Below are 57,671 nucleotides of genomic sequence, written 5' to 3' on the forward strand. Positions count from 1 at the left end.
GAGGCAGCAGGTACGCCGTGTCTCGGTCCGCTGGGATAAATCGCGCCATGGGTCGGGCCTCCTGGGTGGACGAGCGACGCCATTATCCCACAACGGTGAACGGGACGAAAGTCCGACAGACTCCTAGTGCTCGAACCGCGAGCCGTTCTGCTTGACGAACCCCTGTCGAACCTCGATGTCACCCTGAAGCGTGAGCTCCTCTCGTTGTTTCGCGGTCTATTCCAGGAGTACCGCAGCACGGCGATCCACGTGACGCACGACCTGCGGGAGGCGGCGTCGCTGGGCGACCGGATTGCCGTCATGGAATCGGGTCGGATCGCGCAGGTCGGCGCGCTCAACGAGCTGTGGGAGAATCCTGCCAGCGCATTCGTGAGGGGTTTGGTGGAGGACCTCCGCTGGCAGGAGCCGCCGCGTGCGTGACCGGGGCGTCCTCTATGCCGCCGCCTTCCTCCGCTCGCTCGCGACCGGCATGGTGGGTGTCCTCATCGGCATCTACCTCGCGAAGCTTGGGCTCGATCCCGCTGGGATTGGAGTCATCGTCGGCGCGGGCCTTGGCGGAGCCGCCGTCGCAGCGCTCGTCGTGACGCTCGTCGGCGACCGGATCGGGCGCCGCAAGACGCTCATCACGCTGTCATGGCTAGGGGCAGCCGGCGGTCTTGTGGTCGGGACCGCCTCGGGGATCAACCTCATCGCGGCAGCGGCGTTTCTGGGGATGCTCAACGGCATGGGGCGCGACCGAGGGGCTTCCTTGATCATCGACCAGGCGATCCTCCCGGCCACGGCGTCCGACGATGAGCGGACGAAAACGTTTGCCTGGTACAACGTGCTCCAGGATGCCGGACACGCCCTCGGCGGTCTTCCTGCGGCCATGCCGGCGCTCCTGCGCGCGAGCCTCGGGATCGAGGAGGTCACCTCCCTTCGGTTCACCCTTGTGGGCTACGCCGTCATCTTGTTCGCCACGGGTCTTGTCTACGCTGGTCTTTCCCGAGCGGCAGAGAGACCTCGATGGGACGGTGGTGGCCTTCGCATCTCGCCTCAGAGCCGCCGCGTGCTCTGGAAGATCTCATCGCTGTTCGCGGTGGACAGTCTGGCGGGCGGCTTCCTGACGACCGCCCTGCTGGCGTTCTTCTTCTACGAGAGATTCGAGGCCGGGGAAGCGGCCATCGGGTTCCTGTTCTTTGGCGCCCGCCTCGCCAACGCCGCGTCTCACCTTGGAGCCGCCTGGCTCGCGAAACGGATCGGGCTCGTCAATACGATGGTCTTCACGCACATCCCATCGAGCCTGCTCCTGGTCACGGTGCCATTCGCGCCGAACTTTCCGGTGGCCGCGGGTCTCTTCTTGCTGCGCGAGGGCCTTGTGGAGATGGACGTCCCGACGCGCCAGTCCTACGTGATGGCGGTGGTCAATCCGGAGGAGCGCACTTTCGCCTCCGGCATCACTCATCTCGTCCGGCTCGGCTCCTGGGCCGTGGCGCCAGCGTTCGCCGGACTGCTGATGACAGGGTTCACGCTGGGAACGCCGCTGTTCGTGGGGGCCGGAATGAAGATCGGTTATGACCTGCTCCTCTACGCGGCGTTCCGGGGGCACAGACCTCCTGAAGAGCGAAGCGATGGAGAATAGAACGTACAACGAGCCGGCTTGGACTTGAAGACCTCACCAGAGCTGACCCTAACGCGGAGAACTACCCTCTGGGATCATCCAACTGCACGACTGGTCGTCGCGAGACCTTCCTGACGGCGGACGGGGGGAGTACCGCCGTGTTAGGGTGAGTGATGCGATGTCTGAGCGGGCAGGTACTGCAGGCTCCTCCTGAGCGATGCGAGTACCGGCGTCGGCGAGACATCTTCGTCGGCGTAGGCGTCCAGGCGCCGCTCGATGGCTGATCGCAAGTCCGCGACAGCGTCGCATCTTTTTCCGGAAAGCTTACGAGGCGGGTGGGGTTTCTCGATCCACGAAGGCCGTGGCACAATTTCAATACATCGCCGCATGTTCCGTTCGCAGGCGCACAGAAGTGTTGGGAATCATAAGGCAGGTCACGGAGATCAAAACGGTGACCTGCTGAGTTGTACACAGCAGGTCATGAGGCTTCTAAGTATTTGAATTGGTGGAGGGTACCGGGATCGAACCGGTGACCTGCTGATTGCGAACGGACAACACGGGTGTGGGCTTCGGGCTTGATGTTGCGACGGTTTCCCCGTTTTTATTGTCAAAACAGCGACGTTGCGTCATTCCACTAATTCTGGCGAATCCGCCAAGTCTTGTCCTTTTCGACGATTTCCAGCACGAATCTAGCACACGCGGTTGGGTGGTTCCTGGCGTGGCGACGCCATTCCTCGAAGGCGCGTGATTGACCGCGACGCTTTTGTCGGCGCCCCTCGTTACTGATCCTTGCAAAACCCGCCCGGTGATGCTAAAAACGATCTCTCATCCCGTCCGTGCCCCGAGGGCCCCTTGGGTGGAACCTCACGATTTACCGGGTGATTCTCAGCAGTACCGGACCCTCCTGGAGGTCTCCGAGTCGATCTGCGCGCACCGCGACCTGAAGGCGCTCCTGCAAGAGCTGTCCAAGCGGCTGCGTTCGCTGGCTCGATTTGAATTCATCGGGCTGCATCTGCACGATCCCGCGCGCAATGTCATGCAGACGCTCTACCTTGGGACCGGGGAGGGCGAGAGTATTCATGATTTGGCGCTGCCGATGGAGGACTCGGCGAGCGCACGGGTGTTTCTCACCCAGCAGCCGATGGTGGTGCGATGTCGCGAGGACATTGCGCACTTGCCGGCGGTGCTGAAGGTCATTGATAAGGTCGGATCAGAGTCGTTCTGCATCTTCCCGCTCACGACTGCCATGCGGCGTCTGGGCGCTGTGGGGTTCGGGAGGAAGGGCCGCAGCACGTTCGGCGAGACCGAGTTGGAGTTCTTGCAGCAGGTGGCCAAGCTGGTGTCGATGGCAGTGGACAATGCACTCAATTTCGAGAGCGCCCTTGCGGCGCAACGGCAACTGACGCGCGAGCGGGATCGCCAGCGGTTGTTGTTGGAGGTGAACAACGCGCTGACCACGCACCTGGATTTGCGCGAGGTGTTGCACGCTATCTCGGCCTGTCTCAGGCGGGCCATGCCGCACGACCTTTCCGGGTTCACGCTCTATGATTCCTCGACGGGTCAGTTGCTGGCCCATGCCATGGACTTCCCTCAGAATCAGGACTTTGTCGCGATGGGCCATCCCATTCCTATTGACGGGACCCCTGAGGGCTTGGCGTTTACGTCTCGCAAGCCCGTGCTGATCAAAAAGCTCGACCTCGCGCAGTTCACCGCGCCGATCATGAAACGCGCGGCGGCCGAGGGTCTCAAATCGGGCTGCACGGTTCCCCTGATCTCGCGGGGGCGCGCATTGGGCACGCTGACCGTGGTCAGTCTGCGCGAGAACGCGTTCAGCGAGGACGATGCAGAGTTACTCGCCGGAATCGGCGCGCAGGTCGCGATCGCGGTGGAAAACGGCTTGGCGTATCGCGAGATCGCGGAGTTGAAAGACAAACTGAGCAAGGAAAAACTCTACCTTGAAGACGAAATCCGCACACAATACAACTTCGAAGAGATCATCGGTGACAGTCCGGTGCTGAAGAAGGTCTTGAAGCAGGTCGAAACCGTGGCCCCTACGGACTCCACGGTGTTGATCCGGGGCGAGACCGGCGCGGGCAAGGAGCTGATTGCACGGGGGATCCACAATTTGAGCCGGCGGCGCGAGCGGACCTTCGTGAAGATGAATTGCGCCGCGATTCCCACCGGGCTGCTGGAAAGCGAGTTGTTCGGACATGAGCGGGGCGCGTTCACCGGCGCGATCGCGCAGAAGATCGGGCGGTTCGAGCTGGCGCACCAGGGGACCTTGTTCCTGGACGAGGTGGGGGACATTCCGCTGGAACTGCAGTCCAAGCTGCTGCGGGTGCTGCAGGAGCAGGAGTTCGAGCGCCTGGGAAGCACCCGGACCATCAAGGTCAACATCCGGCTGGTCGCGGCCACGAACCGGGATTTGGAGCAGATGGTCGCTGACAAGCAATTCCGCAGCGACCTGTACTACCGCCTGAATGTCTTTCCCATCACCGTGCCGTCTCTGCGGGAGCGCAGCCAGGACATCCCGGTGCTGGTTCGTTACTTCACCCAGAAGTACGCGCGGCGCATGGACAAGCGGATCGGCGCGATCCCGGCGGAGGCCTTGACCGCGTTGTCGAGGTATCACTGGCCCGGCAATATCCGGGAACTCGAGAACCTGATCGAACGCTCGGTGATTCTTTCGTCGGGCTTGGACCTGCAGGTGCCGCTCGGGGAGTTGAAAGTCCGCCCCGTTGCTTCGGTATCAGTTGATGGCGATGGTGCCGGGACCCTGGAGGCAGCGGAACGCAAGCACATCCTGCGTGCCCTGAAGGAAACCGATTGGATCCTCGGTGGAAAATCTGGTGCTGCAGCGAAACTCGGAATGAAGCGGACCACGCTGCAATCGCGGATGAAGAAACTGGGTATCTCCAAGAACGCCTAGCACTTCCCCCTTCACACGACCCTCATCAGTGCCGCTCCCTCGGCACAGTGCCGATATAGCGGCACGTGCCCGTCGGCACTGCCTTTCAATGCGAATCCGCTGTAAGGACTAAGATCACATAACTCTCTTGTCATTTCCGTCACTTCCGCGATCTCATCCGCGTTACCGAGCGCCTGGCATGATCGTCGCTATAGCTGAGGGCAAGACCATTTACCAAAGGAGACGACGTTGAACGATCAAACGATTTCCCGGAATTCGATCCCGAGCATGTTTCGGTCGATCGCGATGCTGATTTTCTCCTTGGGCGTGTTCATGCACGCCGGTTCCCTGGTGGTAGGCCGCGAGCCGTTCGCGCATGGCGTCATGGTGCCTGCGCTGGACGTTGCGTTCGGCGTGCTCGTGGCAGTCGGCGCGATCCTCGGGCTGCTGGCTTGGCGTCGGTACACCGGCGGACGCGCTCTGCGGTGGGTGTATGGCTTCGCGATGTTCATGCTGTTGATCAGTGTTCCGATCCATCTCAAGACGCTCTTCACGTGGAATACCGACTACCTGCTCGCGTTTCCGCTGTGGTACAGCGCGATCGAAGTGCCAATGTTCGTGGGTCTGGTGTACGCCATGGGTCGGTTGCAGTTCGATCACCGTGACGGATAGCCGGCTGAGAAAGCGAGGGAGCATGACCATGAAAATTACCAGTCGCAAGGTGGCCAAGGCCACGGTGATCGAGGCTTCGGGCAAGCTGATGGGGCCGTGGGTCAAGGAACTCGATCAATGCTGGCGTGCGGCCAACGGGTCCCAGGTTCTGGTGGATTTGACCGGCGTGACGTTTATCGATGACGCGGGGACCGACCTGTTGCGCACCATGCACCGGGAAGGCGTCGAGTTCGTGGCCGAGGGGTGTTTCATCGAGGGCATTGTGGATGAGATCAGACACGCCGAGCAGCAGAGGAGAACGCGATGAGGACCGTCGTGTGGTTCGCGGTCATTGCCGCGACGGTGATGACGCTCGGTTGCAAGCGGGAGGCGGCCGAGTCCCATCATGAGGATGTGCGGCCGGTGCGCGCGGTCACGATCGGGCAGACCGGCGGCACGGTGGGCGCCACCTACTCCGGAGAGATCCGCGCCCGGTACGAGAGCAAGCTGGGATTTCGCAACGGGGGCAAGGTGGTCGAGCGCCTAGTGGAGGTGGGCACGCGCGTCCGCCAGGGCGAGGCGCTGCTGCGGCAGGACCCCGAGGACGTGGCGCTCAACGTGGTGTCCGCGACCGCCGAGGTCGAGGCGGCCCGCAGTCGCGTGACCCAGAACCGAGTGGATCTGGAGCGCAGCAAGCAGCTCTTTGCCAAGCGCTTCGTGTCCCAGGCGGAAGTGGATCGCGACCAGCTCGCGTTGGACGAGGCCGAGTCGCAGCTCAAGGCCGCGGAAGCCCAGTTGAAGATGGCTGCCAACCGCCACGCGTACGCGACACTGGCCGCGGATATGGCCGGCGTGGTCACCGCGATCAACGTTGAGGTCGGCCAGGTGGTGGCCGCGGGCCAGGCCGTGCTGACCATCGCGGCGCACGGGGAGCGGGAGGTGGTCATCAGCATTCCGGAGGCTCGCGTTGACGAGCTCCGCAACGCCAAGAAGATGACGGTGTCGCTGTGGGCAAACCCGGGCAAGACGTACCACGGCAGACTGCGCGAGCTGGCGCCGGACACCGACGAAGTGACCCGCACCTACGCGGCGCGGGTCACGGTGCTGGATCCGGACGCGAGTCTATTGCTGGGCATGACCGCCTCGGTACACGTGCCGGATGTGCAGGGCAGCACCGCAGTGCGGCTCCCCATGACCGCGGTGTACGACAACAAGGGCAAACCATTGGTCTGGGTGGTCGACCCGCAGACCTCGCAGGCGACCCAGCGCTTCGTCACGCTCGCGGCCGCTGAGAAGGACACCATCCTCATCAGCGAAGGCCTCAAGGACGGCGAAATCGTGGTGACCGCGGGCGTCAACATGCTGCACGAGGGCCAGAAGGTCAGGGTCGTGGACGCGCCTCCAGTGCCGGTTGGGGGGGCCACGCCATGAGCCAGATGAATCTGTCCGAATGGGCGCTCAAGCACCAGCAGATGATCGTATTCCTGTTGGTCGTGCTGAGCGTCGCGGGGTTCTTCGGGTACCAACGGCTCGGCCAGAAGGAAGATCCCGAATTCACGATCAAGGCGATGGTCGTGCAGACCAACTGGCCCGGAGCGTCGGCAAAAGAGGTCGCGGACCAGGTCACGGACAAGCTCGAGAAGAAGCTGCAGGAGATAGCGGAGATCGACTACACCAAGAGCTATTCCCGTCCGGGCGAATCCCAGATCACCGTCAACCTCCGGGAGGACACGCCGGCCAAGATCGTCCCGGACGTCTGGTACCAGGTCCGGAAAAAACTCGGCGATATTCAGCACACCTTGCCGCAGGGCGTCCGAGGTCCCTTCTTCAACGACGAGTTCGGCGATACCTACGGCAACCTCTACGCCATCACCGGCGACGGGTTCTCGTACCCGGAGATGGAAGACGCGGCCGATGCCACCCGCAACGAGTTCCTTCGCCTCGCCGACGTGAGTAAGGTGGTGTACGTGGGCGAGCAGGCCGAAAAGATCTACGTAGAGGCTTCGAACGCCAAGCTCGCGTCGCTTGGTCTCGACCCGCAACTGATCGTCGACACCTTGCGCGCGACCAACACTGTGGAGCCAACTGGGATCGTGCAGACCAGCGCCGAACGCGTGCACCTGCGGGTCACCGGCGAGTTCACGTCGGTGGACAGTATCCGCGAAGTCGGGATTCGCGCAGGGGACCGGGTGTTCCGGCTCGGCGACATCGCGGAAGTCACCCGCGGGGTGATCGACCCGCCCACGTTCAAGATGCGGCACAACGGGCAGGAGGCGATCGGGCTCGCGGTGAGCATGCGCAAGGGCGGCGACGTGATTCGGTTGGGCGAGCAGCTCTCCGCCACGGTCCAGCGTGTTCAAGCCACCCTGCCGGTGGGTCTCGAGATCCACGCGGTGTCGGACCAACCCAAAGTCGTCAAAGAGTCGGTGCACGAATTCACCAAGAGTCTGGCCGAGGCGGTCGCGATCGTGCTGGCGGTGAGCTTCTTCTCGCTCGGCATGCGTACGGGCCTGGTCGTGGCATTGTGCATTCCCTTGGTCTTGGCGGTCACGTTCCTGGCGATGTATTTCCTGGGCATCGAATTGCAGCGAATTTCGCTCGGTGCGCTGATCATCGCGCTGGGTCTGTTGGTGGACGACGCGATCATCGCGGTGGAGATGATGGCGCTGAAGCTGGAACAAGGGTGGGACCGGTTTCGGGCCGCCACGTACGCGTACACGGCCACCGCGTTCCCCATGCTGACCGGTACCCTGATCACAGCGGCCGGCTTTCTACCGATCGGCTTTGCCAAGTCTGGCGCTGGAGAGTACACCTTCTCGATCTTTCAGGTAGTGGGGATCTCGCTGATCCTCTCGTGGATCGTGGCCGTGCTGTTCACCCCGTACCTTGGATTTAAATTGCTGCCGACTCATCACGGCGGCGAGGTGGATGAAGATGCCGTGTATCAGCGTGGGTTCTACGCCAAGTTCCGGGCTGTGGTGGACGCGTGCCTGGTGCACCGCAGGCTGGTAATCACGGTCACAGTGGCCCTGTTCATCGGCGCGTTGGCCCTGTTTTCCACGGTGCCCAAGCAATTCTTTCCCGCGTCGAACCGGCTCGAATTAATGGTGGACCTGTGGCTGCCCGAGGCCGCGACGTTCGCGGCCACCGAACGCGAGGTCAAAGCGCTCGAGGCCAAACTCGCGGGCGATCCCGACGTGGCCGCGGTGACCGCGTACGTGGGCGGGGGCAGCCCGCGGTTCTATCTGCCGTTGGACGTGCAGACGCCGAACATCCAGCTCGGGCAGGTGATGGTGATGACCAGGGACCAGGAGGCGCGGGAACGCGTGCTGGCGAAGCTCCAGACCTGGTTCGAGAACGACTTCCCCATGGTGCGCGGCCGGGCCAACCGGCTCGAGAACGGACCGCCGGTCGGGTACCCCGTGCAGTTCCGGATCTCGGGTCCGGACGAGCAGGTCGAGCCGATCGCGCAGCAGGTGGCCGCGATCATGCGCGACGATCCGCACATCCGGCGCGTCAACATGGATTGGGGCGAACGGCTCAAGACCATGCGCGTGGACATTGATCAGGACAAGGCCCGCGCGCTCGGCATCACCTCGCGCGACGTGGCGTTCGGGTTGCAGGCCTCGCAGTCGGGTCTGACCATCACCGAGTATCGCGAACGCGACAAGGGGATCGACGTGGTGGCGAGGGTGACCGCCGGAGACCGGACCGACTTGAACTATCTCAAAGACGCCAAGCTGTATCTACGCGAGGGCCAATCCGTCGCGCTCTCCCAGATCGGACGTTTGTCTCTGGACAATGAGGCGAGTGTGATCTGGCGGCGCAACCGGGTCCCGACCGTCACGGTGCGGGCCGACATTGTGGGCGCCGAAGCGCCCGACGTGACCGCGGCCTTGAAGCCCAAGCTGGACGCGTTGGCGAAGACCCTGCCGCTGGGCTACACCATCGAGATAGGCGGGGCGCAGGAATCCAGCGCGAAGGCCCAGGCTTCGATTTTCGCGGGGATGCCGCTGATGATCGTGCTGGTGCTGTTCGTGCTGATGCTGCAACTGCAGAACATCAAGAAGATGATCCTGGTGCTGCTGACCGCGCCGCTGGGCATGATCGGCGTGTCCGCTATCCTGGCGACGTTTCAGATTCCCTTCGGGTTCGTGGCGTTGCTGGGGGTGATCGCGCTCTTCGGGATGATCATCCGCAACGCCGTGATCCTGGTGGTGCAGATCGATCACGCGCTCGAACACGGTGCGGCCTTGTGGGACGCGATCGTGGAGTCCGCGGTGCATCGGTTCCGGCCCATCATGCTGACCGCGTTGGCCGCGATTCTGGCCATGGTTCCGCTGACCCGTTCGACCTTCTGGGGGCCCATGGCGTGGGCGATCATGGGCGGGCTGTTGGTGGCCACGCTGCTGACGCTCTTGTTCCTCCCCGCGCTCTACGCGAGTTGGTACAACGCCAAGAAACCCACGCACGCCGCATCACCCGAAGGAGCCTTGCGATGAGCATCCGAATCGTATCGACGACGGCCATGGCCACGGCGTGGCTGGTCGCGTGCGGGCCCGCGCACGCGATCGATTTGATGGGCTCGTACCAGCGCGCGCTCGGCGTCGATCCGAGTTTTCTCGCGGCCAAGGAGGCGCGCGAAGCTGGTCGCGAGCAGGCGGTGCAGGGCCGCGCATTGCTCCTGCCTAATATCACCGCCTCCGGGGACGCTACGTGGAGACAGGTCGAGACGGAAAGCGATCTCGCCGCGCAGTTCGGGAGCGTGCTCCCGGCGGAGAGCGCCGGCAACCTCTACGGCTATTCCGTGACGCTGAAGCAACCGCTCTATCGCGCCGAAGCCTTCGCGACCAACCAGCAGTTCAAGGGGCGTTCGGAGCTGGCCGAGGTCTCGTACCGCGACGCTCAGCAAGCCGTGATCTTGCGCGTGGCGAGGGCCTATTTCGGAGTGCTGCTGGCGCAGGACACCGTGCGGCTGACCGCGGCGCAGAAGGCCGCGACCAAGGAGCAACTCGACACCGCGCAGGCGCGGTTCGACGCGGGACGCGCCAGGATCACGGACGTGCGCGACGCGCAAGCTCGCTACGACGCGATCCTGGCCTCCGAGATCGCGGCCGAAAGCGAGCTCGTGCTTCGCCGGGCCGAATACGAGGAGGTGACCGGCCAGGCGGCCGACGGCTTGGCCGAGGTGCGTCCCGAGGTCGCGCCGTTGCCCGCGGAGCCGGCCGATCTCGCGGTCTGGCAGGCCGAGGGTCTCGATGGGAGCCCGCAGGTGCGGGCCAAGCAGCAACAACTCGCGATCGCCGCCGCCGAGGTCGACAAGTACCGGTTCCTGAGCCGGCCCACGCTCGATCTGATCGGCAGCTACAGTGACAGCCGGCATTCCGGCGATCTGTCGCCCGTTGTGGCGCCCGATCGCAACCAGTCGACCTCGGTCGTGGTCCAGGTCAGCGTGCCGTTGTTTCAGGGCGGATCCATCAATTCCCAGTTGCGCGAAGCCCGTGCCAAACAACGCGAGGCGACCCAGGACCTCGACGCGGCCAAGCGGGACGCGCGTCTTCAGGTCCGAGAAGCGTTTCTAGCCGTGAGCACCGGCGTCGCCCAGGTCAAGGCCCTGGAACAGGCGCTGGAGTCGGCGAAGACGTCGGTGGACGCCGCGGCCATCGGCCTCGATGTCGGCGTGCGTACCACGCTGGACGTGCTGGACGCCCAGCAGCGTTACTACGCGACCCAGCGCGATCTGGCCCGGGCCCGGTACGACTATCTGCTGGGGCGCCTGCAACTGCCAGCGGCCATCGGGCAACTGACCGAGAACGAAGTGATGGCCGTGAATGCGTATCTGTTGGATGAGCCGGTAGACTAGGGCCCGAACTGCATCGGTTCCGAAAGAAGGTCGCCATGAGTGAACAAGCCACCGGCCCCTCTCTTTACGCCACAGCCGTATCTCTGGTATATTTGCGCCTCCATTTCCACCTTCGGCTGGACGCCTGACTTCTCTCCATGGTGTCGCGGGCCGAACGATCCTGCGACAACGGCGCGGGCCTTGAACACTGTCGGTCCGATCCTGATCCTCGCGCCGCGCGACTAAAGCATCAGACCTGGACGTACGGGATTCCCGAGCTTCTCGAAATGAGAGCGCTCGATGGTACCTGCCCGGTTGTCCGGAGCTTTCGGGCCTCGATCCTGGCCTGCTCCGTGCGCACGATCTAAGCTGCCTTTCGCCCCAAGTGCCGAGGGATGAATGGCTGACCATTCAGACCAACACGGCGAGGTCTCCTTCTCGCTGCCACAACCGTTCCCCTCGGTGTCCTTCCCCGCGCGTTTGAGATATCACGTATCTCAACAGATAACGTCTGTATCTGTTCAGATACGGCGCGAAGCCCAGCCTTCCTTATCGACCAATAATCGGTCACTCCTTTCAAGCACTTATGTAGGCTCGCACCATGGAGCCTCCTGGTATAGGAGTTGCTGAAGAGGTGCGGCATGAGGGTCGACTTCGTCATCTGTTGCCAACGGCCAAGAAGATCCCCCGTTGAAGAGGAGCCTGATCACGCATGGAATCGTTGAAGACAAAAATCCTGGTGGTCGACGATGATCCCGACATCCGGAAGATTCTCCAGGATCGTCTGGAGGCCTTGCGATACCTGGTGGTGACCGCAGAAAACGGACGCAAGGCTCTGGAAAAGCTTCCTCAAGAGGAACCTGACCTGATGTTCCTTGATCTGCAGATGCCGGGGATGGATGGCATCGAAGTCTTGAGGAAGCTCAAGGATCACGCCGATCTCCCGATCATCATCATCACCGCCTTCGGAACCATCGAGAAGGCCGTGGAGGCGATGAAGGAAGGGGCGTTTGATTTCATCACCAAACCGTTCTCCCCCGATCATCTCGAGATCGTCATCAAGAAAGCCCTCGAGCGCACCGCTTTGAAGGAAGAGAATCGGTACCTCCAGGGGGCAGTGAATTCGACGTTCCCTGAAATCGTGGGCACGAGTCCAAGGCTGAAGGCGGCGATTCAGGTGGCCCAGCAGGTCGCCGCCACCTCGTCGACCGTCCTGCTGCTGGGGGAAAGCGGGACCGGGAAGGAAATTTTCGCGCGATGGATCCACCGCTGGAGCCCGCGAGCCAAGAGACCCTTCGTGGTGGTCAATTGTGTGGCCCTGAGAGATGAACTCCTGGAGAGCGAGCTGTTCGGGCACGAGAAAGGGGCGTTCACCGGTGCCCATCAGATGAAGCAAGGGAAACTGGAGATCGCCAACGGAGGCACCGTGTTCTTGGATGAGATCGGCGATTTCAAACCGGACCTGCAAGCCAAGCTGCTCAGGGTGATCCAGGAACGCGAGTTTGAGCGGGTCGGAGGGACCAGACGAATTAGCGTCGATATCCGGATTATCGCGGCGACCAATCGTGATCTCCAGGAGGAGGTTCAGGAAGGTCGGTTTCGGGAAGACCTGTTTTTCCGCTTGAATGTCGTCACGATCTCGCTCCCGCCGCTGCGTGAGAAGAAAGAAGATATACCACTGTTGGCTGATTTCTTCCTTCGCCGAGCGTGCCACAGCGTGAAGAAGCCGCTCATGAAGATTTCCGCGGAGGCCGTGGAGCACCTCATGCGTTACCACTGGCCCGGCAATGTGAGAGAACTGGGAAACCTCATCGAACGTGCCGTGGTCCTGGCCAGAGGGGCTGAGATCACGCCGGAAGATCTTCCGCTTCTTCGAGCCCCGACCTCGAGCGACGAGAGCTTTCTGAGTAAACCGTACCACGACGCGGTTCGCCAGGCTCAGCGGGACGTGATCCGGCATGCGTTGCAGAGCAGCGGAGGCAACCAGGCGAAGGCTGCGGAGCTCCTGGGGCTTCAGCGGACATACCTCGCGCGATTGATCAAGAAGTTGCAGGTCAGGTGAAAGGATTCCGTAGGGGAGGCACATGCTGCATTGGTTCGGAGCGAAGAGGATGAGCGTTCCTGAAAAGATCTCACTGGACGTGACGGCCGGCATGGTGGGGACGTCAAAGGAAGAACGCTATCGCAGGCTGACGGAAGAAGCGTTGCGGGAGAAAGAGGAACGGTTCCGGCAGGTGACCGAGAATATCGAGGAGGTCTTCTGGATGTCCTCGATCGACAAGACGCAGATGATCTACATCAGTCCCGGGTACGAGACGATCTGGGGGCGTACGTGCGCGAGTCTCTACGAACAGCCGACTTCATGGATGGATGCCATACATCCGGATGACAGAGACCGGGTCAGGCGCGCCGCGGTCGAAAAGCAGGTGCGTGGCGAGTACAACGAGGAATACCGGATCGTGAGTGGTGATGGCTCCGTTCGATGGATACGCGACCGTGCGTTCCCTGTTCGCGACGAGCGCGGGGAAATTTATCGCATCGTCGGGGTCGCCGCGGACATCACCGACTACAAACGAGTGGAACAGGCGATGCAGCAGGCCAACCGGGAACTCGCCGAACTCAATCGGACTCTCGAGGAGCGGGTTCGGGAGAGAACGAACGAACTCGAGGCGGTGATTCGCCAGGTCAACAACGAAAAGGAAAAGACGGATCGGATTATCAATGAGATCGCGGACGGCGTGATCGTTCTGGATGTGACCGGGAACGTCTTGGTGATCAACCCTGCGGCGCGGACACTGTTGGGAAATGCACGGCAAGCCGGCGATGCCGATTCGTCGGAGGTCGTTCTTATCCCGCATCTCCTGGAGCTCTTCCAGGACCCTGCCGAGGCGGCTGCGAAGGAACTCGAAGTCTATGATCCTCGCCTCGCGGCCCAACGAGTACTCAAGGCAACGGCCGTCCCCCTGAAGGATGAGCGAGGCGTTCTTATCGGGAAAGTCGCCGTCTTCCATGACATCACCCAGTTCAAAGAGGTGGATCGGCTGAAATCCGAGTTTATCTCCCAAGTTTCTCACGAGTTGCGGACACCACTGACCTCCATCAAGGGATACATCGATAATCTGCGAGACGGAGTGGCAGGAGCCTTAAAGGAAAAGCAACAGCACTACCTGGACCGAATGGCCAAGAACGCGGATCACCTGGTCCGTCTGATCAACGACCTCCTCGATGTCTCGCGGATCGAGTCGGGGAACATGCCGCTGAACCTGACATCCCTTTCCCTCCGAGATCTGGTGGCAGAGGTCATCAACAGCCTTCGGCCCATCGCCGCCGAGAAGCGGCTGCAGGTCACTGTCAAAGAGGTCGAGGCGGGGAGCCGGGTTCGGGCAGATTACGCCAAAATCGAGCAGATCATCTCAAATCTCCTGGACAATGCGATCAAGTTCACTCCTGCGGGCGGTCGGATCACGATCACCATGCAGCACGAAGGGAAGTTCCTGAAAACCTCGATCCGGGACACCGGAATCGGGATTCCGCCGGACAAACGGTCGAAAATCTTTGACCGCTTTTATCGAGTCGTGCAGGAGTCGCCCTCAAAGGTCAATGGGACCGGGTTGGGCCTTTACATCGCGAAGAACCTGATCGAGATGCACGGAGGTCGGATCTGGGTCACCAGCGAAGTCGGGAAGGGGAGCGAGTTCTCGTTCATCCTTCCCGCCATCGTCAAAAACATGTAACGGCCCATCAGTTCATACCGAGGATGCAGTGACGACTCGTCTGTGCAAGGCAGTGAGCCTGGGAGTGCTTACGGGCGTGTTGGGGCTTACGGCAAGCCTGCTGCCTTTCGGCTATGACCTCGAAGAGGGTATCGGTCTCGGTTTGCTGTTCAAGTTGAGGGGTGAGAGGCCGGCCCCGCCGGACGTGGTCGTGATCGCCGTGGATCGGGCGTCGGCCAATGAGCTGAATCTGCCTCCCGACCCCAAGCAATGGGGGCGCTCCTATCACGCACGCTTGACCCAGAAGTTGGCCGACGAGGGCGCGAGCGTGATTGCGTTTGACCTCATGTTCGACGAGGCGCGATCGGCCGCCGAGGATCGCGCCTTTGCCGAGGCCATCCGAGCGGCGCGCAACGTGGTGCTCCTCGGATATTTGGAACGAGAGACGATTGCTCTTGCGGGACGGTCCGGGCGCGTCACCGGTGGACTGACCGTCGATCGCATGAGGCCGCCGGCTCCGGCCCTCGCACGGGAAGCAGCGTCCGTCGCTCCCTTGCCCTTACCCAAGGTGCCGGTCACGGTCAGTCAGTTTTGGACCTTCAGTGAAGGCGCCGGGGGCCTCCCGACGCTGCCGGTCACCGCATTCCAGCTGTTCGCCCTGCAGGCCTACGATGACTTGGTCGGAGTGTTGCAGAAGGCTTTGGAGCACCCGAGGATCGCTGAGGCCGGGGAAAATGTGATCCGCGGAGCCGCGATCACCGAGGCCCAAAGACTCGTGAATTTTAAACGGGAAGATTTTGAAGCTCCCGGAGCGGTCTATGGGCTAATCCGAAGCCTGCGAGCGGTCCTGGGAAACAGCCCAGTATTCGCCGAGATCATGCTGCGGGAGCTTGAGAACCCTATGGGGCCGGCCGGCGATGATGGGGGGGCGAAGATCCTCAAGCCGCTCCTCAACATGTACCTGGGCGGCAATAGCCGCTACCTGAATTTCTACGGCCCTCCTCGCACCATCACCACGGTGCCGTACTTTCAAGCACTCCGGCTTCCTCAACCGGTCGTCGTGAATGGCCGGGAGGTGGATTTCAGGGGCAAGACCGTCTTCATCGGGGCATCGGATCTCTACCCATACCAGCAAGGAGACACGTACCGAACCGTCTTTTCGCAGCCGAATGGACTGGATCTCAGCGGGGTCGAGATCGGGGCGACGGCCTTCGCAAACCTGCTGGAAGACTTTCCGGTGCGGCCGATCGACTTCCGAGCCGCCCTGCTCACGATCCTGCTGTTCGGCATTGCCGTGGGATCGCTCTGTTTGTTACTCCGCCCACTCCTTGCGTTGGTGTGCAGCGTGGGCTTGATCGCGGCCTGTATGGGCATCGCCTACTACCTCTTCAAGATGGCGGGTGTCTGGGTTCCGGTGATCATTCCGCTTGGTATTCAGGCGCCGTTCGCGTTGGTGGCGGCGGTGTCCTGGAAGTACTTCGACACCAGGAAGCTCGAGGCCGCCCACAAACAGTTACAGGAAGTCGACCGGCTCAAGTCCATGTTCCTCTCCCACGTGTCGCACGAGCTGAAGACGCCGCTCACCTCGATCAAGGGATTCGTCGACAACATGCTGGATGGAGTCCTCGGGGAGCCGCCGCCAAAGTGTGGGGCCCACCGGGAACCAGATCCGGAGGAGTGTCTGGACTGCAAGACGTATGAGGTCTATCTCAAGAAACAGCAAGACTACCTGAGTCGGATCAGAGCCAACACCGACCGCCTCAGCCGCATGATCACGAACCTCTTGGACCTCTCGCGGATCGAGTCCGGGACCCACCGGCTGGACCGCGTGCCGCTCCGTCTCTTTGATCTGGTAGTGGAGGTCGTGGAGCAGTTCCGTCCCATGGCCACCTGTAAAGGGATGACCTTGGAAATGGTTTGTCCCGATCCCACGATTCGGGCGCTGGCCGATCCCGATAAGTTCATCCAGGTGCTGACCAACCTGGTGGACAATGCCATCAAATATACGCCGCCAGGAGGAAAGGTCACAGTCACGATGATGCGTCGCGACCCTGAGCACGTGTTGATCACGGTCACGGATACCGGAGAAGGGATTCGGGCCGAAGCCATGCCGAAATTGTTCGAGCCCTTTTACCAGGCAAGCCAACAGCCCGGGACCCGCGCAAAGGGCCTGGGGCTGGGGCTCTCCATCGTCAAGACGCTGGTGGAGCTCCATGGCGGCACGATCACGGTGACCAGCGAGGTCGGGAAAGGCAGCGAGTTCTGCATTCTCATGCCGGTGCTCGCGCAGAAAGACACCTAGCCAGTGCTGCCGGAGAAGAAGCGGATTCTGCTTGCGGACGACGATCCAGACGTCTTGCTGGGCATCCGGGATCGTCTTGAATCGTTCGGGTTTCAGGTCACCGCGGTCTCCAACGGACGCGAGGCGGTGGAGGCGATGACCCTGGGAGGGTACGCCATGGTGATCATGGACGTCACGATGCCTGAGATGGACGGCATCGAGGCCCTGAGGATGATCCGGCTGCGACACCCGGCAACGCCGGTCCTCGTCATCACGTCCAATGTCGAGAACGCCGTAACCGCACTGGTCGAGGGGGCACACGCGTACCTCCTCAAGCCGATCGACCACGAACGCCTGAGAGCCACGGTGGACCGCCTGGTCCGGGAGGACTCATGACGAGACAACGGTTTGTCCTGGTCTTGGTGCTCGGCTTGGCAATCGGGTTGCCCCTGAGTGCCGCAGCGGCCACCGAGTGCCCGGAATGGTCGGCCAAGATCGTGTCGATCGAAGGGCGCGTGGAAGCGTTGCGCACGGGCGACGCGACCTGGCAGGCCGTGACGCTCAACGATACCTATTGCCCCGATGATCGGGTGCGAACGCTGGAGAACAGCCGCGCCGCGATCCAACTGCAGAACGAAACCATCATCCGTCTTGATCAGAACACCACGGTCCGGTTCTCAGGCCTGGATCCGCAAAGTCCGACCTTGCTCGAACTCATACGCGGAAGCGCGTTCTTCTTGAGCCGATTTCCGCGGACATTGACCATCGAGACCCCGTTTGTGAACGCGGCCAGCGGTGGCACCGAATTCCACATCGAGGTGAACGAGGAGGATCAAACCACCACCATCACGGTGATCGAAGGGCAGATGAACGTGACCAATGAATCCGGAAGCACGGTGGTTACGGCCGGTCAAGCCGCGGTGGCCAAAGCCGGCCAAGCCCCGGTGCTTCGTGTGGTGGTCCGCGCCAGAGACGCGATCCAATGGGCGTTGTACTACCCGCCGGTCTTGAGCCTGCGGGAGCTTCGCCTGGGCGCAACCGAAGGCCTGCTGGAGACGGACTGGCGCGCGATGGTCCAGCGCTCCGTCGAGGCGTACAGAGAGAACGACGTGGCGAAAGCCTTCTCCGCAATCGAAGGCGCACCAGAGGACATTGCTGATGCTGGATTCTACACCTATCGCGCTTCGCTCTCGCTCTCGGTCGGCCGGGTGGACCAGGCCCGAGCCGACATTGACAAAGCGCTAGGACTCGCCCCGCGCGATGGCCTGGCGCTCGCCCTGCAATCGATCATCGCCGTGGTGCAGAACGAGCCGGACCAGGCGCTGAAATTGGCAACCGAGGCTACCCAGGCTGCGCCGGATTCCGTGAGCGTGCGTATCGCGCTCTCCTACGCCCAGCAGGCCAACTTCAACCTGACTGAGGCACTGGCGGCTGCGAAAGAAGCAGTAAAGCTTGATCCCGAGGCATCCTTGGCGTGGGCGAGACTGGCCGAACTGTGGATGGGCCAGGGTGACCTGGACGAGGCGCTGGACGCCGCCAAGAAGGCCGAAGCGTTAAATCCGCGGGAGGTGCGCATTCAAACGGTTCTGGGATTTGCGTATCTTACCCAAATCAAAATCGACGCAGCCAGGAACGCCTTTCAGAAAGCCATTGCCCTCAACTCCGCAGATCCGTTGCCAAGACTGGGCCTCGGACTGGCCAGGATCCGTAAGGGAGATCTTGAACAGGGTCGTAAAGAGATCGAGATCGCCGCCACACTCGATCCCAACAACGCGTTGATTCGCAGCTACCTGGGCAAGGCCTACTACGAAGAGAAACGCGATCCCCAGGCTGCGATCCAATTGGACATGGGCAAAGAACTGGATCCCATGGACCCAACGCCATATCTCTACGACGCGATTCGCAAGCAGACCATTAACCGCCCGGTGGAGGCGCTGCACGACCTGCAGGAATCAATCAAACTCAACGACAACCGCGCGGTCTACCGGTCACAGTTACTGTTGGACAAGGATCTCTCGTCCCGCAGTGTGAGCCAGGCGCGAATCGCGGAGGATCTCGGATTCGGGCAACTCGCCCTGTCAGAGGGGTGGAAATCGGTGAACACCGACCCGACGAACTACTCCGCCCACCGCTTCCTCGCCGACTCCTACGCCGCCCTTCCCAACTCCGAAATCGCCAGACAGAGCGCGCTACTTCAGAGCCAACTCCTGCAACCGCTTAATAGCAATCCGATTCAGCCGAGCCTCAGCGACGATTCGGCCCTCTCGCCGGGTACCGGCCCTGCTAACCCCTCGTTCAACGAATACACACAGCTCTTCGACCGGAACCGGGCGCAGCTCCTCGCCTCCGGGATCGTCGGCAATCAGGATACCTGGGGAGAGGAGCTCGTCGCCACTGGCCTCTATGATCAGTACTCCGTGAGCCTTGGTCAGTTCCGTTATAGAACACAGGGATTCCGGGAAAACGCAGACATTGATCAACAGATCTACAATGGCTTCATTCAGGTTGCCTTGACTACGAAGCTTAGTATTCAAGGTGAAGCTCGTGTCAATGATAGCAACAACGGTTATCTTGCCATGAGCTTTGATCCTGATCTTTATTCACCGACGCGTGTGACGGACACAAGAACTGAAACGTATCGGTTAGGTCTCCACTACAGCCCCTCATCGAAATCCGATTTCATCGTTTCCGGCGTGTACCAGAAGTCCGAGGTGAATCTGACTGATCAGACTCTTATCCTCGCTCCCCCCGATTTCGGGTCAATGGATGCGTCTTCAAGCACGGGGCGGACCGTTGAAGGCCAGTATCTTCTCCACCTCGCACGGCTTAGTCTTATAGCAGGCGGGGGGTACTACACGGAGCCCACAAGCGCCGAGTTCAACGCGATTGATTCCAGTACACTTCCCCCAACGATTTTCGCATCATCTCAGAACACTCAGAAGCGTCATTCCAATGTTTACCTCTATTCACTCATTCATCTTCCGACGCATCTGACCCTCGCATTAGGAGGAAGCGTTGACCGGCTTCGGCTTGATGTTCAAGCTGATTTCGGCGGCTATGAACTCCAGCCGGAGCAATTCAACCCCAAACTGGGAGTGACATGGGATCTGACAGGGTCGAACACGCTACGCCTCGCGTATTTCCGCACGATGAAACGAACACACGTCTCAGATCAAACCATCGAACCAACCCAAGTAGCTGGCTTTCAGCAGTTCTTCCAGGATTCTAACGACGGTACCGAATCCGCAGAATACGGAGTTGGCATCGATCAGCGGTTCTCTTCCGACCTCTATGGAGGGATAGAGTACACCAGACGAGATTTGGATCTTCCCCTCCCAACCTTTTCTACGCCACCCACCGTCGACTACCAGCACGAGAGCATAAAAAGAGGCCGTGCGTATCTCTACTGGAGTCCTCACGTCCAAACGACGGCCACCGCGGAATACTTCTACGATAAGATGAGCGGCGACCTGTCCTTTTTTACATCCGAAGTAACAACTCATCGGATTCCCCTGGGGCTCAATTTCCATCACCCCCGAGGATTCTTTGCAAAGGTGATGGCTTCCTATGTGAACCAGGACGGAGAGTTTATAGATCCCACAACTTTCGGTTTTGAACCTGGTAAGAGTGAATTCTGGATCTGGGATGTGTCAATTGGCTACCGTCTACCTAGACGGCTCGGGATCATCACCATAGGTGCCGAAAACCTTTTTGATCGACAATTCCTGTACGAGGACGTGGGGAATCCCCTGACGAATCCAGATCAGGCTCCGCAAATTCAACCAGCGAGATTCATTTTTGCAAAGGTGACGCTAGCATTCTAACTGCAAAAGAGGGAGGTGCACAAATGGATGGCTAAGCTAGGAAACTAGTGTCCATGCGTGACAACACCGCCTAACAACTCCAACCAGTGGGAGGCTCTAAATGACCGCACAGAGAGAGCATGGGAGAGAACGAAAGGGACCGCCGAGTTACGCACACAGACACTCATGTCAACCGGACTGTCCTCCTGGTTTTCACGCTGTAGAGTATTGTGGGCAGTGGGTATGTATGCCTGACGACGACAGGGGAGACCCACCGGGTTGCCAGCCAGGTTATCACCCCGAGTGGAAGCCAGGATATGGTTGGGTATGCGTGCCCAACTGACCTGCATGGGCCAAATGATAGCCAGAAGGTCTGTGAGGCGCCATGGTTGGGTCCAGGACGAGAACGGGCCGATGTGCAAGCTGCTCTATCGAGATAGATGTGATCGTGACTGTGACCCAACAAAGTCTGAGTGAAGTGAGGCCACCTGCCGAGGTAATCACAACACTCGGTGGGTGGTCGCACCCTCTACGAGGCCGCGGATATGGTGGCAAGGAAAGCTCGCACAGGTGGATCAGGTAGCGCGACCTGAGGGACAGTACGGGCCACCTATGGCGCATCGTCGGGTCCAGGAGGGAGGACCTGCAGATGAAGAAACTGCTGCTTTGTCGAGAAAGATGTGATCGCGACCTCTCACGAGGCACCTCGGCGGTGGGAACATGAGCGCCGTGCGTTTGCAGGGGCTGAGAGGTTCGGAGAGTTTCCTCGCGGGGGGCGTGCTTTGTGTGGGAATAGTCGTAGCTGGGGCGGTGTTAGCAAGTACTCCACAGGGAGCGCCCCTACTGTGGCATCCGTCCGAAGTGGCGGGCGACGCGCCGCGATTACCCGAGACCATCCGAATACGTCCAATTACGCTTGATCTCACCCAGCTAACGTCGGCCAAGAACGCCCAATTCACACTCCTGCTACCTGACGGCATGTCACTGACCGTCGTTAAGGCAGGCGAGGAGCGCGTGGGAGAGCGCGGCTTCGTATGGCGTGGCAAGGTGGTAGGCGATCCTGACAGCTTTGTGACTTTCTCGGTTGTTAACGAATCGGTGCTGGGCACTGTCATCACTTCGACAGGGAAGTTCTACCGGCTGCGTAGTGGCAAAGGCGGCGTTCGGTTCGTCGAGGAGGTCGATCCAGCCAAAGTCCCCCGTCCTAGGCTCGATCCGACGCCGCGGGCGATGGGCAGACGCGACGATTTCCAAGCGAAGCCTGTTTCTCAGTGCGCTGACGGGCGGCAGATCGACGTTCTGGTCCTTTATACTCGGGCTGCAAAGGTGGGTGCCTGCAGCGCTGCAGGCGTGTCCTCCAGTGCCTGCGGACCTGACGAAATCGAGAATACTGTGACCATGGCAGTCGGAGAGGCCATTACGTCCTACGGCGAAAGCGATATCGACCTGGGAATTAACTTGCTCCCTATCATGCAGATCGATGGGACGTACACGGAATCTAACAGTCTCCAAACGGACAAGGATAACCTCAAAGGAGGCGCTATCACGGTCAATGGCACGAGCATTCCAATTCTCCGCAATCAGAGCCACTATGCAGCCGACGCGGTGGTGCTCATTGTTGAAAACGGCAACGATAGTCAAGGCAAGGCCGACCAAATGAATGAAATCCAATGCTCCCAAGGGGACCCACAATGCGCACAAGGAGATGTGCAAAGCTGGCATGTCATACCAAGCCATGATAAATATGCTGCCGTTGTTGTACGCGAATGGGCAACCAGTATCCAGCTCGGTCACCTATTCGCTCACGAGCTGGGGCACGTCTTGGGAGCGCGTCACGAGTGGGGCAACGCTACCGAATCACTTGTGCCAACCGCTACCTTCACCCCCACTAACCATGCTGGAACCTACAACCATGGGCATGGCGAACCACCATCAGGAGCCAACACTGGCTGGTACACGATGATGGCTAGTGGTGTGATAGATACAACGCCCACCACGTATTGCCCGGCAGCCTGTATCCACGTGCCGATTTGGTCGAATCCGAACAAAACGTACGGAGGGGTTCCGACCGGCCGTGCGACTGGCGCGAAGCCGGAGAACAACGCGAAGAGGCTCAATGAGTCTGGCCCCCTGGTGGCCGATTACTTCTGTCATATCACTCGGCCGGACCCAAATCCACCAATCATCTCCAAGGTGGCCGTCGTGAACATCCAATTCAATTCGGCCGACATCACCTGGATAACCAATAAGGCGTCCAATTCCCGAGTCGAGTACGGACCGACTCCAGCGTACGGGTCGTCCACAATGCTGGATCCGGCCTTGGTGACAAGCCACAGCGTCTCACTCTCCGGTCTATCCGCCTCCACCACCTACCATTACCGGGTTAAGAGCGTCGATGTGGGCGGTAGATGGTCCGTCTCTGGCGGCTACAGCTTCACAACTTCACCTCACGGCCGGCCGGTCGAGAAGCCACCATCTCCGCCGGGCTCAATGCGAGTGCAATGAATATGACCAAAAGGGGCAGGAAGGGAGACGTCCCCTTTTATATGCTCTTCCCGTTTTCTATGCTTCTACATTCGCAAGCACCTGCTGCGGTGACGGAGCCCGCCCGTACCTGAATCTCGATCGCACGGCGTCGGAATCCAATGCTCTAGACCTCGGCCACAGCCGCGCGCGGAGTGTATCTCATCGGACTCCTCGGTTATCCGTACAGATAGCACTTGCATCAGAGTGAGCCGCTTCTCTTCAGCGTTCTAAGGCACGCCTCCGAACCGTAGCCCCTCATAAGTCTCGACTCTGCAAGCATTTCGGGCCGACCACGCACGGTCACCTTCAGCGCGCGTCTCCTTGGCACGCATGCTGCTACTTCATTTCATCGTCGTAAGTTGAACGAGTTGAGCAGGGGAGGTGAGGGGCATGAACCGTGTGGACATTCAAATGGCGTTGGCCCAGTTGCTGTTCGCTGGGATGGGTGCGGCGTTTCTGGTTGGGGTTTTGATAGTTGGTTGAACGCTCTCGACGGACGTTCGTCGAGAAAGGAGTGAAGAACATGAACGCACAAACTTCTATGAGCGCGATGTTGGTGGCTGGGCTGCTCTTGGTGTTCGGGGCCGTGGCGAGTCCTGGGGCCGAAGCTGCGGATACGGTGGTGATGCACGCGGGATGGGGAGAGTTTGCGCCGCAGGTGACGACGATCGAGGTGGGTGAGCGCGTCACGTGGGTGAATGACAGTCGCATGGACGACATCTTTGTCACCGCGGCCCGGCCGGCGGCGGGGCACGCGATCGGGTGGCAGGCGGTCCTTGAGATGAACGCGGTGGTCCATCCTGGTAGCACCTACACGCATCGGTTTAAGGAGCCCGGAGCCTACTATTACTACTGTGCTGGCCACAGGGATATGTGGGGGATCGTCATCGTGGAAGAGTAGGTCCCTCTCGCGCGAGGCGATGCCCTGAGACGGGTGAAATCAGAGGATCAGGCTACTTACCGGGAAGGAGCGTACGATGCAGTCCACTAATGGAGCGGCGACACGCGATGCTGTGCACCGGGCTGAAGGGACTCCGAGTCGCGGCACCCTATCGGCTGTTTCGCTCAGCCCCAAGATCCGGCGCGTTGTGTTGCATCTTGCGCAATGTTTCTTGCAGCCCATCTCGCTTCGTCAGGCCTCGGCGGTGGTCGATATTCATCCCGATTACTTGAGCCGCCGATTTAAACGCGAGACCGGGATCGGGCTCCACGATTACCTCTTGACGTTGCGCCTCCAGCGCGCAACCGCTCTGCTTGTGAAGACAACGAAAAGCATCAAAGAAATCAGCGCCGAAGCCGGCTTCCGGGATCCGCAGGTGTTTTCCAAAGCATTCAAGCGGCGGATGGGCTGCCCGCCCACCGTCTACCGGGATCGCAATTTTCTGTTTTCCGGAATCCCGGCAGCCCAGCTTGCCGACAGCTTTCAGGCAAATAGATCCGGTAGCGCGCCCTCTCTCAATTGAACTGAACGGCTTCGTTTTCGTTCCGGCCCAAGGTGCGGTCGTTTGCAGGTCGCACCTTGGCCGCGGTGACCTCGACGCCAGCACGCAACCTGTATCTGATCGGATTCGCCCTGTTATCCATCGAGATACCGTTTTGGGGGTCCCAAGGTCTTTTGTTTCGATGCACTTTGACGCCGCACTCGAGGTAGTCCATCGATAAGTGCTTGTCGTGTCGGTCATTTTGATCTGACCGACCCCAACGATCTCTAGCGGAAGCCGTTCCGGCACGTTTGCTGCAGCTGTTTTGGCAACAAGAAGGGACCAAGACCTCCAATCCTCGCGGGCCAGTGACGAAGGAAACTGTCTGATGTACGGCTGTCCGGACGTGATGAAATTGATGCACGCTTTCCTTGACGGCGAACTCGACGCCACGGAAACAGGCCGGGTCCAGGCTCATTTGCAGGAGTGCATGTATTGTCGCGACGCGTTCGCCTCAGAGCGCTCGTTTCTCAAACTGCTCAAGTCCCACACGCCTGAGATTTCCGCGCCGACTCGGCCCCAAACAGACTCGAGGCTCGCCGCTCTTTCGCGGCGGTCCAAGGTGCGGTCGCTCCAGATCCGGACGTTCGGATGCTGTGCGTTCACCCTTGACGGCCGCCCGATTCCCGACGATGCGTGGCATGGGCCACACACCAAACGCCTGCTGTTGATCCTGGTTTCGTTTGGGCGAGGCAGTCTGGTGCCGCGTGACGAGCTGATTGACTTGTTGCGTGCCTCGGGAGAACCGGATCCGGAGCCGGTGGATTTCTATCGCGTCCTCCACCAGCTCCAAGCCGTGCTCGGTCGCCCCTGCGACAGTGGATCCGTCTTCATCCGTCTCCAGCGCGGCAGGTTCCTCTTGGACCCGGAGTACTGTGCCGTGGACTGCTGGCGGTTCGAAGAGACGGTCTCTTCCGCGAAACGGTACGCCGCTTACGGACAGGGAGAGGAAACTCGCCGCTTTCTGACTGAAGCGCGGGCGCTGTACCGGGGGCCCTTTTTACCGGCGATACGCGAACGATGGGCGGAGCTCAAGCGGTATGGATTGGAACGCCAAATCGTGTGGATCGAATCCCGAGCAGACCGGGCACCTGACCGAGAGTGACATCATGGCTGTGAATTCGGATCTGTCGAATCAGCCTGCGGGCTAGGGCTCAGACTGCACTGGTTCCGAAAGCAGGTCGCCATGAGCGAACAAGCCACCGCGATGTCGATCTCCGTGGCGTTTCGTGGAATCGGCAGGGGCACTTTCTCGCTCGGCGTCCTGATGCACGGAGGGCGGCTCGTCGTAGGCCGGGAGCCGTTCGTGCGCAAGGTCATACCACTCGACGTGGCGGTCGGCCTGGGGTACGCGATGGGCCGACTGTGGTTCGACGGCGCTAGCGCGATTCATCCCTTGGGCCCGAGACGTCAAGGTAGTGCTGCTTGCCCTGCCGCGCCGTAATAATGAACCGCTGGCCGTGTCCGCCCACCCCCACGGTCCAGCAGCGGGTCGCGCCACCCATGGGGGAGTGGCGCGACCCGTATCTCCCTCGGGGACTACTTCTTTCGCTGGGAGGAGAAACCCGCAGCGTACTGCGGTCGTACGTGAGGATTTCCAACGACGGAGAACGCAGCAGACGGCCTTTCTCGGCAGCCGGCTGGGCTTTGAGCACATCCTCGACCGTGCAGACGTGATCCTTAGAGAAAGTGAAGGCGACGGTGCCCTCTGAGGGGCCCTGCTGGTAATTAACAAGTATCTTTCGAACGTCACAGTGAATGAGTTTTTTTTGCGCCTTTGCCTCTCTCGCGGTACGGGAAAATGACCATGAGCCGTGACCTGCTGACAATACTCAGCAAGTCATCAGGCTTCTAAGTCTTTGAAATGGTGGAGGGTACCGGGATCGAACCGGTGACCTGCTGATTGCGAAGAATGTTGAGAGGCAACCTGAGCCGAACGATGACGAAGTAACCCACAGTAAACTCGATGAAAATGAGTAATGCCATGTTCGGCTGATAGGGCCTGATGTTGGATGGTTTGGTAGCAAGGCGGTAGCAATCTATCCCGGAAAGATTGTCCGGCCTCCGCATGATCGCTTACGAATTTCCTATTGGTCTTCCTGAGCTCGTCGGCTCACGCGCACGAAATAAAAATCTCCTCCAAGGAGGCGGACGAATCGGCCGCCTCCTACTCCTATAATGAGGCGTTGGCTGCCCCAAACACTGGAAGAATCCACTGAGGCACAGCACAGAGGTGCCTCAATTTTCTCCTCCACCTTTTTGTTGGCTGTCGCACACTTGTGTTCGACAATTCCTTCCGGTGATGGCTTGGGAGGCGGTTTCCAAGCTGCTTTCATTCGGCACGCTGTTTGCTTCGGTTGGTGATCAGACAAGGAGTTGCGATGTGTGTCGGGAGGGATTGCGGAGAATGCCAGGTCAAGAAGCAGTTGGATCGGGATGGGTTTGTCGGGACCTGTAGCGTCATTGTGGTCTGCCGGATCATGGAGAGTATCGGGGAAGTCAAATACGGTTCGGTGGAGATCAAGATACAGGATTCAAAAGTCGTTCAAATCGATGTCTTGGAGAAGAGGCGCCTAACGGAAAACGGGTAGAGCGGTTGTCGTAACCATAGGGCAGTTCGAATCGGCTGACCAGTGAACTGGAGGCCGGAAGGTGCAGGGTTCCCTTCCGGCCTCTTTTTTTATTCAGAACCCCTCAACGAAAGGAGCAGGTGATGCGTCAGATCGCGTTCTACGGAAAAGGCGGAATCGGGAAGTCCACCACCTCGCAGAACACCCTGGCGGCTTTGGCCGAGATGGGGCAGAAGATCCTGATCGTGGGGTGCGACCCCAAAGCCGATTCCACCCGCCTGATCCTGCACGCCAAGGCGCAGGATACGGTGTTGGGCATGGCTGCCGCGGCGGGAAGCGTGGAGGATCTGGAGATTGAAGATGTGATGAAGGTCGGCTACCGGGATATCCGCTGCGTGGAATCGGGCGGCCCCGAGCCGGGGGTCGGCTGCGCGGGCCGAGGGGTGATCACCTCGATCAACTTCCTGGAGGAGAACGGAGCCTATGAGGGAGTGGACTACGTCTCGTACGACGTTCTGGGGGACGTGGTTTGCGGCGGCTTCGCCATGCCGATCCGGGAGAACAAGGCTCAGGAGATCTATATCGTCATGTCGGGCGAGATGATGGCGATGTACGCGGCCAACAACATCTCCAAGGGGATTCTCAAGTACGCCAACTCAGGCGGCGTCCGTCTCGGCGCGCTGGTCTGCAACGAGCGGCAAACCGACAAGGAACTGGAGTTGGCCGAAGCCCTGGCCAAGAGACTGGGGACGACGCTCATTCACTTCGTCCCCCGGGACAATGTGGTGCAGCACGCGGAGCTGCGGCGGATGACGGTCATCGAATACGCCCCCGAAAGCAAGCAGGCCGATGAGTATCGATCGCTGGCCAAGAAGATTCACGCGAATGCCGGCAAGGGGATCATTCCCACGCCGATCACGATGGACGAACTGGAAGAGATGCTGATGGAGCACGGGATCATGAAGAAGGTGGACGAGTCGATCGTGGGGAAGACCGCGTCCGAGGAGCAGCTCTGCGCCACGGCATAGGGCACGCGTTCCGCCGTCAGACGCGGCGATCGGAAGTTCAAAAGGAGAGGTTCGCCCATGAGTATGTCCATCGAAGAAGGCAAGCAACTGATCAAGGATGTTCTGGAGGTCTATCCCGAGAAGACCCGAAAGAAGCGGGAGAAGCATCTCGGAGTCTTCGACGAGAGCCAGGCCCAGAAGGGCGAGTGCAGCGTCAAGTCGAACGTCAAATCCCTCCCCGGGGTCATGACCATCCGCGGCTGCGCCTACGCCGGCTCGAAAGGGGTGGTGTGGGGGCCGATCAAAGACATGATCCACATCAGCCACGGCCCGGTGGGGTGCGGCCAGTACTCGTGGGCCTCACGGCGCAACTACTACATCGGGACCACCGGCGTGGATACCTTTGTGACGATGCAATTCACCTCCGATTTTCAGGAGCGCGACATTGTGTTCGGCGGGGACAAGAAGCTGGAGAAGATCATCGACGAGATCGAGCAGCTCTTCCCGCTGAATAAGGGGATCACCATCCAGTCGGAGTGCCCCATCGGCCTGATCGGCGACGACATCGAAGCCGTGTCCAAGAAGAAGTCCAAGGAGCACGACGGCAAGACGATCGTCCCGGTCCGGTGCGAAGGGTTCCGTGGGGTGAGCCAGTCGCTGGGGCACCACATCGCCAACGACTCGATCCGGGACTGGGTCTTCCCCCAGGCCGACAAGAAGGCGTTCGAGGGCACGCCGTACGACGTCGCCATCATCGGCGACTACAACATCGGCGGCGACGCCTGGTCTTCCCGGATCCTCCTGGAGGAGATGGGGCTCCGCGTGGTCGCCCAGTGGTCCGGGGACGGCACCATCAACGAGCTGATGAACACCACGAAAGTGAAGCTCAACATCCTCCACTGCTACCGGTCGATGAATTACATCTCGCGCCACATGGAGGAGAAGTACGGCATCCCCTGGGTGGAGTACAACTTCTTCGGTCCCACCAAGATCGAAGAGTCGCTCCGGAAGATCGCCGCCCACTTCGATGACAAGATCAAAGAGGGGGCGGAGAAGGTGATCGCCAAGTACCGCCGCCTGGTCGACGGGGTGATCGAGAAGTACCGGCCGCGCCTTGAAGGGAAGACGGTGATGCTCTTTGTCGGCGGGCTTCGGCCGCGCCACGTGATCGGGGCGTATGAGGACCTGGGGATGAACGTGGTCGGGACCGGGTACGAGTTCGGCCACAACGACGATTACCAGCGGACCTCCCATTACGTGAAGGAAGGCACCGTGATCTACGACGACGTGACCGGCTACGAGTTCGAAAAGTTCGTGGAGAAGATCCAGCCCGATCTGGTCGGTTCCGGCATCAAAGAAAAATACGTCTTCCAGAAAATGGGGGTCCCCTTCCGGCAGATGCACTCCTGGGATTATTCGGGGCCCTACCACGGCTACGACGGGTTCGGCATCTTTGCCCGGGACATGGATATGGCGATCAACAACCCGGTCTGGAAGCTGACCAAGGCGCCGTGGACGGACGCTCAGCGGGAAGGAGTTCGCGCATGAGCCAAAATGCCGACAACATCCTCGACCATGCGAACCTGTTCCGGGAACCGGAATATCTCCAAATGTTCGAGAACAAGAAGCAGCAATTCGAGGACCCCTGCGGCTCGGACGAGCTTGAAAAAATCCGGGAATGGACCAAGACCCCGGAGTACCGGGAGTTGAACTTCAAACGGGAGTCCCTCACGGTCAATCCAGCCAAGGCTTGCCAGCCGTTGGGGGCGGTCTTCTGCACCGTGGGATTTGAGGGGACGCTCCCCTTCGTTCATGGCTCCCAAGGGTGCGTGGCCTATTACCGGAGCCACTTCAGCCGCCACTTCAAGGAGCCCAGCTCGTGCGTCTCCTCCTCCATGACGGAGGACGCGGCGGTCTTCGGCGGGTTGAACAACATGATCGACGGCCTGGCCAACGCCTACGCCATGTATAAACCCAAGATGATCCACGTCTCCACCACCTGCATGGCCGAGGTAATCGGAGACGACCTGAGTTCCTTCATCAAGAGCGCCAAGGCCAAGGGGTCGGTGCCGGAGGAATACGATGTCCCGTTCGCCCACACCCCCGCGTTCGTGGGTTCTCACATCACGGGATACGACAACACGCTCAAGAGCATCCTCCAGCATTTCTGGGAGGGGAAGGAGCGGACTCCTGGCGAAGCGATCAACCTGGTCATGGGCTTCGACGGCTACACCGTGGGGAACATCCGGGAGCTGAAGCGACTGCTGAACCTGATGGGGGTGAAGCACACGATCCTGGCCGACAACAGCGACGTGTGGGACACGCCGGCGGATGGAACGTTCCGGATGTACGACGGGGGCACCACCCTCGAGGAAACGAAGCAGGCCTTGCACGCGAAGGCCACGCTGTCGATGCAGGAGTTCTGCACGGAGAAGGCCATGGAGTACGCGGCCTCCGTGGGTCAGGAAGCCGTGGCACTCAACCTTCCAATGGGCCTCCAGGGGACGGATCGGTTGTTGATGGAGATCGCCCGGATCACGGGTAACCCGGTTCCCTTGGAACTGGAGAAGGAGCGGGGCCGCCTGACGGATGCCATCGCCGACTCGTCGGCCCATATCCATGGCAAGAAGTTTGCGCTCTACGGCGACCCGGATCTCTGTTTGGGGCTCACCGCGTTCCTGTTGGAATTAGGAGCTGAGCCGGTCCACGTCCTGTCCACCAACGGGGGGAAGGCGTGGGAGGAGAAGGTTCAGTCGTTGTTCGACGCGTCGCCTTTCGGCAAGGGGTGTCATGTCTACGCCGGAAAGGACCTCTGGCACATGCGGAGCCTGCTCTTCACCGAGCCGGTCGACTTTCTCATCGGAAACACCTACGGCAAATATTTGGAGCGGGACACCGGGACGCCGCTGATCCGGATCGGGTTCCCGGTCTTCGATCGGCATCACCACCACCGGTACCCGGTCATCGGCTATCAGGGGGCGTTGAACGTCCTGGTCTGGATCCTGGACAAGATCTTCGATGAGTTGGACCGCAATACCAACGTCCCGGCGAAGAGCGACTACAGCTTCGACATCATTCGGTAACCCCCCTCCACTCCCTCCCCCTCAAGGGGGGTAAGGGTGGTGGTGATGAGTATCAAGGAGAGGCCATGCTGGCCCCAAAAGTCGCCGAGGTGTTCAACGAGCCCGGCTGCGAGAAGAACAAGACCAAGTCCGAGAAGGACCGCAAGAAAGGCTGCACCAAGCTGGCGCAGCCCGGCGCCGCGGCAGGCGGCTGCGCCTTTGACGGGGCCAAGATCGCGCTGCAGCCGATCACGGACGCGGCCCACCTGGTCCACGGTCCCATCGCGTGCGAGGGGAATTCCTGGGACAACCGGAGCGCCAAGTCCTCCGGCCCGCTCCTCTACCGCACCGGCTTCACCACCGACATCAATGAGAACGACGTGGTCATGGGCGGCGAGAAGCGGGTTTTCCGGGCGATCAAGGAGATCCTCGAGAAGTACGATCCGCCCGCGGTGTTCGTCTATCAGACCTGTGTCCCGGCCCTGATCGGGGACGACATCGAGGCGGTCTGCAAGGCGGCGAGTCAGAAGTTCGGCCGGCCGATCATCCCGGTGAACTCCCCCGGTTTTGTGGGGGGCAAGAATCTGGGAAACAAGCTGGCGTCGGAAGCGCTGCTCGATCACGTCATCGGAACCATTGAGCCCGACGTGACCACTCCGTACGACATCAACATCATCGGCGAGTACAACCTCTCGGGCGAGCTCTGGCAGGTCAAGCCGCTGCTGGACCGGCTCGGGATTCGGATCCTCTCCTGCATCTCGGGTGATGCCCGTTATCGGGAGATCGCCTGGTCCCACCGCGCCAAGGCCGCGATGATGGTCTGCAGCAAGGCCATGATCAACATTGCCAGGAAGATGGAGGAGCGGTACGGCATCCCTTTCTTCGAGGGATCGTTCTACGGGATCTCGGACATGAGCGATTCGCTGCGGAACATCGCCAGGCTTCTGGTGGAGCGGGGGGCGCCGGCGGACCTCCTGGACCGGACCGAAGAGTTGATCCTGGAGCAGGAAGCCCTTGCGTGGGCCAGGCTGGCGCCCTACAAAGAGCGGCTGAAGGACAAACGGGTTCTGCTTATCACCGGCGGGGTGAAGTCGTGGTCCGTGGTGGCGGCGCTTCAGGAGATCGGGATGGAAGTGGTGGGCACCAGCGTGAAGAAGAGCACGAAAGAAGACAAGGAGCGGATCAAGGAGCTCATGGGCCAGGATGCCCACATGATCGAGAATATGGCCCCCCGGGAGATGTACGCCATGCTGAAAGAATCCCGAGCCGATATCTTGATGGCCGGCGGCCGCTCCCAGTTCGTCGCTCTGAAGGCCAAGGTCCCATTCCTCGATATCAACCAGGAGCGTCATCACGCCTACGCGGGCTACGAGGGCATGGTTGAGCTCGTCGAGGAAATCGATAAGGCCATTCACAGCCCGATCTGGGAGCAGGTGCGAAGACCCGCGCCGTGGGAGTCTCGATGTCCGTCGTAACGAAGTCCCATAAATCCTGCTCGGTCAATCCGCTGAAGATGAGCCAGCCGATCGGCGCGGCATTGGCCTTCCTGGGCCTGGATCGTTGCCTGCCGATCCTCCACGGGTCTCAGGGGTGCACCTCCTTCGGCCTCGTGCTCTTTGTTCGCCACTTCCGTGAATCGATCCCCATGCAGACCACGGCCATGAACGAGGTGACCACCATCCTCGGCGGCGCCGAAAACATCGAGGAAGCCCTGCTGACGCTGTACAAGAAGGCCGATCCGGCCGTTGTCGGTCTCTGCACCACCGGCCTCACCGAGACCAAGGGAGAAGACATCGTAGGGGCGGTGAAGGCATTCCAGAGCAAACACCCCGAGCTGGCCGATCGGACCATCGTGCCGGTCTCGACCCCCGACTTCGTGGGCGCGTTCCAGGACGGATGGGCGAAGGCCGTGACCCGGATCGTGGAGGAGCTGGTTGAGGGAGAGTCCGAGGAGCTGTCGGGACGGGTGAACGTTTTGGCCGGGCCGTACCTCACGCCTGCGGATATCGACGAAATCCGCGAACTCATCAAAGCCTTTGATCTCGCGCCGACCATCTTGCCGGATCTTTCGGGATCGCTGGACGGGTATGTCCCGGATGATTTCAGCCCGACGACCATGGGCGGAACCGGCCTGAACGAGATTCGCGCGATGGGGAATGCCGAGATCACACTGGCCTTGGGGGAGAGCCTGCGTCCGGCCGCGGAGGCGTTGCAGAACAAGTGCGGCGTGCCCTTTGTGGTGTTCGACCGCGTGACCGGACTGGAGGCGACCGACCGGTTGATCGATCTGCTCCATCGCCTGAGCGGCGAGGAGGTCCCGGCCAAATATCGACGTCAGCGGAGCCGGCTGGTGGATGCCATGCTGGACGGGCATTTCTCGTTCGGGAGGAAGAAGATTGCCATCGGGGCGGAGCCGGATCTGCTCTATGCTCTCTCCTCATTGTTTGCCGACATGGGCGCCGAGATTGGCGCGGCCGTGACCACCACGGAGTCGCCGATTCTGGAGAAGATCCCGGCCAGCGAAGTCCTCATCGGAGACCTGGAGGACCTGGAAGAGCGGGCAAAAGGATGTGATTTGTTGGTGACGCATTCCCACGGCCGCCAGGCCGCGGAGCGATTGAAGATCCCTCTGCTTCGCGTTGGGATTCCGATCTTCGATCGCCTGGGCGCCGCCCATCGGCTGAGCGCGGGGTATCAGGGGACGATGAGACTGATCTTCGAGGTGGGGAATATGTGGTTGGCCGATCTCAACGAAAACCATCCCGATACCTGGGCACTCCCACGGCGACCCGAACTACTGGACGTCGCGGCGCCTGCCCTGATCGGTGGAGGAGGGCGCTGACATGAAGGTGGCGTTCGCCACGCAGGATCTGGCCACGGTCAACGCGCACTTCGGCTGGGCTAAGCACATCATGGTCTACGACGTCTCGCCGGACGGGTATCGCCACGTGGAAACCCACAACTTTACCGGCGACCTTCAGGAAGACGGCAACGAAGACAAGCTGGCCCCCAAGATCGCGGCCATCAAAGACTGCGCCATTCTCTATGTGGCCGCGATCGGCGGATCGGGCGCAGCCCGGGTCGTGGCCCAGAAGATTCATCCGGTGAAGGTCAACGAACCTGAGCCGATCACCGAGATCCTGCAGAAGCTCCAAGCGGTCTTGGGTGGGACGCCGCCGCCCTGGCTTCGCAAAGCCATGCAGAAGGGACAGGAACGAGTGTTGGATTTCGAGGAGGCGTGAGATGAGCCAGGAGCAGACGGCTGTTGCCGATCCGATGACGTCGCTGTTCGTGAAGGAACTGGTCAAGCAGTTTCGCGCCCAGGACACCCACGGCGCCTGGGACGGCAAGTCCGACCGGGAACTGCTGGCGCCGTTGATCGTCGACAAGGAAAAGCGAAAGACCCTGCCGATCATCGGCGATCCGGACCCCGAGGTCCTCTGGCGGGTGGAGCTGTTCTACAACGCCGTCGGTCTGGCGATCGAGCGCCGCACCGGGATCATGGTCTCCCCCATCATGAAGATGCACCACGAGGGATTCGGACGGATGGCGCTGACGGCAGGCCGGCTCATCGTGGTGAACAAGCAACTGCGCGACGTGCACCGCTTCGGGTTCGCCAGCCTGGAGAAACTGGCCGAGGAAGGGGGAAAGGCGGTGGCTGCAGGCGCGGAGATGATCGAGAAGTTTCCCGATGTGGCGCGGTACGGATCGTAGGAGAATCCGAGATGGAATACGACCTGACCAAGGAGTTCAACAAGCTCGTGGATGCCGAGGACTATTTGAGATTTTTTGCCATCACCTACGATCCCCGAGTCGTTCACGTGAATCGGCTGCACATTTTGAAGAAATTTGCGCTCTTCAAAAACGAGATCGATCGGGCCAACGAGAATCAGCTCCTTGAAGAGCGTCTCTTTTCCTATCGAGAAGCCATGCGCAAGGCCTATGAGACGTTCCTGACCTCCACGGCCCCCGCGGAGCGGCTCTTCAAGGTCTTTCAACAACCCCCGCCTGGGTTGGTGCAAATCACGATGTCACCGGCGCTTGAGCCGTCGGCCGTCAACGAACCGTGAGGTGAGCTATGGACCTGCCAGTGTTGAACGTCAGTAACAGCGCGGACCCCGCGGGCTGCAAGGCCAAAGCAAGTTGCGGCGACAGCCGCGGACCCGGAGACATGGACCCGGAGACCTGGGAGAAGGTCAAAAACCATCCTTGCTACAGCGAGGAAGCCCACCACCACTACGCCCGGATGCACGTGGCGGTGGCTCCCGCCTGCAACATCCAGTGCCACTACTGCAACCGCAAATACGATTGCGCCAACGAGAGCCGGCCCGGCGTGGTCAGCGAGAAATTGACGCCGGAGGATGCCGCCAAAAAAGTGCTCGCCGTGGCCAGCACCATCCCTCAAATGACGGTCCTGGGGATTGCCGGACCCGGAGATCCCCTGGCCAACCCCGACAAGACCTTCCGCACCTTCGACCTGATCGCCGAGAAGGCGCCGGATATCAAGCTCTGCCTGTCCACCAACGGCTTGGCCCTCCCCGACCACGTGGACCGGATCAAGGCCCTGAAGGTCGATCACGTCACCCTTACCATCAACATGGTCGATCCCGAAGTGGGGGAACGCATCTACCCGTGGGTCTTCTACAAGCATAAACGGTGGACGGGGCGCGACGCTGCCAAGATCTTGAGCGAACGCCAGTTGGAGGGGCTCGATCTGCTGACGTCCAACGGCATTCTGTGCAAGGTCAACTCGGTGATGATCCCGGGTGTCAACGACGACCACCTGGCCGAGGTCAACCAGAAGGTCAAGTCGTTGGGGGCGTTCCTCCACAACATCATGCCGCTGATCTCCGCCCCGGAACACGGGACCCATTATGGCCTCACCGGCCAGAGGGGACCGACCGCCCAGGAGCTCAAGGCGTTACAAGATCGCTGCGAGGGGCAGATGAACATGATGCGCCACTGCCGCCAGTGCCGCGCCGACGCGGTGGGACTCCTGGGAGAGGACCGGAGCAAGGAGTTCACCCTGGAGAAGATCCGGGAGATGGACGTGGAGTACGACCTGGACAAACGGCAGGCCTATCAGACCCAGGTGGAGGCCAAGCGCCTCGAGACGAGGAAGGCCAAGGAGGAGGGGCTGAAGGCCCTGGAGGACGTCACGACGGATCTGAAGATCTTGATCGCCGTCGCGACCAAAGGGCAGGGGATCATCAACGAGCACTTCGGACACGCCCATGAATTTCAGGTGTACGAGCTCAGCGGGGGGGGGAGCAAATTCGTCGGCCACCGGCGCGTGGACATGTATTGCCAGGGGGGATTCGGGGAGGAAGACGCCCTCGACACGGTGATCCGGGCGATCAGCGACTGCGTGGCGGTCTTCGCCTCCAAAATCGGCAATTGTCCCAAGGACACGCTCAAGGCCGCCGGGATCGAGCCGGTCGACCGGTATGCCCACGAGTTCATCGAGAAATCGGCCTTGGCGTACTTCAAGGAGTATGCGGAGAAGGTTCGGCGCGGCGAGGTCGTTCATATCCCCCGAGGGGACGCTGAGATCCGGACCGGAGCCCTCGTGTCGGCCGGCGCGACCGGGGAGGATGCGTAAGTGGCGCTCAAGATCATCACGGACAATTGCACGTCCTGCGACGCCTGTTTGCCGGAGTGCCCCAACGAGGCGATTGTTCAGCGCAAGGGGCTCTACTTCATTGAGTGGGAGAAATGCACGGAGTGCGTCGGCTTCTATGACGATCCTCAGTGCACGGCGGTCTGTCCGATCGACGAGACGTGTATCTTGGACCCCGATCACCAAGAGAGTCGGGAAGAACTGTTGGCCAAGAAGAAGCGGCTGCACGCCGCAGAAGGGGTGGGGTGATGCAGATCACGATTACGGAGCGGGCGGGAACGTTCATCCGCCGGATGATCGCCTTTGGGGGCGGCGAGCCTGGCTCGGGATTTCGGCTGGCGGTGAAACCGGGAGGCTGCGCCGGCCTGAGCTACGACTTCAACATCGAGGCAACACCCCAACCGGGAGACGAGGTGGTGGAGGGGCCGGGTTTCAAGGTCCATGTCCCGGTTGAAAGCCGCCCGTACCTGGAAGGAACCACGGTCGATTTTGTCGAGACGCTGATGCAGTCGGGGCTGACCTTCACGAATCCCAACGCCGGCGCGCAATGCGGCTGCGGCAGTTCATTTTCTCCAACGGGCGAAGCCCCGTCGGTTGGTAAGGAGTGCGGAAAACCGTGATGGTGCAGGAGGAGGAATGGATCGAACGCGTGTATTACGGCGGGGATCTCCCCCGTGAAGCCGAACGGTGTCTTCATCTGGCCGCCCTTTCTTACCGGCAGGAAGAGCTGGCCGAGCGATATCTGTACGAGGCTCTCGGGCTCGCCCCGGACCACATCGCGGTCTACATCGGGATGTACAAGTTCTATTTTTACAAGGGGCGACTTGAAGAGGCGTTGGGATGCGCCCTCCGGTGTCTGGAGAAGGCGACCGTGGAGGGCGGTCTCTCTCCGGATTGGCGGCAGGTGAAACCCTCCGATGCGGCTTTTGACGGCTTCAATACCGCCCCGAGATTTTATCTCTTCACGCTGAAGGCCTATGGCTATATCCAGATGCGGCTGGGGAACTTTGAAGCGGGGAGGGCGGCCATCACGAAGGTGATGGAACTGGATCCGGGGGACAAGATGGGTGGGTCCATCCTGCTGGGCATCCTGGATCGGGTGGGGCAAGAGGATCAATGAGGATCAAGAGACATGGGTGACATCAGCCGAGACAGCGACGTGATTGAAATCGCAACCCCCCCGCGGTTCGATTACGGCCAGAAGGTCCGCTCCAAGCGGATGATCCGCAACGACGGAACCTTTCCCGGCAGAGATGTGGGAGAGGTCCTGGTGAAGAAAGGAGACGAGGGATACGTGGCGAGCATCGGCACGTTCCTCCAGCAGTTCTATATCTATGGGATCTACTTCTACGAGAAGGGATATACGGTCGGCTGTCGGGGCAAAGAGTTGGAACCGACGGATGGGGAGGGCGAAAGACCGAAGGTGCCCGGAGAGGGAGACCATGTCGTCTGATCCATTCGTCGTTGCCGTCAAGCTGGGAGACCTTCCCCCGGAGTCCGGTAAGGTGGTGAAGGTCAACAAGCGCAGTCTCCTCCTAGTCAACAAAGGAGGGAGCGTCGCGGCCTTCTTGAACCGCTGTCCCCACCAGGAGAGCCCCTTCGGCGGGACAGCGTACAAACTCTCGGGATGCGTGGCGGGGACCGTGGTCTGTCCGATGCATGAGTGGGTCTTCGACGTTCCCTCCGGCGAAGCGATCGGCCGGCCCGGAGTCTGCCTGAAGCCTTATCCGGTTCAGATCGCTGGCGACGACGTGCTGGTGGCGGTCGAGTCATGATGAATCCGATCTATCTTGATAACAATGCTACGACCCGGATCGCGCCGGAGGTCCTGGAGGCGATGTTTCCCTACTTGGCGAATGTGTATGGGAATCCGTCGAGTCAACACCTCTTCGGCGAGCCGGTCAAGCGGCGGATCGGGGAAGCTCGATCCGCCGTGGCTGCCCTTCTGGGAGCGAGCCCCACGGAGCTCGTCTTCACCAGTGGGGCAACCGAAAGCAACCATACGGCCATCATGGGTGCCCTTGCCATGAGGCCGGGGCGCCGGGAGATCGTGACCATGTCGGTCGAGCATCCTTCGGTTCTCCGCCTCTTCCGCCGCTTGGGTGAAACGGGATATCGGGTGACGTTCCTTCCCGTCCACTCAGACGGTGCCCCGGATATGGACGTGCTGCAAGAGACGGTCACGGAAGAGACGGCCCTGGTCTCCATGATGTGGGCGAATAACGAGACCGGAGTGGTGTTCCCGGTTACGGAAGCGGTGGGTGTGGCAAAGAACAAAGGAGCCCTGTTTCACACCGATGCGGTCCAGGCCATCGGGAAGATTCCCGTCAATCTGTCAGAAAATCCTGCCGACCTCCTCTCCGTCTCGGGCCACAAGCTTCACGCGCCCAAGGGAATCGGGGTTCTCTTCGTCCGGAAGGGACTCACGCTCCCTCCGCTTTTGTTCGGTCATCAGGAGCGGGGAAGGCGAGGGGGGACCGAAAACGTTCCGGGGATCGTGGGGCTGGGAAAGGCCTGTGAGCTGGCTGCGTTGGGTATGGCGGATGATATGGAACGGGTTCGCGGTTTGAGGGATCGGTTGGAACAGGGGATTCTCCGCGCTGTTCCGACGGCCAGGGTCAACGGGGGCCGCCACGGCCGCGTCCCCAACACCGCCAACCTCTGCTTCGGGACCATGGATGCGGAAGCCATCCTGAGCCGGCTGAACCGGCTGGGGATCGCGGTGTCCGCCGGCTCGGCCTGTTCTTCCGGCGGCACCGAGCCGTCGCACGTGTTGACGGCGATGGGGCTGTCTCGCGAAGAGGCTCTCGCCTCGATCCGATTTTCGTTGAGCCGCTATACGACGATCGAGGAGATCTCCAAAGTCTTGGAGGTGCTGCCGGGGATCATGGAGGAACTGACCGCGATGGATCTGGTCCGGGGCTAACTCAGATGAAAGTGATGATCCGAAAAAATGCAGAGGGCATCCTCTCAGCCTACATGGCGAAAAAGGACCTGGAGGAGCCGATCGTGGCGATGGAGAAGGAGACCCTCTGGGGAGGGGCGGTCACCCTGGCCAACGGGTGGAAGCTGGCGTTGCCGGAGATGGCCCAGGACACCCGGCTGCCGATCACCGTGGAAGCGCGCCGACTATGATCTCCCTGTCAGAACCAGACCTCTCGCCCCTGGAATCGGAGGTAGCGGCGGAGGTGCTCCGATCCATCCGGTTCGGTTCCGGAGCGATGGCGGAGGCTTTCGAGGATGTGTTTTCGGATTATGCCGGTAGGGAGTATGCGGCGTCGGTCAGCAGCGGGACCCTGGCCTTGCTCCTCTGTTTGAAGGGCTACGGAATCGGACCGGGGGACGAGGTCGTGGTCTCGCCATTCTCCTGGCATCAGATCGTCCACGCGGTTTCTTTCGTGGGAGCTGAGGCGGTGTTTGCCGACATCGACTATTGGACGTGCACCCTTGACCCTGCCAAGGCGGAACAGAAGATCACGGCGAAGACCAAAGCCATTCTGGTGGGCAATACCAACGGCCACCCCGCCGACTGGGACGCCTTCCGGGATCTGGCCAGGCGGTATGACCTGCGGCTGATCGAGGATTCCACCGAGGCGATCGGCTCGTTGTACAAAGGGACGCCGGTTGGCCGGTTCGGGGACTGCGCGATCTTCTCCCTCTGCGCGCCGGGTCCGCTGGCCACGGGTGGTTGCGCCGTGGTGGTGACGGACGATGGCGATCTGGACCGGGCCGTCCGGTATGGACGGAGTCGGCGGTTGGAGGACCGGTTCTCCATCGTCGTGACCGGCACGCTCTCCCTGGATGCCGGGGTCAACGATCTCTCGGCGGCGTTGGGGCTGGCGCAACTGAGCCGGCCCGACGAGATCCTGGCGCAACGGAAAGCGGTGGAAGCCTGGTATGCCCGGGAGATGAAATCCTTTGAGGGGATCAAGGACCCCTTTGTCGCTCCGTACGCCACCGAAGTCCACTGGTTTCTCTACATGGTCCACCTGGGAACCCGGTTCAGCCGGAGCAGTCGGGACGCGATCATCGAAGACCTCCTGACCGAAGAGGTCGAGGGGACGGCGTATTGCCAACTGGCGCATCTGCAACGGTTTTATGTGGAACGCGGAAGTCGTAAGGGAGCGTGCGCCATCGCGGAGAAAAATGGGGATCGGGCCATCGTCCTCCCCTTCCATGGACATCTGACGGAGGATCAGGTGGTGTTTATCGTGAAAACCTTGAAGGATGCCTCGCTCAACGTGGGGGCCGGGTCGGCCATCTATTTGTAAGAAGAGGGAGCGATGGACTCAAACCAGATCATGATCCACGTCCGGTTCGCCCCGGACGGCACCGTGAAGGAGATCGGCGAGCGGCCCCCCGGGATCACCGCACAGGAGTGGTTCAACCACCTGAGCCGGAACACGCAGAACTGCTACCAGATCTTTTCCGGAGGGCGGGGGATCTTCCGTTTGACCCGAGAACAGGTGGAGGCATGCAAAGGGCTCTCCGCGGTGAAGGAGCCGGCATGACGACGGGAAGAGACCGGGACATGTTTGAAGAGATTGCCGCCGGTCTTGTGGAGGGAACGATCATTCCCTACCTCGGGCCGGGGGTCTTCCAGACGCAGGCCGGCGTTCCCGTCGGTCCCTCGGAGCTGGCGGACTGGCTCTGTCACAAGATCGCGGTTCCCGGCCGAATCCGAGGGAATCTGACGGCCGTGGCCCAGTACATCGAGAACTTCAAGCACCGGAAGACCCTCACCCATCTGATGAACGAGGCCTTCACTCCGGAGACCGTCCCCGCTCCGGCTCACCGGCTTCTGTCGGCTCTGCCGCGCCTGCGGTTGGTGGTGGACACCTGGTATGACGGGACCACGGCCCTGGCGCTGATGGGTTCCGGTGAACAAGGTCGAACCGTGTGTCAGATCACCGGTGTCAGCCGCTCGGAGCATCCGAACGATTGGGTCCGATATGCCGGCGGTGGCGCCTCCATAGAGGCGGCGGACACCGTGCTCTACAAACCCCACGGGTCGGTGTATCCAGAACCGAATTTTCTCGTTTCCGATGCGGACTACGTCGAAGTGCTGACGGAGATCGATATCCAGACGCCGATTCCACCGGTGGTCCAGCGGCTTCGAACCGGGAGCCACTTCCTGTTTCTGGGATGCCGGTTCAACCAGCAGCTTGACCGAATTTTTGCCCGGCAGATCATGAAGCGCTCCTCCGACCGGCACTGGGCCGTCCTGGATGGGGAGCTGTCCAAGAAGGAGGCCCAGTTCCTGGCCGTCCAGGGCATCCTTCCCATCAGGAAAGAGCTGCAGGAGTTTATCGGCGAGTTGGCCGGACGGTGGCCTGTGGTTAGCCACACCGGAGGGGAGACCGTGTCATGCAAATCGGTGTAGAGGCTGCTCGTGCGGTGGAAAACAAAAGAGTCTTTGTGGTCGAGCCGGATGAGGTCACCCGCGCCGCCCTCCAGTTCATGCTCCACGATGAGAACGAGACGCATGAACTGCGCGACGTGCCGACGGTGTACCTGAAAGGCCGCGAGCACCGACCTGATCTGATTCTTCTGGGATTGTCCATCATCCGCGATCAGGGGGTGCAGGTCCTGGGCGCGCTTAAAGGCGCCTTCCCCGGTGTGAAGATCGTCCTGGTGGTGGATGCCGATGCGATGCCGACGGTCAAAGAGGCGCTCGGAGCCGGTGCGGATGACACCTTGCTCAAACCCTTGCGGGTGGAAGCGGTGAGGGAAACGGTGGATCGCCATCTTGGACGGAACGGGATACCTCACGGCGTGGAATCGAATCCTTTTCGGATTCTTCAATGAAGGGATCAGTCAGATGAGCGCGACGGAAATGGTCACCGGCGTGACGCAGGGCGGAACCGTCTGGATTCCACGGTTTGTCCAGAACATCGACGCCTCAAAGTGCATTGGCTGTGGCCGGTGCTTCAAGGTCTGCGGCCGGGATGTGATGCGGTTGACGCCCGTGGACGAGGACGGGACGTTGATCGTAGTGACGGATGAAGACGAGGAGTTCGAGAAACAGGTGATGACCCTGGCTCATCCCGAGAGCTGCGTCGGATGCGAAGCCTGTTCCCGGGTCTGCCCGAAACAGTGTTACACCCACGGCCCTCTGCCGGCCGTAACAACCTGAGGGGAGCCACATGAAGATGGTCCGCGCAATTGTCCGCCCGGAGAAGGAGCAGGAGGTGGTTCTGGCTTTGGAGGGAGCGGGTTTTCCCGCCGTCACCAAGTCCCACGTCTTCGGGCGGGGTAAGCAGAAAGGGCTCCAGGTGGGGAGCGTTCACTACGATGAGCTTCCCAAGCTGGTCCTCATGATGGTGGTGGAGGATCAGAATGCCGACGAGGTGGTCCAGTTGATTCTCAAGACGGCGAGAACCGGGAACATCGGCGATGGAAAGGTGTTCGTGAGCCCCGTCGAGCGGTCATATACCATCAGGACCGGAAAGCCGGAACTGTAACCATGAAGGAGATCATCGCGATCATTCGACGAGACAAGTTCCCCATGACCAAGCGTGTCCTGGACGAGATCGGCTGTTCCGCCATGACCGTCTACAGCGTGGAGGGGCGAGGCAAACAAAAAGGCCGGTTCTCTGAAATCGATCCTGAGCTGCCGGAACACTACGAAGGCGTCTCGCGGATCATGACCAAACCGACACCGTCGGTGTACGCCCTGGAGCATCAGATCACCAAGCCGGTCCTCTATGTTCCCAAACGAATGCTCAGGATGGTTGTTCCGAATGACAAGGTGGACCCGGTCGTCGAGGCTCTGATCCAGGTAAACCGCACCGGGGCCCACGGGGACGGCAAGGTCTTCGTGACACCGGTGGAGGAGGCCTGGCAGATCAGAACGTCACAAGTCGGCGAGGAGATGTTGCAATGAACGACACGATGACGATCGAGGAGTTGAAGGTACGGGTCAAGCGACTGAACTCGGAGGCGGGGCAATTGAAAATGGACCTGCACGACCTGGCCGAGGACCTTCCCAAGGGGTGGGAGACGATCATGGAGGTCGCGCAAAAGACCCATCAAAAGTACGTCGACCTGATGTCGGCACGGCAACAATTGACGGAAATGGAGAAGCAGGCGAATGGATGAGGCGGTTGGACGGGTCATCGAGGTGCTTGAGGAAATTCGCCCCGAGTTGATCGCGGAGGGTGGAGACGTCAAGGTGGCCGGCTGCGCCGACGGGGTGGTCTACGTGAGCCTCGCCGGCCCGTTCACCGCCTGGTGTCGAACCCGCCGGATGGTGCTCTGGAACATCGAGCAGATGGTGAGGGAACGACTCCCCTGGATCGAGCGGGTCGAGGCGGTCTGCCCGCCGCCGGAAGATCAGGCGTGGTAAGCGCATGGGGTGTGAGGGGAGCATCCGGGATCGGGAGATGAGTGACGGTGTCAGAAACGTGTTCATCGACGACACCACCCTGCGTGATGGGGAGCAGGCGGCCGGAGTCGCCTTCACCATCGACGAGAAGCTGAGGATCGCCAGACTGCTGGATGACTGTGGCGTCGATCAGATCGAGGCCGGAACCCCGGCGATGGGCGGAGAGGAGCAGGAGGCGGTTCGAGCCATCGCTGCGCTGGGTCTTCGGGCCGAGGTCCTCGCGTGGTGCCGGGCCACGCGGTCGGACATCGATGCGGCGCTGGCCTGCGGGGTGAAGTGGGTGCACATCTCCCTTCCGGTCTCCGATCTTCATATCGAGCGCAAGCTCCGGAAGACGCGCGCCTGGGTGCTGGCGCGACTCCGCTGGGCCCTTTCCTACGCCAAGCGACGGGGTCTCACAGTGTCGGTTGGGGCGGAGGACGCCTCCAGAGCCGACTGGACGTTTCTGGTCCAGTACGGTCAAACCGCCGCGGAGTCTGGCGCAGACCGGTTTCGCTACTGTGACACCGTCGGCATCCTGGACCCCTTCGTCACCTACGAGATGATCCGTCTCCTCTCGGATCGCCTGCCCATCCCGATCGAGATTCATACCCATAATGATTTTGGTCTGGCGACCGCCAACGCCTTGGCGGCCGTGAAGGGAGGGGCTGTCGCTGTCAATACCACCGTCAACGGCCTGGGAGAGCGAGCCGGCAACGCCGCCCTGGAAGAGGTCGTCATGGCCCTCAAACATCTTGAGGAAGAGGCACTCTCCCTGAAGACCGAAGCCCTGCTTCCCCTCTGCCAAGAAGTCGCCAGGGCCTCGGGCCGTCCCATCCCGCCCTGGAAGGCCGTGGTGGGACGCTGCATCTTTGCCCACGAGTCGGGGATCCACGCGGATGGCGTTCTGAAGGACCCGCTGACGTATGAGGCTTTTCCGCCGGAGGAGGTGGGGCTTTCGCGAACCCTGGCGGTGGGAAAACACTCGGGATCGCACCTGCTCAAGGAGCGGTTTGATCGGCTGGGGATCCTCCTCTCGAACGAGGAGGCGGGAGCCATGCTCCCGGTCGTCCGCCGTCTGGCCACTCAGAAGAAGCACGTGCTGACGGACAAGGATCTCGTGCAGCTCCGCAAGATGACCTTGTCCAGTTCGAGCGCGGGAGGCAGGCGTGGGTAACATCCTGGACGAGAGAGTGGACCTCCATCCGCTGGAGCGATATCGAAGACAGCTCTCCCTGGACGGGTTCGGCGTGGAAGGTCAGGAGAGGCTGAAGGACTCCACGGCCCTGGTAGCTGGGATAGGGGGGCTCGGCGGGACGGTCGCCCTCTACCTTGCGGCGGCCGGGATCGGCCGGCTGTCATTGGTCCATCATGGGGTCCTCGACCTGCCCGATCTGAACCGCCAGATCCTGATGAGACCGGAGCAGGTCGGCGAAAGCCGTGTGCGCTGCGCGCAGGATGGCCTCAGGAGGTTCAATCCGGAGGTGGGCATCGACGTCCTCGACGGACGGATTTGCGAAGAGAATGTGAGAGACCTCGTAGAGGGGGCAGACATCGTCATCAGTTGTCGGTACAACTTTGAGGAGCGCGAGCTTCTGAACCGGTCGTGCGTCAGATTGGGAACGCCCATGGTCGAGGCAGCCATGTATGGGATGGAGGCGTATCTCACCACCATTCTACCTGGGCGCACCCCCTGCCTGGGCTGCATCTACCAGGAGTTTCCCGATTGGGATCCGATGGCGTTTCCGGTCCTGGGCGCTGTGTCGGGGACCCTCGGCTGTCTGGCGGCCGTTGAGGCGATTAAGGTGCTTACCGGCAGCGGCTCCCCTTTGTGGGGGTGGCTGCTTCACTTTGATCTGTCGGATATGACGTTCAGAAAGCTTCGGGTGGCGCGGCGGCCAGGTTGTTCCGTGTGCGGAGTGGGCGATGGAGGATAATCTCGGCACCGTCCTCATTCCGGGGGTGTTGATGATCGCCGCCCTCTATTCCTCGGTCGGCCACGGTGGCGCCTCGGGCTATTTAGCTCTCTTGGTCCTCGCGGGATTTGCCAGGTCCGAGGTCACCCCGGTCGTGCTCATTCTCAACATCATGGTTGCGGCGACCAGTTTCTTCAACTACTGGAAGGCCGGACATTTTGCTCCCCGTCTGCTGCTCCCCTTTGCCGTAACCGCCATTCCCGCGGCTTTTGCGGGGGGATTGATCACGGTCAGCGACCGGCTCTACGCCGGGCTGCTGGGGGGAACCCTTCTGGTTGCCGCGTTGCGCTTTCTCTTGTTGGCGCGGGTGGTCAGCCCCGCCTTCGTTGCCGGGGCTTCGCCACGATGGTCGCTGGCGTTGCCGGTGGGCGGTGTCCTCGGTGTTCTCTCCGGCGTGGTGGGCGTGGGGGGCGGGATCTTCTTGAGTCCCTTGCTTCTTCTCCTCGGATGGGCCGACGCCAAAAAGACCGCAGCGGTTTCCTCCGCCTTCATCGTCCTCAATTCCCTGAGCGGTCTGGCCGCCCACCTCCTTCGGGGAGCGGCCGTGGACGGCCACCTGTTGGTTCCCCTGACCGCGTGCGTCCTCCTGGGAGGGGCCATCGGCTCCTCGATGGGAGCATGGCGGATTTCCCTGCTCTCTCTACAGCGGCTGCTGGGAACCGTTCTCATGGTGGCGGGACTCAAACTCGCTGGTCTGTTCTGGTAGGCTCATAACGCTTCGCCCGCCCCTGCGTCTCCTCCCGTGGGCAGGAAGGGCCAAGTCTGCGATCTCCGATATCCCGATGTCCGCGACCCCGACCTTGATAACGGCCATCGTATTCTCCGATCACGATTGCTGAGGTGACTGTCAGTCAGCGAAAGGCGGGGCTAGGGACAAATCAAGCGCCGCCAGCCCACTCGTCAGGGGAGGCCTGTCACAGAGCAAGAAGAATCGAACGCGAAAAACCTGCTGATTCGTCATTGTGTAAAAGTGGTAGCAAACTGGCAGCAAAAAACCAAAAACGGGATTACACCCTCTGGGCGTGCTACGGAAGTGCTGGAAAGAATTTAAAAAAAGATGGTGGAGGGTGCCGGGATCGAACCGGTGACCTATGCTGATTGCGAAGAATGTTGAGGAACAACCTGAGCCGAACGACGACGAGCCAACACCTGGTAAAGTCGATGAAACCGCGTAATGCCATGTTTGCCTGATAGGCCCGATCTTGGATGGTTTGGTAGCAAAGTGGTAGCAGAAAATACCGACAGACGAGCCGGGCCGGGCCCGCGCGAGCAACAACGTGCCGTATAATGTTTACTACGTCAGAGAGCTAAATTCTGGGGCTGTAAATTCTGGGGCTGAATAGGTCCAGATACATGTGAGACAAGATCTGGTAGAAGCGAGGGGCTCAACCCTGAAGCGGGAGGCCTCTGGCGATGCGGGTATTTGGACTGACGTGGCAGTTTCAGCAACGGTTTCCGGAGATCGAGCTCTCGCCCCGGGGGCAGGAGCGGCTGCGGGTGCTGACGTTGTGGCGGGAGACCCGTGATGTCGACGTCGTCTGTCGGACCTTTGGGCTCAGCCGGGCGACCCTGTATCGGTGGGCGCGGCAGTTTGATCCACACGATCCCACGTCGGTGCGGGCGCGCTCCCGCCGACCGCGGCGGGTCCGCCAGGCCACCTGGACTTCTGCGCAGCTCGAGGCGGTCCGGCGCTTGCGGGCGCAATACCCGCGGTGGGGCAAAGCCAAGCTGGCGGTCCTGCTCCAGCGGGCCGGCGACCGGCTCTCGGCATCAACCGTGGGGCGGATGCTGCAGTGGCTCAAAGCGCACGGCCGTCTGGTGGAACCGCGCCGTCACGCCATCTCGGCGCGCAAGCGGCGGCCGCCCCGGCCCTACGCGGTGCGCAAGCCCGCGGACTACCACCCGCAGGCCCCGGGCGATCTGGTCCAGGTCGATACGCTGGATGTGCGGCCCGTCCCGGGGGTGATCCTCAAGCAGTTCACGGCCCGGGACGTGATCTCTCGATGGGATGTCGTGGAAGTGCATGAGCGGGCGACGGCCCGGGTGGCCGCGCAGTTCCTCGACACCCTGCAGGCGCGGCTCCCCGTGCCCGTCCGCGCCATTCAGGTCGATGGCGGCTCGGAGTTCTTCGCGGACTTCGAGGCCGCCTGTCAGCAGCGCCAGATCCGCTTGTTTGCCCTCCCACCGCGCAGTCCCAAGCTCAATGGGAAGGTGGAACGTGCCCAGCGCACCCATACCGAGGAGTTCTACGAGATCACGCCGTGTGCCTGGACGGTGGCGGCCCTCAACCCCGAACTGCGTCGCTGGGAGCACACCTACAACACCATCCGCCCCCACCAAGCGCTCGCCTATCGCACGCCCTTGCAATTCCTCCAGGACCTCGGCATCATGCCGCTCACTCGCCCCTCGTTGTCTCACATGTAGTGGACCAGTACAGGGGCTTGACATGGGCTCGGCGTTGGGAGTATGGTCGCGACTGCTTCGGGTGCCCCCTGAGGGGGCTGAAAAGGGAACCCGGTGGAAGTCCGGGACGGTCCCGCCGCTGTGTACGGGGACGAAACCCCTAGGGTTGCGACATAGGCGACCCGATCAGGCCACTGCTTGAAAGAGCGGGAAGGCCGGGGGAGTAGGATGATCCGTAAGTCAGAAGACCTGCCTGAAGCGTGTTGCCATACACCCCGGATCTGGGTGGACGTGGTGACCTAAATTTTGAGGATCAAGAACCTGGGTGCAATCCTCAATACCCGTATCGGGTGTTGAGGATTTTTTATTTGGCGAGCCTCCCCCGATGCGGACCACGCGGCCGAGGGAAGCGCGATGTACACCGGGCACGGAGGCAATCTCGAAGCGATTCGAGCGCGGTACGGGTGGGAGCCGGCCACCGTCTGTGATTTCAGCGCCAGCCTCAACCCCCTTGGTCCCCCGCCGGTAGTTGACGCCATCCTCCAGGCGACATCCCCACTCGTTGCCGCGTACCCCGATATCGATTGCCGGGCGCTGCGGCGCGGCTTGGCCCGCCTGCACGGTCTCTCGGACGACTCCATCCTGATCGGTAACGGGTCGACCGAGTTCATCTTCCTGCTGCCCCGCGTGTTCCGCCCCCGGACCGTGCTGGTCGACCCGCCGACCTATCGCGATTACGCCGAGGCCGCCGAGGCGGTCGGCGCCGTCGTTGCCGACGGACGCGCGACGGGCTCCTGCGGCGATCTCGCGTTCGTGTGTAATCCCAATAATCCCACGGGGACGGCGCTCGATGCCGATGCGGTGCGTGCTCTTGCCGCCGCCCGACCGTCCACGCTCTTCGTCGTGGATGAAGCCTACGTCGATCTTTCCGACGCGCCCGAGGCTTTTTCGCTCCTGTCCGCGCCTCTGCCCGACAACGTCATTGTCCTGCGCTCGTTCACCAAGACCTACGCCGTGCCGGGCCTGCGCCTGGGCTACGCGGTCGGCGCGCCGGCGCTCATGGCGCGGGTCGAGCGGTTGAAGGAGCCGTGGGCGGTCAACGCGCTCGCGCTGGCGGCGGGACAGGAGCTCCTCGATTGCGCCGACCACGCGCGCGCGGGCGCCGAGTTGATCCGTCGCGCGCGCGCGCGGCTGATCGAACGGCTCGGGGCGCTCCCGGGGTTCCATCCCGCGCCGTCGCGCGCTAATTTCATCCTGATCCGGCTGCCTGACGGCCTGCACGCCGACGCCCTCCGCGATCGCCTGATCGAGGATCGCATCCTGATTCGCAGTTGCGCCGATTTTGATGGCCTCGGTCCCTCGTACATTCGAGTCGCCGTTCGCACCGAAGCGGACAATCGACGGTTGGTCGAGGCGTTCGCCGCGGCGGTCAAGGAGCCGGCATGGGCCTGACGGCGCGCGTGCCGGGCAGTTGCGGCGAACTCGTGCAAGGCATCGTTGACGGCGTGCGGCTGCACGCGTCGTGTCCGGTCGATCGCTACGCGCGGGCGACGTGGCGACCGGGGCCGCGCCGCGCCGGGCATGGGGAGAAAGTGCGGCGGGCGCTCGCCGCCGCGGGCGGATCGCCGGCGTTCCTGGCCGGCCTTGCAATGAGGTCGGACCTCCCCCGCGCGATCGGGATGGCGAGCAGCACGGCCGATATCGGCGCGGCGGTGGGCCTGTGGTTGGCGACGGCGCGCGGAACGGTGGATGCCGGCGCCGTCGCGCGTGCGGCACTGGCGGTGGAACCCACCGACGGCGTGCTGTTCGACGGCATCGTGCTGTTCGACCACCGGCGCGGGAGCGTGCTGGAGCGCTGGGGGTTGCCCCCGCCCATCGAGTTGGTGGCGGTCGAGGTGGGCGGGCCGGTGGACACCCTGGCGTTCAACGAACGGGACACGGCCGCGGTGTCGCGCGAGCAAGCGGGGTCGATCCTGCGCGCGTTCGATCTGGTGCGGCGGGGGCTGGCGCGCGGCGACGCGGCATCGATTGGCCGGGGCGCGACGATCAGCGCGCTCTGCCATCAAAACATTCTACCCAAGCCCGCGCTCGAACCGCTGCTGCGGCTCGCGCTGGAAGAGGGCGGCTATGGGGTGAACGTCGCGCACAGCGGATCGCTCATCGGTCTCCTCCTTCCGCCCGGCGGTTATGACCGCGAGCGGGTGGCGCGGCGTATCGCCGAACTCGTGCCTCACCGCGCGCCCGTCCGCCGGCTGCGCCTGCAGGGCGGCGGCATCGAAGTGGGGGCCGCGTGAGCGCCCCCGGACGCACCGCCCTGGTCCTGGGCGGCACGCGGAGCGGCAAGAGCCGGGTGGCGCTGGAGCTGGGCCGCGCGATGCCGGGCCGCCGCGCCTTTGTCGCCACCTGTCGCGTCCAACCCGGTGACGCGGAGATGACGGCGCGGGTGTCGGCGCACCGCGAGCGGCGGGACGCCTCGTGGGAGACGATTGAAGAGCCGCTGGATCTGGGCGAGCGCGTGGACGCGCTGGCCCGCGAATACGACGTGATCGTGGCGGATTGCCTCACGCTGTGGCTCTCCAATCTGATCGAGCGCGAAGAAGGCGATGCCGGGATTGCCCGCCGCCTCGATCGTCTGACGGCGTCGATCGCCGCGTCGCGCGCCCGCGTCATCGTCGTCAGTAACGAAGTCGGGATGGGCATCGTCCCCCCCACCCACCTGGGGCGGCTGTTCCGGGATTGGCAGGGGCTCGTCAATCAAGCCGTGGCCGAGGCGGTCAACGACGTCTATCTCGTCACCGCGGGGTTGGCGCGGCGGCTCAAACCGATTGGAGTGTCATGACATCACGCAGTATCACCGAGAAAGTCGCGTCCGATCCAATGGTGGCGGACGCGTTGCAAGCGCGGTTGGATCGGCTGACCAAGCCGCTCGGCAGCCTGGGCCGCCTGGAGGAATTGGCGCGCTGGTACGGCGCGGCGCGCGGGACCGCCGCGCCGGTGCTGCGCCGCAAGACCGTTGCGGTCTTCGCGGGCGACCACGGCGTGACCGCCGAGGGGGTGAGCGCCTATCCGTCCGACGTGACCGCGCAGATGGTCTACAACTTCCTGCGCGGCGGCGCGGGCATCAACGTGTTGGCGCGGCACGTCGGCGCGGACGTCGTCGTGGTGGACGTGGGCGTGGCGCACGCGTTTCCGGAGCTGGAGGGCTTGCGCCGCCGGAAGGTTCGCCCCGGCACCGGCAATCTGGCGGTCGGGCCCGCGATGATGCGCGAGGAGGCCGAGGCTGCGGTGGGTGTGGGCGTGGAGCTGGCCGAGGATCTGGCATCGTCGGGTGTGGACGTGATCGGCGTGGGCGAGATGGGAATCGGCAACACCACGCCCAGCAGCGCGATTACCGCGGTGATGACCGGCGCGTCGCCGCGGGACGTGACCGGCCGCGGCACCGGGATCGACGACGCGGTCTGGGCCCGCAAGGTCTCGGTGATCGAGCGCGCGATCGCCGTCAACCGACCCGACGCGAGCGATCCCATGGACGTGTTAACGAAGCTCGGCGGCCTGGAGATCGCGGCGCTGGTCGGGATGATGCTCGGCGCGTCGAACCGGCGCGTGCCGGTCGTGCTCGACGGCTTCATTTCCGGGGCCGCGGCGCTGATCGCCGCGGGCCTGGAACCCTCGCTCGACGGCTATCTCTTGGCGTCGCACCAATCGGTCGAACCGGGACATCGCCTGGCGCTCGATCGGTTGGGGCTCGCGCCGGTGTTGGATTTGGGGCTGCGCCTGGGCGAGGGCACCGGCGCGGCCTTGGCCATCGGGCTGCTCGACGGGGCGGTGAAGATCCTTAACGAGATGGCGACGTTCGGCGAGGCCGGGGTCTCGGAGCGGCGAGGAGCCTGTCCATGAAAGACCATCTGCGGCGTTGTCGGTCGGCGTTGCGTGCTCACGGTTCTCGTAGGGGCGTATTGCAATACGCCCCTACAGGCGCGCAAGGCTCTCCCTCCGCCTGGCATCTGGCCTTCCCTGAACAGGCTCCGGCACTCGACGACTCGGACACAATCCTGACATCGCAATGAGAGCGTTTCTGGCGGCATGGGCGTTTTTGACCGTGGTCCCGCTGGGCCGCCGAGGGCGCGCCGCGGACGAGGGGGCGTTCGGTCGCTCGCTCGCCGCCTTTCCCCTCGTGGGGCTCGCGCTCGGCGCGGCGCTGGCGGTGTTCTCTCTGGCGGCCGTCCGGCTGTTTCCCCCTGCGCTGGTGGCGACACTTGCCGTGCTGCTCTTGGCGTGGCTCTCGGGCGGCCTGCACCTCGACGGCGTGGCGGATACCGCCGACGCATGCGGCTCGCGCTCGCGCGAGGAGGCGTTGCGGATCATGAAGGGCTCGACGATCGGGACCTACGGGAGCCTGGCCTTGTTCTCGGTGCTCGGGCTGAAGATCGCGGCGCTGGCGGCGCTGCCGCCCCGCGCGCTCGCGCCCGCGCTGCTCGCCATGCCGGTGCTGGGGCGCTGGGCCCAGGTCCACGCCACGGTCGGACGGACGTACGCGCGCGAGCAGGGGACCGGCAAGGCATTCGTCGAAGGCGCGACCCGCGCGGTCTGGTGGTGGGCGACGGTGACGACGTGCCTCATCGCGGCCGCGGTCATGGGACCGGCGGGGCTTGCGGCGGTCGCGGTCGTGTGGGCCGCGGTGACCGTGTATGCCCGCCGGGTCACGGCGTGGCTGGGCGGCGTGACCGGCGACACGATCGGCGCCGCGGGCGAGGGCGCGGAAGTGATCGCGGTCCTGACCTGGGCGGCCTTCTTTCACGTGGGAGCCCGTCCATGAGCGGCCATCTGCGGCGTTGTCGCTGCGCGTCCGCTCCTCACGTACGACCCAGTACGCTGCGGTGCGGGCGCTCGCTCCGCCTTGCATCTGACCGCTCCTGAACGGGCTCTAAAGTAGGGGTACCGAAACATGGTCTGGAAAGAGTCAGGAACTCAGACAATTATGATTCAGGGCACCGGTTCGAATGTGGGCAAGAGCCTGATTACGGCCGCGCTGTGCCGGATTTTTCTCCAGGACGGCTATCGCGTCGCGCCGTTCAAGTCGCAGAACATGGCGTTGAACGCGGCGGTCACGCGCGACGGCCTGGAGATGAGCCGCGCCCAGGCGCTCCAGGCCCAAGCCTGCCGGATCGAGCCCGACGCGCGGATGAACCCCATTTTGCTCAAGCCCTCGTCGGAGGACGGCTGCCAGGTGGTCGTGATGGGCAAGGTCCGCGGCACGCTGTCCGCCGACGCGTACCTGGACGCCAAGGCCGAGTTGTTCCCGGTCGTCAAAGACGCATACTCCTCGCTCGCGGCCGAGCACGACGTGATCGTGATCGAGGGCGCCGGGAGTCCGGCCGAGATCAATCTGATGGATCGCGAGATCGTGAACATGCGGGTGGCCGACATGGCCGACGCGCCCGTGCTTCTGGTGGGCGACATCGACTCGGGGGGCGTCTTCGCGGCATTGGTGGGCACGTTGGCGCTCCTGCCGGAGGTGCACGCGGCGCGGGTGAAGGGACTGCTGATCAACAAGTTCCGGGGCCGCCGGTCGCTGCTCGATCCCGGCCTTGACGCGGTGGCGCGCCGCACCGGCCGCCCGGTGTTGGGGGTCATCCCATACCTGGATCACCTGCGCCTGCCCGACGAGGACTCGCTGGCGCTCCGCGGTCACGCGGCCGAGCCCGACTCCGCGTTCTCGGTGACGGTCGCGGTGATCGAGCTCCCGCGCATCAGCAACTTCAACGACGTCGATCCGCTGCGGATCGAGCCGGATGTCCGCGTGCGCTTCGTCCAGCCTGGAGAACGGCTGGGCCGCCCCGAGGTGGTGATCCTTCCCGGCTCCAAGAACGCGGCCGCCGATCTGGCGGCGCTGCGCGCGTGCGGGCTGGCCGAGGAGCTTCGCGCCCACGCCGCGTCGGGGGGCGCCGTGATCGGGCTTTGTGGCGGGCTGCAGATGATGGGCCGGACGATCGAAGACCCCGGCGGAATCGAAAGCGCGCATGGCCGCACCGAGGGCCTGGGGTTGCTGCCCGTGGAGACCGTCCTGGAGGACGCGAAGGTGCTGCGGCGCGTGTCGGGACGTCACCGGTCCACCGGCTGCGCCGTGACCGGTTATGAGATCCATCATGGCCGGAGCCGCCTTTCTGATCCGGGAGGGGTTCGACATGTCGAACCCCTTCTCTTTGATCTTGACGACGGTCGCGCCGAGGGTGTCGCGCGCGGGGCGTGCTGGGGGACATATCTCCACGGGATCTTCGACGGCGACGAATTCCGGCGGGCGCTGATCGACTCGTGGCGGGAGAAGAAGGGGCTGGCGCCGCTGGGGACCGTCCGGGCCCGTTACGACGTGGACGCCGAACTGGATCGGCTGGCGTCGGCGGTGCGGACGGCGGTAGATCTTGAGGTCGTGTACCGGGTCATGGGGCGGTGACCGGCCCGGACCACGTGGAGATCGTCCTCCTTGTCCTCGGCGCGCTGGCGCTCGATGCGGCGCTCGGCGATCCCCGCGAACTGCCGCATCCCGTGCGCGGTTTGGGCCGGATCATCGCGAGCTTGGAGCGCGCGTTGCGCGCGCACTATCCGTCGCGCGAGCGGGCGGCCGGGGTTACGTTGGCGCTCGGAGTGGTCGGGGGGACATTTGGGGCAGCCTGGGGCGTGATCCACCTGGCGGGGCTGATCCATCCATGGGCCGCGCGCGGGACGGAGGTCATGGCGATCTACTGGTCGCTCGCGCCCCGCGATCTGTGGCAGCACGCGGCAAGGGTGTCGGGCGCGCTGGGCCGGGGCGACCTGGCCGAGGCGAAGCGTGGGGTGGCGATGATGGTGGGGAGGGACGTGGAGCCGCTGGACGAGAAGGGCGTGACCCGCGCGACGATCGAGAGCGTGGCCGAGAACACGGTGGACGGCGTGACCGCGCCGCTCTGCTTCGCCCTGCTCGGCGGCGGTCCGCTCGCAATGGCGTACCGCGCGGTCAACACGTTGGACTCGATGGTGGGCTATCGGATCGAGCCCTACGCGCGGATCGGCTGGGCGTCGGCGCGGCTGGACGATCTGGCCAATCTGCTCCCGGCGCGCCTGACGGCGCTGCTCATGCCCATCGCCGGCGGTTTCCTCGGCGGGTCGGCCCGCGGGGGCTGGTCCGCGGCGTGGCGGGACGGGCGCAAACACGACAGCCCCAATTCGGGGTTAACAGAGGCGGCGATGGCGGGGGTGTTGGGGATCGAGCTTGGGGGGCCGCACTGGTACCGAGGGACGTACTATGCATCGCCGACGATCGGGACCGCGAAGCGTCCCGTCGAGCGAGCCGATATCGCACAGGCCTGCCGTGTGATGGCCGCCACGACGGCCATGGTGTTCGTCATCGGCGTCGCGGCGCGACTCTGGATCGGCCCGTGAACGACTTGAACCGCGGTTCGCGCGGCCTGGTCCTCGTGTATACCGGCGACGGCAAAGGGAAGACCACGGCGGCGTTCGGTTTGGCCTTGCGCGCGGCGGGGCGCGGGTTGCGCGTCCACGTCATCCAGTTCATCAAGGGCGAGATGGACACGGGGGAAATCGAGATGATCGCCAAGGCCCTGCCGTCGATCACGGTGGAGCGGGTGGGCAAGGGATTCACCTGGCGCCGCGACGTCGTCCCCACGTTCGAGGATCATGTGGCGGCGGCGCGCGAGGGGCTCGCCCGGGCCCGCGAGGCAGTGACTGCGGGGGACTATCAGGTCGTCATCCTGGACGAGATCAACGTGGCGCTCAAGAAGAAGCTCTTGGAAATAGATGACGTGCTGGATGTGTTGGATCTGCGGCCGAGTGGACTCCATCTGGTGCTGACGGGCCGGGGAGCGCCGGAGGAATTGCTGGAGCGGGCCGATCTGGTGACCGAGATGCGGTGCGTCAAGCATCCGTTTCATCGCGGCATTCCAGCCCAAGTCGGAATCGATAAGTGAGGGAAACTTCCGTGGCGGGCCTGAAATCGAACACGTTTCCTCCGCTCTGGCGGCGCGGCGTCTACGAGGCCATCTACCGGCGGCGCGACATGCGCAAGTTCCTCCCGAGGCCGATTCCGGACAAGCTGCTGCGCCGGGTGTTGCACGCCGCGCACCAGGCCGGTTCGGTGGGGTTGATGCAGCCGTGGAACTTTCTGGTCATCCGCGACCCCGAGGTCAAGCGCCGGATCAAGACCCAGTTCCTGACCGCGAACGAGGCCGCGGCGGCGGTGTACGAGGGCGAGCGTCGCCTGCTCTATCAGCGCCTCACGCTGGAAGCGATCGAGGAGGCGCCGATCAATCTGGCCGTGACCTGCGACCGTTCGCGCCGGGGTCCGCACGTGCTGGGCCGCCACAGCATCCCGGATACGGATCTGTACTCCACCGTCTGCGCCGTCCAGAACCTCTGGCTCGCGGCCCGCGCCGAGGGGATTGGAGTGGGCTGGGTGAGCATTCTGGATCCCGCTGCCGTCGCGCACATCCTGGACATCCCCGACGACGTGGTCCTCGTCGCGTACCTGTGCATGGGGTACGTGACCCGGTTTCCGGACGCGCCCACGCTGGAGACGGCGGGATGGGAGAGCCGCGTGCCGCTGGAGTCGGTGCTGTACTACGACCGCTGGGGCCGGCGCCCGCCCGAGACGGCGGGAGATGTCAACGGCAACCATCGACCGGGAGAAACCATATGATGACCATCAATCCCGCTCTTTTCCTTGTGGGGCACGGCAGCCGCGACGCCGAGGGCAATGAGGAATTCCTGGCAATGGCCGAGCGCCTGAAGGACCGCCGACCGGTGCGCGCCGTGTACTCTGCGTTCGTGGAGTTGGCCGAGCCGTCGATCGCCGACGAGTTGGACCGCTGC

57 protein-coding genes, 1 pseudogene and 1 riboswitch (1 of these 59 running past the window's edge) are annotated in these 57,671 nt (G+C 62.4%); all 58 genes and pseudogenes read left to right on the forward strand.

Annotated features, from left to right (window positions below; all coding sequences use genetic code 11):
* Positions 1-126: 126 nt before the first annotated feature.
* Positions 127-420 carry a hypothetical protein gene (locus tag AB1451_05985; protein MEW6682457.1) on the forward strand — a complete coding sequence of 98 codons (294 nt, stop codon included), beginning with the start codon at positions 127-129 and terminating at the stop codon, positions 418-420.
* Entirely contained in the window at positions 413-1,621 is a 1,209-nt protein-coding gene (locus AB1451_05990) for an MFS transporter (protein ID MEW6682458.1), read from the forward strand. Before AB1451_05985 ends, AB1451_05990 begins: the two co-directional genes overlap by 8 nt.
* Positions 1,622-2,456: 835 nt before the next feature.
* Positions 2,457-4,529 carry a sigma 54-interacting transcriptional regulator gene (locus AB1451_05995; GenBank protein ID MEW6682459.1) on the forward strand — a complete coding sequence of 691 codons (2,073 nt, stop codon included), beginning with the start codon at positions 2,457-2,459 and terminating at the stop codon, positions 4,527-4,529.
* 228 nt (positions 4,530-4,757) lie between these two features.
* A complete protein-coding gene (locus AB1451_06000; protein MEW6682460.1) occupies positions 4,758-5,180 on the forward strand; it encodes a hypothetical protein in 423 nt (140 codons plus the stop codon).
* 22 nt (positions 5,181-5,202) lie between these two features.
* A complete protein-coding gene (locus AB1451_06005; GenBank protein ID MEW6682461.1) occupies positions 5,203-5,487 on the forward strand; it encodes a hypothetical protein in 285 nt (94 codons plus the stop codon).
* Positions 5,484-6,590, forward strand: coding sequence for an efflux RND transporter periplasmic adaptor subunit (locus tag AB1451_06010; GenBank protein MEW6682462.1), 1,107 nt, complete (start codon positions 5,484-5,486; stop codon positions 6,588-6,590). Before AB1451_06005 ends, AB1451_06010 begins: the two co-directional genes overlap by 4 nt.
* Positions 6,587-9,661 (forward strand): efflux RND transporter permease subunit, encoded by a 3,075-nt coding sequence (locus tag AB1451_06015; GenBank protein MEW6682463.1) that lies wholly within the window; start codon positions 6,587-6,589, stop codon positions 9,659-9,661. The genes AB1451_06010 and AB1451_06015 overlap by 4 nt, the downstream gene beginning before the upstream one ends.
* Positions 9,658-11,022, forward strand: a complete 1,365-nt coding sequence (locus tag AB1451_06020; protein ID MEW6682464.1) for a TolC family outer membrane protein — start codon at positions 9,658-9,660, stop codon at positions 11,020-11,022. The genes AB1451_06015 and AB1451_06020 overlap by 4 nt, the downstream gene beginning before the upstream one ends.
* 691 nt (positions 11,023-11,713) lie before the next feature.
* The gene (locus tag AB1451_06025; GenBank protein MEW6682465.1) at positions 11,714-13,063 is read left to right on the forward strand and encodes a sigma-54 dependent transcriptional regulator; all 1,350 of its coding nucleotides are present in this window, start codon (positions 11,714-11,716) and stop codon (positions 13,061-13,063) included.
* A 49-nt stretch (positions 13,064-13,112) separates the two neighbouring features.
* Entirely contained in the window at positions 13,113-14,735 is a 1,623-nt protein-coding gene (locus AB1451_06030; GenBank protein MEW6682466.1) for an ATP-binding protein, read from the forward strand.
* A 28-nt stretch (positions 14,736-14,763) separates the two neighbouring features.
* Complete coding sequence (locus AB1451_06035; GenBank protein ID MEW6682467.1) at positions 14,764-17,016, forward strand: ATP-binding protein; 2,253 nt, start codon at positions 14,764-14,766, stop codon at positions 17,014-17,016.
* A gap of 3 nt (positions 17,017-17,019) precedes the next feature.
* Positions 17,020-17,391, forward strand: coding sequence for a response regulator (locus AB1451_06040; protein MEW6682468.1), 372 nt, complete (start codon positions 17,020-17,022; stop codon positions 17,389-17,391).
* Positions 17,388-20,819, forward strand: a complete 3,432-nt coding sequence (locus tag AB1451_06045) for a FecR domain-containing protein (GenBank protein ID MEW6682469.1) — start codon at positions 17,388-17,390, stop codon at positions 20,817-20,819. The genes AB1451_06040 and AB1451_06045 overlap by 4 nt, the downstream gene beginning before the upstream one ends.
* 957 nt (positions 20,820-21,776) lie before the next feature.
* On the forward strand, positions 21,777-23,303 hold the full coding sequence (locus tag AB1451_06050) for a fibronectin type III domain-containing protein (GenBank protein ID MEW6682470.1): 1,527 nt from the start codon (positions 21,777-21,779) through the stop codon (positions 23,301-23,303).
* Between the two features lie 544 nt (positions 23,304-23,847).
* The gene (locus tag AB1451_06055) at positions 23,848-24,225 is read left to right on the forward strand and encodes a plastocyanin/azurin family copper-binding protein (GenBank protein MEW6682471.1); all 378 of its coding nucleotides are present in this window, start codon (positions 23,848-23,850) and stop codon (positions 24,223-24,225) included.
* Between the two features lie 244 nt (positions 24,226-24,469).
* A complete protein-coding gene (locus tag AB1451_06060) occupies positions 24,470-24,787 on the forward strand; it encodes a helix-turn-helix transcriptional regulator (GenBank protein ID MEW6682472.1) in 318 nt (105 codons plus the stop codon).
* Positions 24,788-25,133: 346 nt separating this feature from the next.
* On the forward strand, positions 25,134-25,910 hold the full coding sequence (locus AB1451_06065; GenBank protein MEW6682473.1) for a zf-HC2 domain-containing protein: 777 nt from the start codon (positions 25,134-25,136) through the stop codon (positions 25,908-25,910).
* Positions 25,911-25,991: 81 nt separating this feature from the next.
* On the forward strand, positions 25,992-26,249 hold the full coding sequence (locus tag AB1451_06070) for a hypothetical protein (GenBank protein MEW6682474.1): 258 nt from the start codon (positions 25,992-25,994) through the stop codon (positions 26,247-26,249).
* Between the two features lie 1,036 nt (positions 26,250-27,285).
* Positions 27,286-27,396 carry a YezD family protein gene (locus AB1451_06075; GenBank protein MEW6682475.1) on the forward strand — a complete coding sequence of 37 codons (111 nt, stop codon included), beginning with the start codon at positions 27,286-27,288 and terminating at the stop codon, positions 27,394-27,396.
* A 122-nt stretch (positions 27,397-27,518) separates the two neighbouring features.
* Positions 27,519-28,403 (forward strand): nitrogenase iron protein, encoded by an 885-nt coding sequence (gene nifH / locus AB1451_06080; GenBank protein MEW6682476.1) that lies wholly within the window; start codon positions 27,519-27,521, stop codon positions 28,401-28,403.
* A 57-nt stretch (positions 28,404-28,460) separates the two neighbouring features.
* On the forward strand, positions 28,461-29,930 hold the full coding sequence (gene nifD, locus AB1451_06085; GenBank protein ID MEW6682477.1) for a nitrogenase molybdenum-iron protein alpha chain: 1,470 nt from the start codon (positions 28,461-28,463) through the stop codon (positions 29,928-29,930).
* Positions 29,927-31,465 (forward strand): nitrogenase molybdenum-iron protein subunit beta, encoded by a 1,539-nt coding sequence (gene nifK / locus AB1451_06090; GenBank protein MEW6682478.1) that lies wholly within the window; start codon positions 29,927-29,929, stop codon positions 31,463-31,465. Before nifD ends, nifK begins: the two co-directional genes overlap by 4 nt.
* 65 nt (positions 31,466-31,530) lie before the next feature.
* Positions 31,531-32,904, forward strand: a pseudogene (gene nifE / locus AB1451_06095) (nitrogenase iron-molybdenum cofactor biosynthesis protein NifE).
* Positions 32,905-32,906: 2 nt separating this feature from the next.
* Positions 32,907-34,286 carry a nitrogenase iron-molybdenum cofactor biosynthesis protein NifN gene (nifN, locus tag AB1451_06100; GenBank protein ID MEW6682479.1) on the forward strand — a complete coding sequence of 460 codons (1,380 nt, stop codon included), beginning with the start codon at positions 32,907-32,909 and terminating at the stop codon, positions 34,284-34,286.
* A 1-nt stretch (position 34,287) separates the two neighbouring features.
* Entirely contained in the window at positions 34,288-34,686 is a 399-nt protein-coding gene (nifX, locus tag AB1451_06105; GenBank protein MEW6682480.1) for a nitrogen fixation protein NifX, read from the forward strand.
* A 1-nt stretch (position 34,687) separates the two neighbouring features.
* Positions 34,688-35,158: a NifX-associated nitrogen fixation protein gene (locus AB1451_06110; protein MEW6682481.1), complete on the forward strand. Its 471-nt coding sequence runs from the start codon at positions 34,688-34,690 to the stop codon at positions 35,156-35,158.
* Between the two features lie 11 nt (positions 35,159-35,169).
* Positions 35,170-35,514, forward strand: a complete 345-nt coding sequence (gene nifW, locus AB1451_06115) for a nitrogenase-stabilizing/protective protein NifW (GenBank protein MEW6682482.1) — start codon at positions 35,170-35,172, stop codon at positions 35,512-35,514.
* A gap of 20 nt (positions 35,515-35,534) precedes the next feature.
* On the forward strand, positions 35,535-37,046 hold the full coding sequence (nifB, locus tag AB1451_06120) for a nitrogenase cofactor biosynthesis protein NifB (GenBank protein ID MEW6682483.1): 1,512 nt from the start codon (positions 35,535-35,537) through the stop codon (positions 37,044-37,046).
* A complete protein-coding gene (locus AB1451_06125) occupies positions 37,047-37,313 on the forward strand; it encodes a YfhL family 4Fe-4S dicluster ferredoxin (protein ID MEW6682484.1) in 267 nt (88 codons plus the stop codon).
* Positions 37,313-37,684 (forward strand): iron-sulfur cluster assembly accessory protein, encoded by a 372-nt coding sequence (locus AB1451_06130; GenBank protein ID MEW6682485.1) that lies wholly within the window; start codon positions 37,313-37,315, stop codon positions 37,682-37,684. Before AB1451_06125 ends, AB1451_06130 begins: the two co-directional genes overlap by 1 nt.
* On the forward strand, positions 37,684-38,184 hold the full coding sequence (locus tag AB1451_06135) for a hypothetical protein (protein ID MEW6682486.1): 501 nt from the start codon (positions 37,684-37,686) through the stop codon (positions 38,182-38,184). Before AB1451_06130 ends, AB1451_06135 begins: the two co-directional genes overlap by 1 nt.
* A 12-nt stretch (positions 38,185-38,196) precedes the next feature.
* Positions 38,197-38,517 carry a nitrogen fixation protein NifZ gene (locus AB1451_06140; GenBank protein MEW6682487.1) on the forward strand — a complete coding sequence of 107 codons (321 nt, stop codon included), beginning with the start codon at positions 38,197-38,199 and terminating at the stop codon, positions 38,515-38,517.
* The gene (locus tag AB1451_06145) at positions 38,507-38,839 is read left to right on the forward strand and encodes a Rieske (2Fe-2S) protein (protein ID MEW6682488.1); all 333 of its coding nucleotides are present in this window, start codon (positions 38,507-38,509) and stop codon (positions 38,837-38,839) included. Before AB1451_06140 ends, AB1451_06145 begins: the two co-directional genes overlap by 11 nt.
* Complete coding sequence (locus AB1451_06150; protein MEW6682489.1) at positions 38,839-39,990, forward strand: aminotransferase class V-fold PLP-dependent enzyme; 1,152 nt, start codon at positions 38,839-38,841, stop codon at positions 39,988-39,990. Before AB1451_06145 ends, AB1451_06150 begins: the two co-directional genes overlap by 1 nt.
* Positions 39,991-39,995: 5 nt before the next feature.
* Entirely contained in the window at positions 39,996-40,199 is a 204-nt protein-coding gene (gene nifT, locus AB1451_06155; protein ID MEW6682490.1) for a putative nitrogen fixation protein NifT, read from the forward strand.
* Positions 40,196-41,335 (forward strand): DegT/DnrJ/EryC1/StrS family aminotransferase, encoded by a 1,140-nt coding sequence (locus AB1451_06160; GenBank protein MEW6682491.1) that lies wholly within the window; start codon positions 40,196-40,198, stop codon positions 41,333-41,335. Before nifT ends, AB1451_06160 begins: the two co-directional genes overlap by 4 nt.
* Positions 41,336-41,347: 12 nt before the next feature.
* The gene (locus tag AB1451_06165; protein MEW6682492.1) at positions 41,348-41,575 is read left to right on the forward strand and encodes a hypothetical protein; all 228 of its coding nucleotides are present in this window, start codon (positions 41,348-41,350) and stop codon (positions 41,573-41,575) included.
* Positions 41,572-42,447: an SIR2 family protein gene (locus AB1451_06170; GenBank protein ID MEW6682493.1), complete on the forward strand. Its 876-nt coding sequence runs from the start codon at positions 41,572-41,574 to the stop codon at positions 42,445-42,447. Before AB1451_06165 ends, AB1451_06170 begins: the two co-directional genes overlap by 4 nt.
* 14 nt (positions 42,448-42,461) lie before the next feature.
* Complete coding sequence (locus tag AB1451_06175) at positions 42,462-42,872, forward strand: response regulator (GenBank protein ID MEW6682494.1); 411 nt, start codon at positions 42,462-42,464, stop codon at positions 42,870-42,872.
* 13 nt (positions 42,873-42,885) lie between these two features.
* Positions 42,886-43,200 (forward strand): ferredoxin III, nif-specific, encoded by a 315-nt coding sequence (fdxB, locus tag AB1451_06180; GenBank protein ID MEW6682495.1) that lies wholly within the window; start codon positions 42,886-42,888, stop codon positions 43,198-43,200.
* A gap of 10 nt (positions 43,201-43,210) precedes the next feature.
* Positions 43,211-43,528, forward strand: a complete 318-nt coding sequence (locus AB1451_06185; GenBank protein MEW6682496.1) for a P-II family nitrogen regulator — start codon at positions 43,211-43,213, stop codon at positions 43,526-43,528.
* A 2-nt stretch (positions 43,529-43,530) separates the two neighbouring features.
* Entirely contained in the window at positions 43,531-43,950 is a 420-nt protein-coding gene (locus AB1451_06190; GenBank protein MEW6682497.1) for a P-II family nitrogen regulator, read from the forward strand.
* Positions 43,947-44,165 carry a CCE_0567 family metalloprotein gene (locus AB1451_06195; GenBank protein ID MEW6682498.1) on the forward strand — a complete coding sequence of 73 codons (219 nt, stop codon included), beginning with the start codon at positions 43,947-43,949 and terminating at the stop codon, positions 44,163-44,165. The genes AB1451_06190 and AB1451_06195 overlap by 4 nt, the downstream gene beginning before the upstream one ends.
* On the forward strand, positions 44,158-44,412 hold the full coding sequence (locus tag AB1451_06200) for a NifU family protein (GenBank protein ID MEW6682499.1): 255 nt from the start codon (positions 44,158-44,160) through the stop codon (positions 44,410-44,412). Before AB1451_06195 ends, AB1451_06200 begins: the two co-directional genes overlap by 8 nt.
* Positions 44,413-44,449: 37 nt before the next feature.
* On the forward strand, positions 44,450-45,607 hold the full coding sequence (nifV, locus tag AB1451_06205) for a homocitrate synthase (GenBank protein MEW6682500.1): 1,158 nt from the start codon (positions 44,450-44,452) through the stop codon (positions 45,605-45,607).
* Complete coding sequence (locus AB1451_06210) at positions 45,600-46,367, forward strand: HesA/MoeB/ThiF family protein (protein ID MEW6682501.1); 768 nt, start codon at positions 45,600-45,602, stop codon at positions 46,365-46,367. The genes nifV and AB1451_06210 overlap by 8 nt, the downstream gene beginning before the upstream one ends.
* Positions 46,357-47,112, forward strand: coding sequence for a sulfite exporter TauE/SafE family protein (locus AB1451_06215; GenBank protein MEW6682502.1), 756 nt, complete (start codon positions 46,357-46,359; stop codon positions 47,110-47,112). The genes AB1451_06210 and AB1451_06215 overlap by 11 nt, the downstream gene beginning before the upstream one ends.
* A 707-nt stretch (positions 47,113-47,819) precedes the next feature.
* Positions 47,820-48,830, forward strand: a complete 1,011-nt coding sequence (locus AB1451_06220; GenBank protein ID MEW6682503.1) for an integrase core domain-containing protein — start codon at positions 47,820-47,822, stop codon at positions 48,828-48,830.
* Between the two features lie 42 nt (positions 48,831-48,872).
* Positions 48,873-49,081: riboswitch (cobalamin riboswitch) on the forward strand.
* 142 nt (positions 49,082-49,223) lie between these two features.
* On the forward strand, positions 49,224-50,261 hold the full coding sequence (cobD, locus tag AB1451_06225) for a threonine-phosphate decarboxylase CobD (GenBank protein ID MEW6682504.1): 1,038 nt from the start codon (positions 49,224-49,226) through the stop codon (positions 50,259-50,261).
* Positions 50,252-51,103, forward strand: a complete 852-nt coding sequence (locus AB1451_06230) for a GHMP kinase (GenBank protein ID MEW6682505.1) — start codon at positions 50,252-50,254, stop codon at positions 51,101-51,103. The genes cobD and AB1451_06230 overlap by 10 nt, the downstream gene beginning before the upstream one ends.
* Positions 51,100-51,648 carry a bifunctional adenosylcobinamide kinase/adenosylcobinamide-phosphate guanylyltransferase gene (gene cobU, locus AB1451_06235; protein MEW6682506.1) on the forward strand — a complete coding sequence of 183 codons (549 nt, stop codon included), beginning with the start codon at positions 51,100-51,102 and terminating at the stop codon, positions 51,646-51,648. The genes AB1451_06230 and cobU overlap by 4 nt, the downstream gene beginning before the upstream one ends.
* Positions 51,645-52,706 carry a nicotinate-nucleotide--dimethylbenzimidazole phosphoribosyltransferase gene (cobT, locus tag AB1451_06240; protein ID MEW6682507.1) on the forward strand — a complete coding sequence of 354 codons (1,062 nt, stop codon included), beginning with the start codon at positions 51,645-51,647 and terminating at the stop codon, positions 52,704-52,706. Before cobU ends, cobT begins: the two co-directional genes overlap by 4 nt.
* A gap of 166 nt (positions 52,707-52,872) precedes the next feature.
* Positions 52,873-53,625 (forward strand): adenosylcobinamide-GDP ribazoletransferase, encoded by a 753-nt coding sequence (gene cobS / locus AB1451_06245; protein ID MEW6682508.1) that lies wholly within the window; start codon positions 52,873-52,875, stop codon positions 53,623-53,625.
* 162 nt (positions 53,626-53,787) lie between these two features.
* Positions 53,788-55,260, forward strand: coding sequence for a cobyric acid synthase (locus tag AB1451_06250; GenBank protein ID MEW6682509.1), 1,473 nt, complete (start codon positions 53,788-53,790; stop codon positions 55,258-55,260).
* Positions 55,257-56,225, forward strand: a complete 969-nt coding sequence (gene cbiB, locus AB1451_06255) for an adenosylcobinamide-phosphate synthase CbiB (GenBank protein MEW6682510.1) — start codon at positions 55,257-55,259, stop codon at positions 56,223-56,225. Before AB1451_06250 ends, cbiB begins: the two co-directional genes overlap by 4 nt.
* Complete coding sequence (cobO, locus tag AB1451_06260) at positions 56,222-56,770, forward strand: cob(I)yrinic acid a,c-diamide adenosyltransferase (GenBank protein MEW6682511.1); 549 nt, start codon at positions 56,222-56,224, stop codon at positions 56,768-56,770. The genes cbiB and cobO overlap by 4 nt, the downstream gene beginning before the upstream one ends.
* A gap of 11 nt (positions 56,771-56,781) precedes the next feature.
* Complete coding sequence (gene bluB, locus AB1451_06265; GenBank protein MEW6682512.1) at positions 56,782-57,498, forward strand: 5,6-dimethylbenzimidazole synthase; 717 nt, start codon at positions 56,782-56,784, stop codon at positions 57,496-57,498.
* Positions 57,495-57,671: the 5' portion of a sirohydrochlorin chelatase gene (locus AB1451_06270; protein MEW6682513.1), read on the forward strand. It continues 672 nt past the right edge of the window; the window shows 177 of its 849 coding nt (coding positions 1-177); its start codon is at positions 57,495-57,497; the stop codon falls past the right edge of the window. Before bluB ends, AB1451_06270 begins: the two co-directional genes overlap by 4 nt.

The sequence above is a fragment of the Nitrospirota bacterium genome (assembly GCA_040757335.1).
Classification (GTDB): Bacteria; Nitrospirota; Nitrospiria; order 2-01-FULL-66-17; family 2-01-FULL-66-17; genus JBFLXB01.

Coding starts and splice junctions, on each gene's coding strand:
- AB1451_06005 (MEW6682461.1), top strand. CDS start 5,203: ATGACCATGAAAATTACCAGTCGCAAGGTGGCCAAGGCCACGGTGATC.
- AB1451_06010 (MEW6682462.1), top strand. CDS start 5,484: ATGAGGACCGTCGTGTGGTTCGCGGTCATTGCCGCGACGGTGATGACG.
- AB1451_06015 (MEW6682463.1), top strand. CDS start 6,587: ATGAGCCAGATGAATCTGTCCGAATGGGCGCTCAAGCACCAGCAGATG.
- AB1451_06020 (MEW6682464.1), top strand. CDS start 9,658: ATGAGCATCCGAATCGTATCGACGACGGCCATGGCCACGGCGTGGCTG.
- AB1451_06025 (MEW6682465.1), top strand. CDS start 11,714: ATGGAATCGTTGAAGACAAAAATCCTGGTGGTCGACGATGATCCCGAC.
- AB1451_06030 (MEW6682466.1), top strand. CDS start 13,113: ATGAGCGTTCCTGAAAAGATCTCACTGGACGTGACGGCCGGCATGGTG.
- AB1451_06045 (MEW6682469.1), top strand. CDS start 17,388: ATGACGAGACAACGGTTTGTCCTGGTCTTGGTGCTCGGCTTGGCAATC.
- AB1451_06050 (MEW6682470.1), top strand. CDS start 21,777: ATGTCACTGACCGTCGTTAAGGCAGGCGAGGAGCGCGTGGGAGAGCGC.
- AB1451_06055 (MEW6682471.1), top strand. CDS start 23,848: ATGAACGCACAAACTTCTATGAGCGCGATGTTGGTGGCTGGGCTGCTC.
- AB1451_06065 (MEW6682473.1), top strand. CDS start 25,134: ATGTACGGCTGTCCGGACGTGATGAAATTGATGCACGCTTTCCTTGAC.
- AB1451_06070 (MEW6682474.1), top strand. CDS start 25,992: ATGAGCGAACAAGCCACCGCGATGTCGATCTCCGTGGCGTTTCGTGGA.
- AB1451_06075 (MEW6682475.1), top strand. CDS start 27,286: ATGGAGAGTATCGGGGAAGTCAAATACGGTTCGGTGGAGATCAAGATA.
- nifH (MEW6682476.1), top strand. CDS start 27,519: ATGCGTCAGATCGCGTTCTACGGAAAAGGCGGAATCGGGAAGTCCACC.
- nifD (MEW6682477.1), top strand. CDS start 28,461: ATGAGTATGTCCATCGAAGAAGGCAAGCAACTGATCAAGGATGTTCTG.
- nifK (MEW6682478.1), top strand. CDS start 29,927: ATGAGCCAAAATGCCGACAACATCCTCGACCATGCGAACCTGTTCCGG.
- nifN (MEW6682479.1), top strand. CDS start 32,907: ATGTCCGTCGTAACGAAGTCCCATAAATCCTGCTCGGTCAATCCGCTG.
- nifX (MEW6682480.1), top strand. CDS start 34,288: ATGAAGGTGGCGTTCGCCACGCAGGATCTGGCCACGGTCAACGCGCAC.
- AB1451_06110 (MEW6682481.1), top strand. CDS start 34,688: ATGAGCCAGGAGCAGACGGCTGTTGCCGATCCGATGACGTCGCTGTTC.
- nifW (MEW6682482.1), top strand. CDS start 35,170: ATGGAATACGACCTGACCAAGGAGTTCAACAAGCTCGTGGATGCCGAG.
- AB1451_06130 (MEW6682485.1), top strand. CDS start 37,313: ATGCAGATCACGATTACGGAGCGGGCGGGAACGTTCATCCGCCGGATG.
- AB1451_06135 (MEW6682486.1), top strand. CDS start 37,684: ATGGTGCAGGAGGAGGAATGGATCGAACGCGTGTATTACGGCGGGGAT.
- AB1451_06140 (MEW6682487.1), top strand. CDS start 38,197: ATGGGTGACATCAGCCGAGACAGCGACGTGATTGAAATCGCAACCCCC.
- AB1451_06145 (MEW6682488.1), top strand. CDS start 38,507: ATGTCGTCTGATCCATTCGTCGTTGCCGTCAAGCTGGGAGACCTTCCC.
- AB1451_06150 (MEW6682489.1), top strand. CDS start 38,839: ATGAATCCGATCTATCTTGATAACAATGCTACGACCCGGATCGCGCCG.
- nifT (MEW6682490.1), top strand. CDS start 39,996: ATGAAAGTGATGATCCGAAAAAATGCAGAGGGCATCCTCTCAGCCTAC.
- AB1451_06160 (MEW6682491.1), top strand. CDS start 40,196: ATGATCTCCCTGTCAGAACCAGACCTCTCGCCCCTGGAATCGGAGGTA.
- AB1451_06165 (MEW6682492.1), top strand. CDS start 41,348: ATGGACTCAAACCAGATCATGATCCACGTCCGGTTCGCCCCGGACGGC.
- AB1451_06170 (MEW6682493.1), top strand. CDS start 41,572: ATGACGACGGGAAGAGACCGGGACATGTTTGAAGAGATTGCCGCCGGT.
- fdxB (MEW6682495.1), top strand. CDS start 42,886: ATGAGCGCGACGGAAATGGTCACCGGCGTGACGCAGGGCGGAACCGTC.
- AB1451_06185 (MEW6682496.1), top strand. CDS start 43,211: ATGAAGATGGTCCGCGCAATTGTCCGCCCGGAGAAGGAGCAGGAGGTG.
- AB1451_06190 (MEW6682497.1), top strand. CDS start 43,531: ATGAAGGAGATCATCGCGATCATTCGACGAGACAAGTTCCCCATGACC.
- AB1451_06195 (MEW6682498.1), top strand. CDS start 43,947: ATGAACGACACGATGACGATCGAGGAGTTGAAGGTACGGGTCAAGCGA.
- AB1451_06200 (MEW6682499.1), top strand. CDS start 44,158: ATGGATGAGGCGGTTGGACGGGTCATCGAGGTGCTTGAGGAAATTCGC.
- nifV (MEW6682500.1), top strand. CDS start 44,450: ATGAGTGACGGTGTCAGAAACGTGTTCATCGACGACACCACCCTGCGT.
- AB1451_06215 (MEW6682502.1), top strand. CDS start 46,357: ATGGAGGATAATCTCGGCACCGTCCTCATTCCGGGGGTGTTGATGATC.
- AB1451_06220 (MEW6682503.1), top strand. CDS start 47,820: ATGCGGGTATTTGGACTGACGTGGCAGTTTCAGCAACGGTTTCCGGAG.
- cobD (MEW6682504.1), top strand. CDS start 49,224: ATGTACACCGGGCACGGAGGCAATCTCGAAGCGATTCGAGCGCGGTAC.
- AB1451_06230 (MEW6682505.1), top strand. CDS start 50,252: ATGGGCCTGACGGCGCGCGTGCCGGGCAGTTGCGGCGAACTCGTGCAA.
- cobT (MEW6682507.1), top strand. CDS start 51,645: ATGACATCACGCAGTATCACCGAGAAAGTCGCGTCCGATCCAATGGTG.
- cobS (MEW6682508.1), top strand. CDS start 52,873: ATGAGAGCGTTTCTGGCGGCATGGGCGTTTTTGACCGTGGTCCCGCTG.
- AB1451_06250 (MEW6682509.1), top strand. CDS start 53,788: ATGATTCAGGGCACCGGTTCGAATGTGGGCAAGAGCCTGATTACGGCC.